Source organism: Aeromonas sp. FL131, assembly GCF_049860615.1.
In the GTDB taxonomy this organism is placed as follows: Bacteria; Pseudomonadota; Gammaproteobacteria; order Enterobacterales; family Aeromonadaceae; genus Aeromonas; species Aeromonas hydrophila.
Genome location: NZ_CP187595.1, coordinates 3439520 through 3487500, shown reverse-complemented (window position 1 = coordinate 3487500; position 47981 = coordinate 3439520). Strand labels below are relative to the sequence as shown.

At 61.5% G+C, this 47981-nt stretch carries 39 protein-coding genes, 2 rRNA genes and 1 riboswitch (1 of these 42 cut by a window edge); of the genes, 26 read left to right on the top strand and 15 right to left on the bottom strand.

All coding sequences use genetic code 11. The features are described 5' to 3' along the window. The 6 genes from ACPW75_RS16115 to ACPW75_RS16090 all read left to right on the top strand — a co-directional run. Window positions 1–2036 (top strand): 23S ribosomal RNA (locus ACPW75_RS16115) (it extends 853 nt beyond the left edge of the window). Between the two features lie 81 nt (window positions 2037–2117). Then, window positions 2118–2232, top strand: a 5S ribosomal RNA gene (gene rrf, locus ACPW75_RS16110). A 287-nt stretch (window positions 2233–2519) separates the two neighbouring features. Further along, on the top strand, window positions 2520–2972 hold the full coding sequence (locus ACPW75_RS16105; RefSeq protein WP_011704809.1) for a pullulanase: 453 nt from the start codon (window positions 2520–2522) through the stop codon (window positions 2970–2972). A gap of 208 nt (window positions 2973–3180) precedes the next feature. Then, on the top strand, window positions 3181–5328 hold the full coding sequence (locus tag ACPW75_RS16100) for an adenosylcobalamin-dependent ribonucleoside-diphosphate reductase (RefSeq protein ID WP_077097673.1): 2148 nt from the start codon (window positions 3181–3183) through the stop codon (window positions 5326–5328). 10 nt (window positions 5329–5338) lie between these two features. Next, complete coding sequence (locus tag ACPW75_RS16095) at window positions 5339–6019, top strand: NrdJb (protein WP_017410266.1); 681 nt, start codon at window positions 5339–5341, stop codon at window positions 6017–6019. Between the two features lie 208 nt (window positions 6020–6227). Further along, window positions 6228–7598 carry a PhoH family protein gene (locus ACPW75_RS16090; RefSeq protein WP_011704812.1) on the top strand — a complete coding sequence of 457 codons (1371 nt, stop codon included), beginning with the start codon at window positions 6228–6230 and terminating at the stop codon, window positions 7596–7598. 82 nt (window positions 7599–7680) lie between these two features. On the opposite strand, the gene thiQ is transcribed toward ACPW75_RS16090, so the two are convergent. From thiQ to thiB, 3 genes are all read right to left on the bottom strand, one after another. Beyond that, complete coding sequence (thiQ, locus tag ACPW75_RS16085; RefSeq protein WP_077097657.1) at window positions 7681–8376, bottom strand: thiamine ABC transporter ATP-binding protein; 696 nt, start codon at window positions 8374–8376, stop codon at window positions 7681–7683. Window positions 8377–8441: 65 nt separating this feature from the next. Next, complete coding sequence (gene thiP / locus ACPW75_RS16080; RefSeq protein WP_077097659.1) at window positions 8442–10064, bottom strand: thiamine/thiamine pyrophosphate ABC transporter permease; 1623 nt, start codon at window positions 10062–10064, stop codon at window positions 8442–8444. Beyond that, window positions 10061–11041: a thiamine ABC transporter substrate binding subunit gene (gene thiB, locus ACPW75_RS16075; protein WP_029301744.1), complete on the bottom strand. Its 981-nt coding sequence runs from the start codon at window positions 11039–11041 to the stop codon at window positions 10061–10063. The genes thiP and thiB overlap by 4 nt, the downstream gene beginning before the upstream one ends. Before the next feature lie 51 nt (window positions 11042–11092). After that, window positions 11093–11183, bottom strand: a riboswitch (TPP riboswitch). A gap of 91 nt (window positions 11184–11274) precedes the next feature. On the opposite strand from thiB, the gene ACPW75_RS16070 reads away from it, so the two are divergent. Next, the gene (locus ACPW75_RS16070) at window positions 11275–11565 is read left to right on the top strand and encodes a PilZ domain-containing protein (protein WP_017410271.1); all 291 of its coding nucleotides are present in this window, start codon (window positions 11275–11277) and stop codon (window positions 11563–11565) included. Window positions 11566–11664: 99 nt separating this feature from the next. On the opposite strand, the gene ACPW75_RS16065 is transcribed toward ACPW75_RS16070, so the two are convergent. The 5 genes from ACPW75_RS16065 to leuA all read right to left on the bottom strand — a co-directional run bounded on the left by ACPW75_RS16065 (window position 11665) and on the right by leuA (window position 17419). Next, window positions 11665–12594 (bottom strand): transglutaminase-like domain-containing protein, encoded by a 930-nt coding sequence (locus tag ACPW75_RS16065; RefSeq protein WP_077097661.1) that lies wholly within the window; start codon window positions 12592–12594, stop codon window positions 11665–11667. A 116-nt stretch (window positions 12595–12710) separates the two neighbouring features. After that, on the bottom strand, window positions 12711–13310 hold the full coding sequence (gene leuD / locus ACPW75_RS16060; RefSeq protein ID WP_077097663.1) for a 3-isopropylmalate dehydratase small subunit: 600 nt from the start codon (window positions 13308–13310) through the stop codon (window positions 12711–12713). Between the two features lie 16 nt (window positions 13311–13326). Next, complete coding sequence (leuC, locus tag ACPW75_RS16055; protein ID WP_077097665.1) at window positions 13327–14724, bottom strand: 3-isopropylmalate dehydratase large subunit; 1398 nt, start codon at window positions 14722–14724, stop codon at window positions 13327–13329. 32 nt (window positions 14725–14756) lie between these two features. Continuing rightward, on the bottom strand, window positions 14757–15842 hold the full coding sequence (gene leuB / locus ACPW75_RS16050; RefSeq protein ID WP_077097667.1) for a 3-isopropylmalate dehydrogenase: 1086 nt from the start codon (window positions 15840–15842) through the stop codon (window positions 14757–14759). Between the two features lie 2 nt (window positions 15843–15844). Beyond that, complete coding sequence (gene leuA, locus ACPW75_RS16045; RefSeq protein ID WP_077097669.1) at window positions 15845–17419, bottom strand: 2-isopropylmalate synthase; 1575 nt, start codon at window positions 17417–17419, stop codon at window positions 15845–15847. Window positions 17420–17826: 407 nt separating this feature from the next. Between leuA and ACPW75_RS16040 the strand changes: the two genes are divergently transcribed. The 6 genes from ACPW75_RS16040 (at window position 17827) to ilvN (ending at window position 23068) form a co-directional block, all read left to right on the top strand. Then, window positions 17827–18450 carry a TetR/AcrR family transcriptional regulator gene (locus ACPW75_RS16040; RefSeq protein WP_011704823.1) on the top strand — a complete coding sequence of 208 codons (624 nt, stop codon included), beginning with the start codon at window positions 17827–17829 and terminating at the stop codon, window positions 18448–18450. 125 nt (window positions 18451–18575) lie between these two features. Next, the gene (locus ACPW75_RS16035) at window positions 18576–19076 is read left to right on the top strand and encodes a phosphatase PAP2 family protein (RefSeq protein WP_043162413.1); all 501 of its coding nucleotides are present in this window, start codon (window positions 18576–18578) and stop codon (window positions 19074–19076) included. Next, window positions 19076–20185, top strand: a complete 1110-nt coding sequence (locus ACPW75_RS16030; protein ID WP_041217554.1) for an MJ1255/VC2487 family glycosyltransferase — start codon at window positions 19076–19078, stop codon at window positions 20183–20185. Before ACPW75_RS16035 ends, ACPW75_RS16030 begins: the two co-directional genes overlap by 1 nt. 36 nt (window positions 20186–20221) lie before the next feature. Then, a complete protein-coding gene (locus ACPW75_RS16025) occupies window positions 20222–20374 on the top strand; it encodes a hypothetical protein (RefSeq protein ID WP_011704826.1) in 153 nt (50 codons plus the stop codon). Between the two features lie 389 nt (window positions 20375–20763). Continuing rightward, the gene (locus ACPW75_RS16020) at window positions 20764–22482 is read left to right on the top strand and encodes an acetolactate synthase 3 large subunit (RefSeq protein ID WP_029301736.1); all 1719 of its coding nucleotides are present in this window, start codon (window positions 20764–20766) and stop codon (window positions 22480–22482) included. 91 nt (window positions 22483–22573) lie between these two features. After that, a complete protein-coding gene (ilvN, locus tag ACPW75_RS16015) occupies window positions 22574–23068 on the top strand; it encodes an acetolactate synthase small subunit (RefSeq protein WP_011704829.1) in 495 nt (164 codons plus the stop codon). Between the two features lie 404 nt (window positions 23069–23472). On the opposite strand, the gene pta is transcribed toward ilvN, so the two are convergent. Next, the gene (pta, locus tag ACPW75_RS16010; RefSeq protein WP_017410280.1) at window positions 23473–25644 is read right to left on the bottom strand and encodes a phosphate acetyltransferase; all 2172 of its coding nucleotides are present in this window, start codon (window positions 25642–25644) and stop codon (window positions 23473–23475) included. 51 nt (window positions 25645–25695) lie between these two features. Then, window positions 25696–26898, bottom strand: a complete 1203-nt coding sequence (locus ACPW75_RS16005; RefSeq protein WP_011704831.1) for an acetate kinase — start codon at window positions 26896–26898, stop codon at window positions 25696–25698. A 302-nt stretch (window positions 26899–27200) separates the two neighbouring features. On the opposite strand from ACPW75_RS16005, the gene yfbV reads away from it, so the two are divergent. Next, entirely contained in the window at window positions 27201–27641 is a 441-nt protein-coding gene (gene yfbV / locus ACPW75_RS16000; protein WP_011704832.1) for a terminus macrodomain insulation protein YfbV, read from the top strand. A 55-nt stretch (window positions 27642–27696) separates the two neighbouring features. Here the strand turns inward: yfbV and ACPW75_RS15995 are convergent, their stop codons facing one another. From ACPW75_RS15995 to ACPW75_RS15985, 3 genes are all read right to left on the bottom strand, one after another. Next, complete coding sequence (locus tag ACPW75_RS15995) at window positions 27697–28197, bottom strand: YfbU family protein (protein WP_077097323.1); 501 nt, start codon at window positions 28195–28197, stop codon at window positions 27697–27699. A gap of 409 nt (window positions 28198–28606) precedes the next feature. Then, on the bottom strand, window positions 28607–29071 hold the full coding sequence (gene bcp / locus ACPW75_RS15990; protein WP_024944312.1) for a thioredoxin-dependent thiol peroxidase: 465 nt from the start codon (window positions 29069–29071) through the stop codon (window positions 28607–28609). Window positions 29072–29092: 21 nt separating this feature from the next. Continuing rightward, window positions 29093–29626, bottom strand: coding sequence for a glycine cleavage system protein R (locus ACPW75_RS15985; protein WP_016349586.1), 534 nt, complete (start codon window positions 29624–29626; stop codon window positions 29093–29095). A 283-nt stretch (window positions 29627–29909) separates the two neighbouring features. Here ACPW75_RS15985 and dapA point away from each other — a divergent pair, with 283 nt between their 5' ends. From dapA to ACPW75_RS15970, 3 genes are all read left to right on the top strand, one after another. Then, window positions 29910–30797 (top strand): 4-hydroxy-tetrahydrodipicolinate synthase, encoded by an 888-nt coding sequence (dapA, locus tag ACPW75_RS15980; protein WP_077097327.1) that lies wholly within the window; start codon window positions 29910–29912, stop codon window positions 30795–30797. Continuing rightward, on the top strand, window positions 30790–31914 hold the full coding sequence (bamC, locus tag ACPW75_RS15975; RefSeq protein WP_011704837.1) for an outer membrane protein assembly factor BamC: 1125 nt from the start codon (window positions 30790–30792) through the stop codon (window positions 31912–31914). The genes dapA and bamC overlap by 8 nt, the downstream gene beginning before the upstream one ends. A gap of 65 nt (window positions 31915–31979) precedes the next feature. Further along, window positions 31980–33083, top strand: a complete 1104-nt coding sequence (locus ACPW75_RS15970; protein ID WP_179101484.1) for a phosphoribosylaminoimidazolesuccinocarboxamide synthase — start codon at window positions 31980–31982, stop codon at window positions 33081–33083. 141 nt (window positions 33084–33224) lie between these two features. Here ACPW75_RS15970 and ACPW75_RS15965 read toward each other — a convergent pair whose 3' ends face one another. After that, a complete protein-coding gene (locus tag ACPW75_RS15965) occupies window positions 33225–33827 on the bottom strand; it encodes a short chain dehydrogenase (RefSeq protein WP_077097330.1) in 603 nt (200 codons plus the stop codon). Between the two features lie 98 nt (window positions 33828–33925). Between ACPW75_RS15965 and ACPW75_RS15960 the strand changes: the two genes are divergently transcribed. The 4 genes from ACPW75_RS15960 (at window position 33926) to ACPW75_RS15945 (ending at window position 36846) form a co-directional block, all read left to right on the top strand. Further along, window positions 33926–34825 carry a LysR family transcriptional regulator gene (locus ACPW75_RS15960; RefSeq protein WP_077097332.1) on the top strand — a complete coding sequence of 300 codons (900 nt, stop codon included), beginning with the start codon at window positions 33926–33928 and terminating at the stop codon, window positions 34823–34825. Window positions 34826–34897: 72 nt separating this feature from the next. Further along, complete coding sequence (locus ACPW75_RS15955; RefSeq protein WP_179101485.1) at window positions 34898–35539, top strand: DUF2057 domain-containing protein; 642 nt, start codon at window positions 34898–34900, stop codon at window positions 35537–35539. A 72-nt stretch (window positions 35540–35611) separates the two neighbouring features. Then, the gene (locus tag ACPW75_RS15950) at window positions 35612–36049 is read left to right on the top strand and encodes an HIT domain-containing protein (protein WP_077097334.1); all 438 of its coding nucleotides are present in this window, start codon (window positions 35612–35614) and stop codon (window positions 36047–36049) included. 98 nt (window positions 36050–36147) lie between these two features. After that, a complete protein-coding gene (locus ACPW75_RS15945) occupies window positions 36148–36846 on the top strand; it encodes a DUF3334 family protein (RefSeq protein ID WP_016349593.1) in 699 nt (232 codons plus the stop codon). Window positions 36847–36916: 70 nt separating this feature from the next. Here the strand turns inward: ACPW75_RS15945 and ACPW75_RS15940 are convergent, their stop codons facing one another. Continuing rightward, complete coding sequence (locus ACPW75_RS15940; protein WP_024944318.1) at window positions 36917–37915, bottom strand: DUF2860 family protein; 999 nt, start codon at window positions 37913–37915, stop codon at window positions 36917–36919. Window positions 37916–38122: 207 nt separating this feature from the next. Here ACPW75_RS15940 and arcB point away from each other — a divergent pair, with 207 nt between their 5' ends. The 5 genes from arcB to ACPW75_RS15915 all read left to right on the top strand — a co-directional run bounded on the left by arcB (window position 38123) and on the right by ACPW75_RS15915 (window position 47970). After that, window positions 38123–40435: an aerobic respiration two-component sensor histidine kinase ArcB gene (gene arcB / locus ACPW75_RS15935; RefSeq protein ID WP_016349595.1), complete on the top strand. Its 2313-nt coding sequence runs from the start codon at window positions 38123–38125 to the stop codon at window positions 40433–40435. Window positions 40436–40463: 28 nt separating this feature from the next. Beyond that, entirely contained in the window at window positions 40464–41819 is a 1356-nt protein-coding gene (dgt, locus tag ACPW75_RS15930) for a dGTPase (RefSeq protein WP_077097336.1), read from the top strand. Window positions 41820–42147: 328 nt separating this feature from the next. Further along, window positions 42148–42351, top strand: coding sequence for a hypothetical protein (locus ACPW75_RS15925; protein ID WP_011704847.1), 204 nt, complete (start codon window positions 42148–42150; stop codon window positions 42349–42351). Window positions 42352–42500: 149 nt separating this feature from the next. Beyond that, window positions 42501–46778: an ATP-binding protein gene (locus ACPW75_RS15920; protein WP_077097338.1), complete on the top strand. Its 4278-nt coding sequence runs from the start codon at window positions 42501–42503 to the stop codon at window positions 46776–46778. Beyond that, a complete protein-coding gene (locus tag ACPW75_RS15915; RefSeq protein ID WP_024944322.1) occupies window positions 46759–47970 on the top strand; it encodes an EAL domain-containing response regulator in 1212 nt (403 codons plus the stop codon). The genes ACPW75_RS15920 and ACPW75_RS15915 overlap by 20 nt, the downstream gene beginning before the upstream one ends. Window positions 47971–47981: the final 11 nt, after the last annotated feature.

The window sequence follows — 47981 nt, the reverse complement described above, 5'->3', positions numbered from 1 at the left end:
CACTGTTTGGGCTAGGGGGTCATCCCGACTTACCAACCCCATGCAAACTCCGAATACCAGTAAGTAATATCCGGGAGACACACGGCGGGTGCTAACGTCCGTCGTGAAGAGGGAAACAACCCAGACCGCCGGCTAAGGTCCCAAAGTTCTGGTTAAGTGGGAAACGATGTGGGAAGGCTCAGACAGCTAGGATGTTGGCTTAGAAGCAGCCATCATTTAAAGAAAGCGTAATAGCTCACTAGTCGAGTCGGCCTGCGCGGAAGATGTAACGGGGCTCAAACCAGGCACCGAAGCCGCGGATTCACGCTAAGCGTGAGTGGTAGGGGAGCGTTCTGTAAGTCTGCGAAGGTGTGTCGAGAGGCATGCTGGAGATATCAGAAGTGCGAATGCTGACGTAAGTAACGATAAAGGGGGTGAAAAGCCTCCTCGCCGGAAGACCAAGGGTTCCTGTCCAACGTTAATCGGGGCAGGGTGAGTCGACCCCTAAGGCGAGGCCGAAAGGCGTAGTCGATGGGAAGCAGGTTAATATTCCTGCACGACTTGTAATTGCGATGGGGGGACGGAGAAGGCTAGGTGGGCCAGGCGACGGTTGTCCTGGTGAAAGTGCGTAGGTGGTGTTTCTAGGCAAATCCGGAGACACAACACTGAGACACGAGACGAACGCACTACGGTGCGGAAGCCATTGATGCCCTGCTTCCAGGAAAAGCCTCTAAGCTTCAGATTACAAGTCATCGTACCCCAAACCGACACAGGTGGTCGGGTAGAGAATACCAAGGCGCTTGAGAGAACTCGGGTGAAGGAACTAGGCAAAATAGAACCGTAACTTCGGGAGAAGGTTCGCTCTTGACAGTGAAGTCCCTTGCGGATGGAGCAGTTGGGAGTCGCAGTGACCAGATGGCTGGGACTGTTTATCAAAAACACAGCACTCTGCAAACACGAAAGTGGACGTATAGGGTGTGACACCTGCCCGGTGCCGGAAGGTTAATTGATGGGGTTAGCGCAAGCGAAGCTCTTGATCGAAGCCCCGGTAAACGGCGGCCGTAACTATAACGGTCCTAAGGTAGCGAAATTCCTTGTCGGGTAAGTTCCGACCTGCACGAATGGTGTAACCATGGCCATGCTGTCTCCACCCGAGACTCAGTGAAATCGAATTCGCCGTGAAGATGCGGTGTACCCGCGGCTAGACGGAAAGACCCCGTGAACCTTTACTACAGCTTGGCACTGAACATTGAACCTACATGTGTAGGATAGGTGGGAGGCTTTGAAGGCGTGACGCCAGTTGCGCTGGAGCCGTCCTTGAAATACCACCCTTGTATGTTTGATGTTCTAACGCAGGCCCATGAATCTGGGTCGCGGACAGTGCCTGGTGGGTAGTTTGACTGGGGCGGTCTCCTCCCAAAGAGTAACGGAGGAGCACGAAGGTTGGCTAATCCTGGTCGGACATCAGGAGGTTAGTGCAATGGCATAAGCCAGCTTAACTGCGAGACGGACAGGTCGAGCAGGTACGAAAGTAGGTCATAGTGATCCGGTGGTTCTGAATGGAAGGGCCATCGCTCAACGGATAAAAGGTACTCCGGGGATAACAGGCTGATACCGCCCAAGAGTTCATATCGACGGCGGTGTTTGGCACCTCGATGTCGGCTCATCACATCCTGGGGCTGAAGTCGGTCCCAAGGGTATGGCTGTTCGCCATTTAAAGTGGTACGCGAGCTGGGTTCAGAACGTCGTGAGACAGTTCGGTCCCTATCTGCCGTGGGCGTTGGATGATTGAAGGGAGTTGCTCCTAGTACGAGAGGACCGGAGTGAACGAACCTCTGGTGTTCGGGTTGTCACGCCAGTGGCACTGCCCGGTAGCTAAGTTCGGAATCGATAACCGCTGAAAGCATCTAAGCGGGAAGCGAGCCCTGAGATGAGTCATCCCTGACCCCTTGAGGGTCCTAAAGGGCCGTTGGAGACCACAACGTTGATAGGTGGGGTGTGTAAGCGCGGCGACGTGTTGAGCTAACCCATACTAATTACCCGTGAGGCTTAACCATACAACACCCAAGAAGTGTTCTAAGGCTTGTAGCAAATACGAACGAATTACTTACATCAGCTTTCTCAGATTGAAGAATTTGCCTGGCGGCCATAGCGCCGTGGAACCACCTGAACCCATGCCGAACTCAGAAGTGAAACGCGGTAGCGCCGATGGTAGTGTGGCATTCGCCATGCGAGAGTAGGACACTGCCAGGCACCCAACACGAGAAACCCCGCTCATCTGAGCGGGGTTTTTTATTGCCTGCAATTCAGTGTGTTGACTGATAATGTACCTCGAATGCCTTTTCGCTTTGACGACCTTCTCTTTCCGACTCAACAGAACGACCCATTTTCTGTTCGATATTTATCCATTGGCTCCTGGCGCTGGATATAAAAAGCACAGAATGTGATGCCTCTACCTTTCTTGTGATGCCTGCTCTGCTTTAATTCGTCTGCCCACGTTCGATGGGCCAAGGAATCACAATAATCTGAGGAATGGACACATGTTCAAAAGAACAGTAACGATGATGCTGGCGGCGGGAACCCTGGTATTAGGCGGTTGCGCATCTCACGGTGGCGCTGAGCAAGCGGCTGCGGACAACAGCGATTTCGGTGGCAAGTCCATCTACCTGCGTGGGGAGATGAACGACTGGATGGCAACCGACGCGAGCAAGGTGGTCAAGGTCGCCGACAAGCTCTACATGGCCAAGGGAACGCTCAAGAAAGAGTGGGCTCCCTACAAGTTCAAGTTCGCCGACTCCGGCTGGAGCTGTGGCACCAACTTCGGCTACAAGAGCCCGAGTGATGGTGTTGCCGTGCTGGGTGGTGAAGCCGTGCCGGTCAACCCCTGCTCCAAGTATGAAGACATGAAGTTCTCGCCGGATGCGGATGGCGTCTATGAGTTCTATCTGAACATGGCGGGCGATACCCCGACCGTGTACGTCAAGAAACCCTGATCTGGACCGGGAAGCACGTTTCCCGGGCGATGAATCGGTTCAATGCCCCGGCCCAGCCCACTGCTGGCCGGGGCGTTTTTTTAGGATGATACAGGCTCTCTCGTTATTGAAAATACTACATATAGTGTTTTTATTTTGTTTGTTCGCTATTGGTTGTGTTTGTTGCTACTGTCGTGACGTTGTTCCATTCACATGAGGTTGATTGAACATGGCTAAATCCAACCCGGTGCAGGAGAGTGAGATCGCCTCTCGCCTGATCCCCCTACAGGACACTTCCTTCGAGATCTGGGATAGCAAGTATCGTCTCAAGAGCAAGGATGGCGTCCCCATTGATGGCACGATCGATGAAACCTACCAGCGGGTCGCCCTTGCCCTGGCTGGCCAGGAGTCGCAGCCGGACGTCTGGTATGAGCCTTTCCTGTGGGCACTGCGCAACGGTGCCATTCCGGCGGGCCGCATCACTTCCAATGCGGGAGCCTTCGAGCACAAGCCGGCGACCTCGACCATCAACTGCACCGTCTCCGGCACCATCGAAGATTCGATGGACGATATCCTCGGCAAGGTGCACGAAGCGGGACTGACCCTGAAAGCCGGTTGTGGCATCGGCTATGATTTTTCAACCCTGCGTCCGCGCGGTGCCTTTGTCTCCGGTGCCGGGGCCTATACCTCGGGCCCGCTCTCCTTCATGGATATCTACGACAAGATGTGTTTTACCGTCTCGTCAGCCGGTGGTCGTCGCGGCGCCCAGATGGGCACCATGGATATCCGTCACCCCGATGTGGTCGAGTTTATCCAGGCCAAGCGGGAGGATGGCCGTCTGCGTCAGTTCAACCTCTCTCTGCTCATCACCGAAGAGTTCGTCAAGGCGGTGAAAGAGGATGTCCCCTGGCAGCTTATCTTCCCCTACACCGCCAGGGAGGTGGAGCAGGACGGCATAGCACTGGACGATCCCGCTCAGGTGTTCTGGGCCGACTGGCCGAACAGGGAAGGGGTGGTGTTCAACGAGCTGGGGCAGGTCGCCTGCAAGGTCTACAAGACCCTGCCGGCACGCAAGCTGTGGAACGTCATCATGACATCCACCTATGACTATGCGGAGCCCGGTTTCATCCTGATCGACAAGGTCAACCAGATGAACAACAACTGGTTCTGCGAGGAGATCCGCGCCACCAACCCTTGTGGTGAGCAGCCTCTGCCCCCCTATGGCGCCTGCCTGCTGGGCTCGGTCAACCTGACCCGGTTCGTGCGCGACCCCTTCACCGAACAGGCCGCCTTCGACTGGTCTGCGTTTCGCAAGGTGGTGGCTATCTTTACCCGCATGCTGGACAACGTGGTGGAGATCAACCAGTTACCGCTTGCCAGGCAGCGTGAGGAGATCATCAGCAAACGCCGTCATGGCATGGGCTTCCTCGGCCTCGGCTCGGCCCTCACCATGCTGCGGATAAGATACGGCTCTGCCGCCGCCGTCGCCTTTACCGAGCAGGTATCTCAGGAACTGGCCCTGACCGGCTGGCGCGAGTCCCTGGCATTGGCGAAGGAGAAAGGCCCGGCCCCCATCATGGAGCAGGAGTTCGAGGTGACTGGCAAGCTGCTGCGGCTGCGCCCCGAGATGGCGGCAGACGGTATCAAGCTCGGTGACAAGGTGAAGGGCAAGCTGCTGCACGCCCGTTACAGCCGCTACATGCAACAGGTGGCCGAGGTGGATCCCGCCCTGGTTGCCGAGCTGGCCGAGGTGGGGGGGCGTTTCACCCACCACAGCAGCATTGCACCGACCGGCACCATTTCGCTATCGCTGGCCAACAACGCCAGCAACGGCATCGAGCCGAGCTTTGCCCATCACTACAGTCGCAACGTCATCAAGCCGGGCAAGAAGAGCAAGGAGAGCGTGGATGTCTACTCCTATGAGCTGCTGGCCTACCGCGGGCTGGTCAATCCGGCTGCCATGCCCTATGCCGAGGATGAGGCGACCCGGTTGCCGGATTACTTCATCACCGCCGACGACATCAGCCCGGCCCAGCACGTAGACATTCAAGCGGCGGCCCAGCGCTGGATCGACTCCTCCATCTCCAAGACGGCCAATGTGCCGACCGACTTTCCGTTCGAGCAGTTCAAGGACATCTACCTCTATGCGTCGGATTCGGGGCTCAAGGGCTGCACCACTTTCCGGTTCAACCCGGCAGCTTTCCAGGGGGTGCTGGTGAAGGAGCAGGATCTGGAGAACACCCTGTACGAGTTCACCCTGGAGGATGGCTCGGTCGTCACGGCGAAAGGGAACGAGGAGATCGAATACGATGGCGAGCTGCACACCGCTGCCAACCTCTACGATGCCTTGAAAGAAGGCTATTACGGTAAATTCTGAGGACGAGCGCATGGTCAAGAAAATCGACAGGAAAATCGTCGCCTACCAGGTGAAAACCCGGGATGAACCGCAGCAACCCCCTGTGCAGGATGACGTGGTTCACATGCACGAGACGGTGTTGCGGCCGGAGCGGTTGATGGGCACCACCTACAAGCTGAAGACGCCGGAACATGTCTCCGAGCACTCGCTGTTCATCACCATCAACGACATCATTCTCAACGAGGGGACGGTACACGAGACTCGGCGTCCGTTCGAGATCTTCATCAATTCCAAGAGCCTGGAACATTACCAGTGGATAGTGGCGCTGACCCGCATCATCTCGGCGGTGTTTCGCAAGGGGGGGGACGTCACCTTCCTGGTGGAGGAGCTGCGCTCGGTGTTCGATCCCAAGGGCGGCTACTGGAACAAGGGCAAGTACGTACCCTCGCTTATCGCCGAAATTGGCAACGTGATCGAAACCCATCTCACCGAGATAGGCATGCTCAAGGTGGCCGGGCTGGATGAACACCAGCAGGCGTTCCTGGCCGACAAGCAGGCCGAGTTGCAAGCCCGGCAACAAGCTGACGAGCAGCAGGCCGGCAGCGGCTTCCCACCCGGTGCGGCGCTTTGCTACAAGTGCCACAGCAAGGCGCTGGTGCAGAAGGATGGCTGCATGACCTGTCTCAATTGCGGCGATTCCAAGTGCGGTTGAGTGATTGAGCGCAGACAACAGGCCGGCCTTGGTGCCGGCCTTTTTCATTGCTGCTTTTCTGTTCGAACGCACCGGCGGTACACGCGATTTGTTGCGCGATAGTAAAATCGGGCGTAGCGTTGGGGGTAATAAAACTGTCACGGCCGTGTGGTTTCAATGACATCTGAGATTCACACACGTGGCACCTTCAGTGCCAAGGAGGATGCTTATGGACAACACGGACCGAAAGCTGTTTATCCTGGATACCAACGTTCTGCTTCACGAACCCCTCGCCATCTACTCCTTCAAAGAGCACGACGTGCTCATCCCCATGACGGTGCTGGAAGAGCTCGACAACATCAAGGATCGCCACAAGGACGTCAGCCGCGATGCGCGGGTGGCCATCCGGGCGCTGGAGGATGTATTCCGCGATGCAACGCCGGAACAGATTGCACAGGGGGTCGCGCTGGCGGGCGAGGCGAGCGGTCACATCTCCATCTTCAGTGACCACCATCTGCCGCAGGATGCCGAGGTGTTCACCGACAAGGAGGCCGACAACCGCATCATCAACGCGGCCCTCTACCTGCAAAAGCACGAGTTGAAACGTCAGGTGGTGCTGGTCACCAAAGACATCAACATGCGGCTCAAGGCGAAGGGTGCCGGGCTTGCCCACGTCGAGGATTACCGCAGCGACCAGCTGATCGACGACATCCGCCTGCTGGCCAAGGGCTTTCAGGTGGTGCCAGGCAGCTTCTGGGAGCGGGTCGGCGAGTGCGACAGCGAGACCCATGGCCGCGATACCGTTCACGTCATCGATGCCAACCTGCTGGAGGGCATTCACGTCAACCAGTACCTGATCGATGAAGAGAACTTCTTCGCCGCCCGGGTGCTCAGCCACGACAGCCAGAAGATCCGCATCAAGGATCTGGGGCGCGAACGGCTGATGTCCCGCAAGGCGTGGGGGGTTCATCCCAAGAACGTCTATCAGGGGATGGCGCTTGATGCGCTGCTCGATCCGCACATCGACCTGGTGATCCTGACCGGCCCGGCGGGCTGCGGCAAGACCCTGCTGGCCATGGCCGCCGCGCTGGAGCTGGTGATCGAGAAGGGGATCTACGAGAAGGTGATCGTCACCCGAAATACCCCGGAAATCGCCGAGAGCATCGGCTTCCTGCCTGGCACCGAAGAGGAGAAGATGATGCCCTGGCTGGCGGCGGTGACCGACACCCTGGAGGTGCTGCACAAGCAGGACGAAAACATGAGCGGGTCCCTCAGCTACATCATGGAGAAGGCCAACATCCAGTTCAAATCGGTCAACTTCATGCGCGGGCGCAGCATCCAGAACACCTTCGTGCTGCTGGACGAGTGCCAGAACCTGACCGCGTCCCAGATCAAGACCATCATCACCCGCTGCGGCGAAGGCACCAAGATCGTCTGCTCCGGCAACCTGGCCCAGATCGACTCCAACTACCTGAGCCCGGTGACCTCGGGTCTGACCTACATCGTCGAGCGTTTCAAAGACTTCGACGGCAGTGCCAACATCTTCCTGAACGGGGTGGTGCGCAGCAAGCTCGCCTCCTTCGCCGAGGAAAACCTCTGATTTGACTGACTATCTTCGTATGAAAAAGGGAAGCCACTTGGCTTCCCTTTTTTGATCCCGCCACCAGTTCAGTGTCCTTGGGTCATTGTCCAAGATAGCGCAGCAGCCCGGGGTGGTCGCTGTTGTGCAGGATATCCGGCGTACCCTGCAGGGCGATGCGCCCCTCGTCCACGAACAACACTTGATCGGCAATGAGCTGGGCATCCTCCGGGTTGTGAGACACCATCAGCACGGTAATACCCTGCTCGCAGGCAAGCCTGGCCACTTCCGCCAGCATCTCCCGGCGCAGGGCCGGATCGAGCGCCGAGAAGGGTTCATCCAGCAGCAGCAGCGGCTTGCCCCGCACCAGGGCGCGGGCCAGCCCGACCCGCTGTTGCTGGCCGCCGGAGAGCTGTTCCGGCAGCCGAGTGAGCATTTCGCCGAGGCCGACCCGGCTCGCGGCATCCTTCACCTGGGCCCGTTGGGCTGCATTCAGGCGCAGACCGGGGTGCAGGCCGATGGCGATGTTGTCGAACACCGACAGGTGCAGGAACAGGTTGTGATCCTGAAACAGGGTGGTGACCGGTCGCGCGGCCGGGCCCAGCGGCAACATATCCTCGCCATCGAAGTCGAGGGTGCCGGACTCTACCGGCACGAAACCGGCGATCATGCCGAGCAGGGTCGACTTGCCAGCACCGCTCGGGCCGATAAGCGCGGTGATCTCCCCCTTGGGCAGGGTGGCGCTGAAGCTGACGCGCCAGTCCGGGTAGCTGGTGACCAGTTGATCAATATTCAGCATGTTCTCTTCTCCAAGGGGCTGCTCGGCCGGCCGGAGCGGCCGAATAAACGGTTGGGGCGTGCGCTTCAATGTTCGGCATGCTTGCCTCCCAGGCCACGTTCAATCAGCCAGAACAGGGAGAAACAGAGGATCAGCAGCAGCAGGGCGGTGGCGGCCGCCTCGGTCAACCGGTAGCTGCCGAGCTGCTGATAGAGCAGCCAGGGCAGGGTGGTGAGCTCCTGGCTGCCGAACATGGCGATGGCGCCGAGGTCCCCCAGTGACAGGATCATCGAGAGCGCGGCCGCCTGGGCCAGCGGGCGGCGCAGCAGAGGCCACTCCACCAGCCGCAGGCGATGCAGACCGCGTACCCCCAGGCTGTCGGCCAGCCGGTCGTACTGGCGCACCACCAGCTGCATGGGGGCGGAGAGGGTACGCAGCACATAGGGCAGCGCCATCAGGGCATTGACCAGCACCACCAGCCAGGGGCCGAGGGCGAACACGTCAGCGAACGGCATGAACAGGATGAACAGGCCGGTGGAGAGCACCACCGCCGGGATCATCAGGATCACCGAGCCGCTGGCCTCCCACAGGGCGGCGGCTCGCCGCTTGCGATTCCGCACACGCAGGTGACGGCTGGTGAGCAGCAGCGCACTGCCGAGCAGGGTGGCCAGGCTGCCTGCCGCCAGCGCGATCAGCAGCGACTGGCCGCTGGCCAGCCACAACTTGCTTGAGGTCAGCGCACCCGGCAGGCCGGGGTTGAGACCGGCTACCACGATGGCCAGCAAGGGGGGCAGGAACACGGCCAGCCCGATCCCGAGGGCGAGGGCGTCCACTAGACCGGTTCCCGGCTGATGGCGATCCGGGCGCAGGCAGGGACGGCGGGCGCTGATCCGGCTGGCCGGGCTGCTCTGCAACTTGTGTTGCAGCATCAGCAGACCCGCGGTGAGGAGCAGCTGCACCAGCGCCAGCCCGCCGGCGGTGGCGAGATCGAAGTCAAAGCGCAGTGCCTGATAGACGGCCACCTCCAGAGTAGTGGATTTGGGGCCGCCCCCGAGCGCCAGCACTGTGGTGAAGCTGGTGAAGCAGAGCATGAAGATGAGGCTGGCCAAGCCTGGCAGCTGGGCCCGGATCAACGGCCACTCCAGCAGCCGGAAAATATGGGAGGAGCGCATGCCGAGCTGGCTGGCGAGGCGCCAGGAGGACTCGGGAATGCTCTCTATGCTCTGCAGCAACAGGCGCGCCGCCAGCGGCATGTTGAAGAAGACGTGGGCCAGCAGGATGCCGAGCAGGCCATAAAGGTAATTGCCGGGGGCGAGCCCCAGTCCGTGCAGCAGCTGTGGCAACCAGCCCTGCTTGCCATGTACCGCGACGATGCCGAAGATGGCAATGATGACCGGCAATACCAGCGAGAGGCCAAACAGTTTGAGCAGCAGGCGGCGACCGATGAAACGGCGCCGCGCCAGCGCGCGGGCCACCGGAATGGCCAGCCCTAGGCTCAGCAGGGTGGAGAGCAGTGCCTGCCAGAGGCTGAAGCCCAGCACGTGGCGCAGGTAGGGGTCGGCCAGCAGGGTACGGGGCGCCAGCGCCCCGGCCTGCCACAACAGGGCCGCCAGCGGCCCCAGGGAGAGCAGCAGGATGATCAGGGTGGCGGCACTGCCTGGCAGCCACCAGAGGGGGCGAGCCTGCGCTCTGGCGAAGATACGGCTCACTGGGTGACGGCTTGCAGCCACTCGCGGATCCAGTTCTTGCGGTTGGCGGCCACCTCATCGCTGCTGAAGGCGAGCGGCTTGGCTACGGTGATCATCTGCTCGAAGCCCTTGGGCAGCGGTGTGTCGATCACCGGATACATCCAGTTGCCGGTGGCCATCTCGTTCTGGAACGCGGGGCTTGTCATGAACTGCAGGAACTTATCCGCCAGCTTGCCCTGGGTGGCGCTGCTGAGCTTGGCGGCCACTTCCACCTGGCGGTAATGACCCTCCTCAAACGCCGCGGCCTGATACTGAGGTTTGTTTTCGGCAATCAGGTGATAGGCCGGGGAGCTGGTGTAGGAGAGCACCATGTCCGCCTCGCCATCGAGGAACATGCCGTAGGCCTCGGACCAGCCCTTGGTGACGGTGACCGTCTTCTTGGCCAGTTGCGCCCAGGCGGCAGGTGCCTCATCCCCGTAGACCGACTTCATCCACAGCATTAACCCCTGACCCGGGGTGGAGGTGCGCGGATCCTGATAGATCACCTTGAGGTCCGGGCGCTCTACCAGCTCTTTCAGGCTCTTGGGCGGGTTCTTGAGCTTGCTCTGGTCGTAGACGAAGGCGAAGTAGCCGTAGTCGTAGGGGACGAAAGTATCGTCCTGCCAGCCGCCCGGCACCTTGACCCCGTCCAGCTTGCTGCCATGGGGGGCAAACAGGCCGCTCTGTTTGGCTTCGCTGACGAGCGCATCGTCCAGCCCCAGCACCAGATCGGCCTTGCTGTGTTTGCCTTCCAGCCGCAGCCGGTTGAGGATGGCCACGCCATCTTCCAGCGGCACCAGTTTGAGGGTGCAGCCGCACTCTTTCTCAAAGGCCTGTTTGATCTTGGGACCGGGTCCCCACTCGGCGGTGAAGGAGTTGTAGGTGTAGACGGTGAGGGTGTCGGCCGCGAAGGCCTGGGCACTGAGCAGGCTGGTGGCGACCAGCAGCAGGGTTTTCATGAGCGGCACTCCCTTAGCAATGAGGTGCCAGCGGATGAGGGCGCAAAAAATGAGCGCCATGCCTCAAATTCCTCCGCCAGCATTATCTGGATCAGGTTCACGGGTATAATCTCAGCGGTAAACCGCACCCCGTTTGAGAAACGAACCGCATTGTATTAACGTTCTTGGGGGGAGGCCAGCACAATTGTTCCTGCGGGCCAGCGAGACGGCGTCAGACAACAGAGGATGTTCGCGTGATCACCAGCACCAAGGAAAGACGCGCCTTCCAGCGCATGATAATCAATGCCCCCGTCACCATCTTTCAGCAACAGCAGGTACTGGAAGGGGTCTGCCGGGATCTCAGCGCCAACGGCATGGGGATCGCCGTCGCCGAGCATCAGCTCGATGTGAGCCAACCCATCCGGGTGAGCCTGGCCACCAACAACAACCTGCTGCCCCCCTTCGAGGCGCAGGCCCGCATCATCCGGGTGCTGGAAGAAGAGGATGGACTGCTGCTGGCCATCGAGTTCCAGGCCCTTGCCTGACGGCCGTCACACCCTTCGTCATGCATCGACCAGCCCCGCGCTGGTCGATTTCATTCTGGCGTATTTCCCTTGGTTTTCACGACGGCCCGACGGGCGGCATTATTTATCCGCGCGAACCGGCTGCACGCTCAGCTGCTTGCTGTCGATGAGGGTCTTGCTGGTTGGTGCCAGCTGACCCATTGCCAGTTGAGCCGGGCCGGTGGGCTCCATCAGCAGATAGGTTTCCCCTTCCCGGTTCAGGGTGGCCTCACCCGGCTTGGCTGGCAGCGCCACTCCCAGCAGGGCATGACCCGGCACGAACACCATGGCCTGTTTCAATTCGGGAAAAAGCTGGGCCAGCATGGCGGCCATCAGGGTCACCTTGCTGTCGCAGTCACCCTGATTCTGCTCCAGCACCTGGCGCGGGCTTAAAAAGCCCTTCCCCTGGCGTCCCGACTGGCTGTCGAGCAGCTGATAGGGGATGGACTGCACGAAGTCGAGCATATGGGCCACCGTCTTCTGGCGAGCTTCGGTCTCGGTGCTGCCCTGCTGCTTGAGCTGCTCGGCCAGCGGTGCCAGCTCGCTGCGACTCTCCAGCGCGATGCGCACATGGTCCTGCTTGATGGCGGCGGCGCCGTCGGGGGCGGTGAAGGGCTGGAAATAGTGCTGCTTGAGCCACTCGGCTTCCAGCTTGTCCCGTTGCTGGCTGAGCCAGCCCATGGCCTTGTTGACCTGCTCGGGCTGGCGCCCCTTGATTTTGAGCTCCATCTGGGGGCGAGAGAGGGAGAACTGTACGGTGGGAAACTCGGCCATCCCCTGTTTCAGCAGGCTCTGCAGCACGTCCTCCTGCATGCGGACCGGCCGATAGGCAATGAGTGGCGGCAGCTTACCCGCTTCCAGCCGATAGGTGAGCTGCTGTGCCTTGCCATCCTTGTCCTGCCAGCCGACGTTGAGCTGCCCGCCGCTGCTGTTGAAATAGGTCTGCCCGGCGCAGACCGGCAGCGCCAGCCAGAGGCCGCAGAGCAGGGGGAGGGCGATCGTCATCTTCATTCGAGTGTCCCATCGGGCATGCAGAAGTGGCCGGCCATGCGTGTAGCCTGGCCTGACAATAAAACAGGGAGCCTCGGCTCCCTGTTGATTCTACTCGTTTTATGGCACCTGATGGGTCAAATCCAGCTCGGCTGCTTCGCCTCGAAGGCGCTGATGGCGGCTTCGTGTTGCAGGGTCAGGCCGATGGCATCCAGCCCGTTGAGCAGGCAGTAGCGGCGGAATTCATCGATCTCGAAATCGAAGCACAGGCTACCTGCGCGCACCTGATTGGCCTCCAGATCCACTTCGATCTCGATGCCCGGCTGGGCGGCAACCTGCTGGAACAGGGCCTCGACCTCCTTCTCCTGCAGGCGCACCGGCACCATGCCGTTGTTGATGGCGTTGCCGTAGAAGATATCGGCAAAGCTCGGGGCAATGATGGTCTTGAAGCCGTAGTCCGCCAGCGCCCAGGGGGCGTGCTCACGGCTCGAGCCGCAGCCGAAGTTCTCGCGGGCCAGCAGGATGCTGGCGCCGGCAAACTGCGGCTGGTTGAGCACGAACTCGGGGTTGGGCTGCTCCCCTGCATCGTCGAGGAAGCGCCAGTCGTGGAACAGGTGCTTGCCAAAACCGATGCGGTTTACCTTCTGCAAAAACTGCTTGGGAATGATGGCGTCGGTGTCGACGTTGGCGCTGTCGAGGGGGACGACGATCCCTTTATGCTGTTTGAAGCCTGTCATCTTGTTCTCCTCGTAATTACAACGCGCGAATATCGGCGAAGTGGCCGGTGACGGCTGCTGCAGCAGCCATGGCCGGGCTCACCAGATGGGTGCGGCCGGCACGGCCCTGACGCCCTTCAAAGTTGCGGTTGCTGGTGGAGGCGCAGCGCTCCCCCGGTTGCAGCCGGTCGTTGTTCATGGCCAGACACATGGAGCAGCCGGGCAGGCGCCACTCAAAGCCTGCCTCGATGAAAATCTTGTCCAGACCCTCGGCTTCGGCCTGGGCCTTCACCTGTTCGGAGCCCGGCACCACCAGCGCCTGCACGCCAGCGGCGACCTTGCGACCGCGGGCGATGGCGGCGGCGGCGCGCAGATCCTCGATGCGGCTGTTGGTGCACGACCCGATGAACACCTTGTCGATGGCGACATCGGAGAGCTTCTGGCCCGGCTGCAGGTCCATGTAGGCCAGCGCCTTGCGGGCGGACTGCTGCTCCATCAGATCGCTGAAGGATTCCGGCGCCGGAATGGGTTCATTGACGGCGATCACCTGCCCCGGGTTGGTGCCCCAGGTGACCTGCGGGGCGATGTCGGCGGCGTCGAGCACTACCTCGGCATCGAAGTGGGCACCTTCGTCGCTCTTGAGGCTCTGCCAGTAGGCGATGGCCTGTTCCAGCGCCTCGCCCTTGGGAGCGAACTCCTTGCCGCGGATGTAGTCGATGGTGGTCTGGTCGGGGGCGATCATCCCCGCCTTGGCGCCCAGTTCGATGGCCATGTTGCACACCGTCATGCGCCCTTCCATGGTGAGCCCTTCGATGGCCTCGCCAGCGAACTCCACCACATAGCCGGTACCGCCGGCGTGGCCGACCCGGCCGATGATGGCCAGCACCACGTCTTTGGCGCTGATGCCCTCGGCCAGTTTGCCATTGACCGAAATGCGCATGGTCTTGGCGCGGCCCTGTTTCAGGGTCTGGGTGGCCATCACATGCTCCACTTCGGAGGTGCCGATGCCGAACGCCAGCGAGCCGAAGGCGCCGTGGGTGGCGGTGTGGGAGTCGCCGCAGACGATGGTGGTACCGGGCAGGGTGATGCCGAGCTCGGGGCCCATCACGTGGACTATGCCCTGGTATTGGTGGTTCAGGTCATACAGACGGACCCCGAACTCCTTGCAGTTGGCGGCCAGCGTCTCCATCTGGATGCGGGCCATCTCGCCGGAGGCGGCGATGTCCTTGGTGGTGGTGGAGACGTTGTGATCCATGGTGGCCCAGGTCAGATCCGGGCGGCGCAGCTGGCGGTTCATGGCGCGCAGGCCGTCGAATGCCTGCGGGCTGGTCACTTCATGCACCAGGTGGCGGTCGATGTAGATGAGGGGTGTTTCCCCTTCCACTTCCCGGACCACGTGGGCGTCGAATACTTTCTGATAGAGGGTCTTGGCCATTGCTCGGTTTCCTTGTTATCGATGCCGTGGGGTCAGATGCGCGCGGCGATCTGGCTGCCCATCTCGGCCGTGCTCTGCACCGGGTGACGGGCGCTGGCCTGATGCAGGTCGGCGGTGAAGTAACCCTCGGCCAGGGTCTGGGCCACGGCCTGCTCGATGGCCTGGGCGGCGGCTTCCATCCCTAAGCTGTAGCGCAGCATCAGGGCGGCGGAGAGGATCTGGGCTATGGGGTTCGCAATACCCTTGCCGGCGATATCCGGCGCCGAGCCACCGGCCGGCTCGAACAGACCGAAGCCCGACTCGTTGAGGCTGGCGGATGGGAGCAGCCCCATGGAGCCGGTGATCATGGCGCATTCGTCGGAGAGGATGTCACCGAACAGGTTGGAGCAGAGCAGCACGTCGAACTGGGACGGATCCTTGATGAGCTGCATGGTGGCGTTGTCGATGTACATGTGATTGAGTGCCACGTCCGGATAGGACTTGGCGACTTGCGTCACCACCTCGCGCCACAGAATGGAGGAGGCGAGCACGTTGGCCTTGTCGATGGAGGTGACCTTGGCCTTGCGCACGCGGGCGGATTCGAAGGCTATCTTGGCGATGCGCTCGATCTCGAAGCGATGGTACACCTCGGTGTCGAATGCCTTCTCGGTGGGGCCTTCCCCTTCACGTCCCTTGGGCTGACCGAAGTAGATGCCGCCAGTCAGCTCGCGCACGCAGGCGATGTCAAAACCGCGATCCGAGATGTCGGCCCGCAGCGGCGAGAACTGCTCGAGGCCGGTGTAGATGCGGGCCGGACGCAGGTTGCAGAACAGCTTGAAGTGGGCGCGCAGGGGCAGCAGGGCGCCGCGTTCCGGCTGATCGTTGGGGGGCAGGTGCTCCCACTTGGGGCCGCCTACCGAGCCGAACAGCACCGCATCGGCCGCTTCACAGCCTGCAATGGTGCTCTGCGGCAGCGGGGTGCCGTGGTTGTCGATGGCGATGCCACCCACGTCATGGCGCTCGTAGTCGAGGGCGAAGCCGAATCTGGCCTGCACCTTTTCCAGCACCTTGACGGCCTCGGCCATCACTTCCGGGCCAATGCCGTCACCCGGCAATACTGCGATCCGATAACTGCTCATACTCACACGCTCTCCGTATTGATCTTGTCTGTTTTTGCGACGTTGCGTTCCATCTGTTCGGCCACCTGATCGGCGCGCCAGATGCTGTTGATCACGTGGATCAACGCCTGGGCGGAAGACTCTATGATGTCGGTGGCCAGGCCCATGCCATGGAATTTGCGGCCCTTGTACTGTGCGACTATGTCGACCTGGCCGAGGGCGTTCTTGCCTTCCCCCTTGCCCTTGAGTTCGTACTTGTCGATGCTGATCTCGTAGCCGGTGATGCGGTTGATGCACTGGTAGACCGCGTCCACCGGGCCGTTGCCGGTGGCGGCTTCGCTGACGATCTCCTGGCCCACCTTCAATTTCACCGAGGCGGTGGCCATCACCGAGCTGCCGCTCTGCACGCCGAGGTACTCCAGCTTGAAGTGCTCCGGCTCTTCGTGGATCTGGCTGAAGAAGGCGAGCGCCTCCAGATCGTAATCGAACACCTGCCCCTTCTTGTCGGCCAGGGTGAGGAACTTGCCGTAGAGATCGTCGAGGTCGTAGCTGCTCTCGGCGTAGCCCATGGACTCCATCCGGTGCTTGATGACGTGGCGGCCGGAGCGGGAAGTCATGTTGAGGTTGTTCTGGGTGAGGCCGATGCTCTCCGGGGTGATGATTTCGTAAGTGTTTTTCGCCTTGAGCACACCGTCCTGATGGATGCCGGAGCTGTGGGAGAAGGCGTTGGCCCCGACGATGGCCTTGTTGGGCTGCACCGGCATGTTGCAGAGCTGGCTGACCAGGGCGCTGGTGCGATGAATTTCGCTGTGGCGGATGTTGGTGTGCACCCCGAGCAGGTCGGCGCGGGTCTTCAGGATCATCGCCACCTCTTCCAGCGAGCAGTTGCCGGCCCGCTCGCCGATGCCGTTGATGGTGCACTCGATCTGGCGGGCCCCCATCTGCACGGCGCCGATGGAGTTGGCCACCGAGAGGCCCAGATCGTCGTGGCAGTGCACCGAGATGATGGCCTGATCGATGTTGGGTACCCGGTTGAACAGGGTCTGGATGATGCCGGAGAACTCGGTCGGTACTGTGTAGCCCACGGTGTCGGGGATATTGATGGTGCGAGCACCGGCCTTGATGGCGGCCTCCACCATGCGGCACAGGTTGTCTATCGGGGTGCGGCCCGCATCCTCGCAGGAGAACTCCACGTCGTCGGTGTAGCGGCGGGCATGCTTGATGGCGTTGACCCCCATCTCCAGCACGTCTTCGAAGCTCTTCTTCAGCTTGCTCTCGACGTGGATGGAGGAGGTGGAGATGAAGGTGTGGATGCGAAAGGCTTCGGCGACCCGCAGGGCTTCGCCGGCGGCGTCGATGTCCTTGGGCAGGGCGCGGGCGAGAGCACAGACCCGGCTCTGCTTGATGTGGCGGGCGATGGTCTGCACCGATTGAAAGTCGCCGGGGGAGGAGACCGGGAACCCCACCTCCATGACGTCGACACCGAGCCGTTCCAGCGCCTGGGCGATCTGCAGCTTCTCCTTGACCGTCAAGCTGGCCGCCAGAGCCTGCTCACCATCGCGCAGGGTGGTGTCGAATATGATGACCCGATCTGACATGTGACTTCCCTCTTCCTAAGTTCGGTGACGTGCATCCTGCGTTGGCATAAAAAAACCCGTGCAGGGTGCACGGGTTTTTGTAAATTCCGGCTATGCCTGAGCCCGGCTACAAGGATCCCGCGCGACTGGTCGCGATTAGGGAGATTAGTAGTAGCGGAGCGGCAATACGCATGATGAATCAATCCTTCCAGTCGATAACGCTTTTACCAATATCGAGATTTTTATGCTGTGTCAACCGCGCAGACCCGGTTCATTTCGCTGGTTTATTTAATCGGATTGTAAAGGAGTGCAAATTTACTTGTCCCATATTCGGCCCTTGCACGATTATCTGGTCATTCCTGCTGTACTCGATCATCTGTGCAATCAGATCGACTTGTCAGTTTTTGCTGAATTATCCGAGGTATTAAATGGAAAAACGTAGACCTGGTCGTCCGGTCGGACGTTCTGACATTCGTGACAAGTTGCTCTCTGCCGCCCGTGAGCGTTTTCTCAACACCCCCTACAGCAAGGTGACGACCCGTGAGATCGCCGAGCTGGCTGGCTCCAATCTGGCGATGATCCACTACTACTTCGGCAGCAAAGAGGGTCTCTACAAGGCGGTGCTGGGCGATGTGGCCGAGCCGCTGGACCAAGCCTGGCACGATGAGGCCGGCAACCGCAGCCTCAACGACCTGCTCAACACCTACTATCAGGTGATGGCGCCCAACAGCGAGCTGACCTCCGCCATCTCCAGCGCATTATCGACCGAGAAAAGCCCTGGTCGGGATTTTGTGCTGAACCGTCTGCTGGAACGCCAACTGCCCCAGTTCGATGCCTTGCTGGAGTCCATGAAGAACAACGGCGAACTGGGTGACAATCTGGATCCCGAGATGCTGAAGATCTCCTTCCTCAGCATGATGTGGCAGCCGTTCGTGATGAAGGATCTCTACGAGCAGGTGTTCGGCCTGACTGTGGATGAACACTTCATGGCCCGCCTGGCGGATCACAACTGCCGTCTGATGGAAAACGGTCTGCGCGGCACCCTGAACTGATCATTTGCCACCTAGACAGCAAAAAGGGCCATTCGGCCCTTTTTTCATAAATCTGTTATCCCACGTTCAACCAAGTGTCACCCCGTCGCCCTAGTCTGCTCTAAGACTTCAGGGAAGGAGGGGTTATGAACAAGATCCAGCAATGGGACCTGCAGGTGTGCCGTATCTGCCTGCTGCACGCCTACAACCGGCCACAGGCCAGGATCAGCCGGCTCATCTCCCGGACCGGTGATGGCCCGCTCTACGCCGTGCTGGCGGCCCTGCTCTGGTGGCAGGGGGAGGCCGAGCGCGAGCTGGTGAAGCTGGCGCTGCTCGCCTTCGCCTTCGAGCTGCCGCTCTACCTGCTGCTGAAAAACCTGCTCAAGCGCCAGCGCCCGGTGGGGCTGCCGGTCTTCATCACCCCTTCCGATCGCTACAGCCTGCCCTCCGGCCACACCGCCGCCGCCTTCCTGATGGCAACCGTGCTGGCCGCCAGCTTCCCGCTCTGGGCCCCCTTGCTGTTTGTCTGGGCCGCGTTGGTGGGGGCGTCCCGTCTGCTGCTCGGGGTGCACTATCTGAGCGATCTGGTGGCCGGCGCCCTGCTCGGCGGTGGCTGCGCCCTGCTGGCGCTCGGCTGGGGCCAATGATGAGGATCCTGTTCGGGGTACAGGGCACTGGCAACGGTCACATCAGCCGCAGTCGTACCCTGGCGCGGGCGCTGCGAGCCCGTGGTCTGGAGGTGGACTATCTGTTCAGCGGCCGTCCCGCAGACGGCTATTTCGAGATGGCCGAGTTCGGCGATTATCGTGCCTTTCCCGGCATCACCTTCGTCAGCCACGAGGGGGCCATCTCGGGCTGGCGAACCCTCAAGGGGCTCTCGCCGCTGCGCTTCTGGCGCGACATGCGGGCACTCGACTGCCGCGACTACGATCTCGTCATCAGCGATTTCGAGCCGATCAGTGCCCACGCCGCCCGCCGCTGGGGCAAGCCGAGTCTCACCATCAGCCACCAGGCGAGCTTCGACTGGCCCATTCCGCGCTGGGGGGAGAGCGGCTTCAACCGTCAGCTGATGCGCCGTTTCGCACCGGTGCGTCAGGCACTTGGGTTGCACTGGTTTCACTTCGGCCAGCCCTTGCTGCCGCCCATCATAGACGCCATCCCGCCTGCACCCGACAATCAGCAGATCCTGGTTTATCTGCCGTTTGAGCAGACCGAGGCGATCGCAGCGCTGCTGTCACGCTTCAACCAGCAACGCTTCGTCTGCTTTCATCCGGCCATTCGCAGCGCGAGTCAGTGGCGCAACATAGCGTTCGAGCCGCAGGCCAGGGAGGGGTTCAAGCAGATGCTGGCCGGCTGTCGCGGGGTCATCACCAACGGTGGCTTCGAGCTCGCCTCGGAGGCGCTCTCCCTTGGCAAGAAGCTGCTGGTCAAGCCGCTGGGGGGCCAGTTCGAGCAGTTGACCAACAGCAAGACCCTGGAGCTGATGGGGCTGGCCCGTCTGATGGATGCGCTCGATGCCAACGCGGTGCGGGCCTGGCTGGATGCCGCCGCCCCTGGCCAGATTATCTACCCCGATGTGGCCAGCGAGCTGGCGGGCTGGCTGGCGGACGGAGCGCAGGAGAGCGTGCCGGCGCTCTCTCGCCGGCTGTGGGCTCGCACCTTGTTCCCGGAAGAGGTGTGCGATCGGCTGAGCGAACTGGAGGGGGGCAGCCCGCTAAACAGCAGTTGGTTATCGCAAGTGAGCGCCTTTGACTAGACTGAGAGGGATCCCACCAAGGAGAGGACGGACACCATGCGCTTTACCAATGAAAACGGCGATACCATGAATCTGGCGGACAATCTCACCCTGCACGAGCTGCTGGACATGGGGGTCAGTATCTCGGTCTGCGAGGAGACGGATCCGGATCAGCAGATCTGGCTGGCGGAGCCGGAAGAGGATCACTGATCCCCTGCCAGGCTTGCGGGCCCACCCTGGCGGTGGGCTTATTTTTTTCCATTCAGGGCGGCCGTGACAGCATGATCCGCTGGTCATTCCCCCAACTTCCTCGCATTGTACCCACCCTTTTTCTCAAGTCACTGAATGTTAATAGCTGTTTGAAATTTATGACTGTTCTGGTCAGACAAAGCCGTGGACAAGCGTTCACAAGCGGGTTAAGTTGGTTTTTCACCCGCTTTTCGGGTGAATGATGGAAAAAACCTATTTTTCTACTATCGACAGCGCCGAACTCGCCGGGTCCGTATTCAGACAACAACAATGCACGGACCGGCGGTGCCGGGAAGCAGCGGACTGCCGATAGCTTTCGCTTAACGGAGCAAAGCCTGGAGGGCTTTATCATGGAGATGTTATCAGGCGCCCAGATGGTGGTTAGAGCGCTGGAAGATCAGGGAGTTGAGCACGTTTTCGGCTACCCTGGTGGCTCAGTGCTCGACATCTATGACGCTCTCTTTGAAAACGGCAAGATGGAGCATGTCCTGGTGCGGCACGAACAGGCCGCAGTGCACATGGCGGACGGTTACGCCCGCTCCACCGGCAAGGTGGGCACAGTGCTGGTGACCTCGGGTCCCGGCGCCACCAACTGCATTACGGGGATCGCGACCGCCTATATGGACTCCATCCCCCTGGTGATCCTGTCCGGCCAGGTGCCGACCAGCATGATCGGGGAGGATGCATTCCAGGAGACCGACATGATCGGCATCTCCCGCCCGGTGGTGAAGCACAGTTTCCTGTGCAAGAAGGCCAGCGACATTCCCGACGCCATCAAGAAGGCCTACTACATTGCTGCCAGCGGCCGCCCGGGGCCGGTGGTGGTGGATCTGCCCAAAGACGTGCAGAACCCGAAAGAGAAGTTTCCCTATCAGTATCCCGAGACGGTGTCCCTGCGCTCCTACAATCCGACCAAGTCGGGCCACAAGGGGCAGATCAAGCGGGCCGCCAAGCTGCTGGTGGAGGCCGAGCGTCCGGTGATGTACGTCGGCGGCGGCGCCATCAATGCCAATGCGGATCACCTGGTGACCAAGCTGGCGGAGCTGTTGAACCTGCCGGTGACCACGACCCTGATGGGGTTGGGGGCCTTCTCCGGCACCCATCCGCAATTCATCGGCATGCTGGGCATGCACGGTACCTTCGAAGCGAACAAGACCATGCACAACGCGGATCTGATCTTCGCCGTGGGTGCCCGCTTCGATGATCGTGTCACCAACAACGTGGCCAAGTTCTGCCCCAACGCCACCATAGTCCACATCGACATCGATCCCACCTCCATCTCCAAGACGGTGCAGGCTCATGTGCCCATCGTGGGCTCGGTGGAAACCGTGCTGGAGCAGATGTTGGAAGTGATCCGCGAGTGTGGCTTCGACAACGACAAGCAGGTACTGGCGGATTGGTGGAGCCAGATCGGCCAGTGGCGCTCGCGCAACTGCCTGGCCTACGAGACCCACCCCACCCTGATCAAGCCGCAGCAGGTGATCGAGACCCTCTACAAGGTGACCAAGGGGGAGGCGTTCGTGGCCTCCGACGTGGGCCAGCACCAGATGTTTGCCGCCCTCTACTACCCGTTTGCCAAACCGCGCCAATGGATCAACTCCGGCGGTCTCGGCACCATGGGCTTTGGCATTCCCGCCGCCATGGGGGCCCAGTTTGCCAACCCGGAAGCCGTGGTCTGCTGCGTCACCGGCGACGGCTCGGTGCAGATGAACATCCAGGAGCTCTCCACCTGCATGCAGTACGGGGTGCCCATCAAGATCATCTCCATCAACAACCGGGCGCTGGGCATGGTCAAGCAGTGGCAGAAGATGTTCTACGGTGGCCGCCACAGCCACTCCTACATGGAGTCGCTGCCTGACTTCGTCAAGCTGGCGGAAGCCTATGGCCACGTCGGCATCGCGGTGAGCGATCCGGCCGAGCTGGAGAGCGCCATGGAGAAGGCCTTCGCCATGAAGGATCGGCTGGTGTTCATGGACATCTCGGTCGACCCGGATGAGCACGTCTATCCGATGCAGATAAAGTTCGGTGCCATGGACGAGATGTGGCTGAGCAAGACGGAGAGAACCTGACGATGGAACATATTATTTCGGTCGTGCTCAAGGAACTCAAGTTTGGTTCCATCAAGGACGAGATGTGGCTGAGCAAGGCGGGGGAAACATCATGAGACATATAATTTCCGTTCTGCTGGAGAACGAATCCGGCGCCCTGAGCCGGGTGGTGGGCCTCTTCTCCCAGCGCGGCTACAACATCGAGACCCTGACGGTGGCCCCCACCGAGGATCCCACCCTGTCGCGCATGACCATCGTCACCATGGGTGACGAGCGGGTGCTGGAGCAGATCCAGAAGCAGTTGCACAAGCTGGTGGACGTGCTCAAGGTATGCGACTTGAGCGAGGGTGAGCACATCGAGCGGGAGATCGCGCTGGTCAAGGCGCGCGCCGCCGGTGGTGGTCGTGACGAGCTGAAACGGCTGGCAGATATCTTCCGCGGCCAGATCGTCGACGTCACCCCCGAGCTCTACACGGTGCAGCTGGTGGGTACCAGCGACAAGCTGGACGCCTTCATCAAGACGGCCGCCCAGACCAACGAGATTATCGAAGTGGTGCGCTCCGGTGTCTGCGGTATCTCCCGTGCCGACAAGGCGCTGCGCCCCTGAGTAGATGGCTGGCGGGTTTGTTGTCCAAAGGGGCTCTTCGGAGCCCCTTTTTCATGGGCGCAAGGCGGTGCAGGGGAGTGGGCCGGGTCTGTCATTTTCTTTCAAATGATCGGTAAACTATCCACAAAAGCTGTGGAAAAGTCTGTAGATTAGCGGTGTGTCTGACGTTAGTGTGCTGATCTTAAAGAAGTATTTGGATCTGATCTCCGCTGGGGCGCAATTGTGCAATCGCCTCTGGCGGGTGTGAGCGTTTGCTTATCCCGCCGCCCTTGCCGGGCTGGCCTCTGAACGAGAAGGCGGGATCCGAACTGGATCCTGATTTGATCTCGCGGATCAACATCTGCCCGTCAGCCATAAAAAACCCGCCTTGCGGCGGGTTTTTCAACAGGGATAAGCTCGGTCGATTACTCGGCCTGGGCTGCCTGGATACCGGTCAGGGCGATGGTGTAGACGATGTCGTCCACCAGGGCGCCACGGGACAGGTCGTTGACCGGCTTGCGCATGCCTTGCAGCATCGGGCCGATGGAGACCAGATCCGCGGAGCGCTGTACCGCCTTGTAGGTGGTGTTGCCGGTGTTCAGGTCCGGGAACACGAACACGGTGGCTTTACCGGCAACCGGTGAGTTCGGTGCCTTGGACTTGGCCACGTTCTCCATGATGGCCGCATCGTACTGCAGCGGGCCATCGATGATGAGGTCAGGGCGCTTGGCCTTGGCCAGCTCGGTGGCTTCACGCACTTTCTCTACATCGGCGCCGGCGCCGGAGGTGCCGGTGGAGTAGGAGATCATGGCGACGCGCGGCTCAATGCCGAAGGCGGCAGCGGAGTCGGCGGACTGGATGGCGATCTCGGCCAGCTGCTCGGCAGTGGGATCCGGGTTGATCGCGCAGTCACCGTAGACCAGTACCTGGTCCGGCAGCAGCATGAAGAAGATGGAGGAGATCAGGGAAGAACCCGGAGCGGTCTTGATGATCTGCATCGGCGGGCGGATGGTGTTGGCAGTGGTGTGCACCGCGCCGGATACCAGGCCGTCAACTTCATTGCGCTCCAGCATCATGGTACCCAGTACCACGTTGTCTTCCAGCTGTTCGCGGGCAACCACTTCGGTCATGCCCTTGTTCTTGCGCAGCTCGACCAGACGGGCCACATAGCGCTCGCGCACGGCAACCGGGTCGATGATCTCGACGCGGTCGGTCAGTACCACGCCCTGCTGTTCGGCAACGCGACGGATCTCTTCCGGGTTGCCCAGCAGGACCGGACGGGCGATGCCACGCTCGGCACAGATGGCGGCAGCCTTGATGGTCCGCGGCTCTTCCCCTTCCGGCAGCACGACGCGCTTGTTGGCCTGACGGGCCAGTTCGGTCAGCTGGTAGCGGAAAGCCGGCGGGCTCAGGCGACGGGAGCGGGTGGACTTGGCGGAGAGAGACTCGATCCAGTGCTTGTCGATGTGGCCGGCCACATAGTCCTGCACCAGCTCGATCCGCTCGCGGTCATCTTCCGGAATGTCGACGTTGAAGTTCTGCAGGCTGACCGCAGTCTGCCAGGTGTTGGTGCCGGTGATCATGATCGGCAGGCCGGTGGCCATGGCCTGTTGGCACAGCGCCATCACCTGCGGTTCCGGGTGGTAGTTGCCGGTCAGCAGCAGGGCGCCCAGCTTGACGCCGTTCATGGCAGACAGGCAGGCGGAGACGATGACGTCGGAGCGGTCGCCGGAAGTGACCAGCAGGCTGCCCGGACGGAAGTGCTCGATCATGTTGTGGATGGAGCGGGCACAGAAGGTCACGGTCTGCAGGCGACGGCTGTCCAGCTCACCCTTGTGCAGGATCTTGGCGGCCAGGTGCTTGGCGAGATCCTTGGCGCGCGGGGCGATCAGCTGGGTATTCCAGGGGATGCAGCCGAGGATGCGCAGCGGGCTCTTGCCGAATACCTGCAGCACTTCCAGGTTATGGGCGGCGTCGGAGGTGTGGTGGTGGGCCTCGAACATCTCGGTCAGGTCGGGGCGGGTCACGCCATGCTCGTCAACCGGTGCACCCACCTTGTTGATGACGCAGCCAACGATGCGGGGGTTGTTGACGCCACCGAAGTTGGAGCAGGCGAGCTCGATGCGCTCTTTCAGCTTCTGGCTGGAGTCGTTGCCCGGATGGGTCACGAACACCATGTCGGCGTCCAGCGCCTTGGCGACGTCGTAGTTCAGCTTGTTGGCAAACGGCTGCTTGTCGGTCGGCACCATGCCTTCGATGACCAGCACTTCGGCACCGCTGGCTTTCACGTGCTCTTCGAAGCGGGCCACGATCTCTTCCAGCAGGATATCGGTGTTGCTGGAGGTGATCATGTTCTCGGCGTAGGAGAGGGCGAACGGCTCGGGCGGGTTGATGTTGGCAGCGGCGCGGATCACGGCGGTGGAGCGCTCGGTACCGGTTTCACCCGGACGCGGCTGAGCGACCGGTTTGAAGAAGCTGACATTGACACCGTGACGTTCCATGGCGCGAACAACGCCAAGGCTCACGGAAGTTACGCCGACACCAGTGCCGACCGGGATAAGCATAATAGTGCGTGCCACTTTATACCCCTTGTTCATTTTTGGGATCAGGAAAAGGCCGCCCTTGGGCGGCCTTGCTCTACAGCGAAATTATGCGCCAACCAGTTCCAGCGCGTCGTGGGCGATGACCCACTCTTCATTGGTCGGGATAACCAGGGCTTTGGTGGAACCAGCCTTGGTGATCTCGCCACCCTTGCCGAAACGAGCCTTCAGGTTGGCGTCGTGATCGACGTCGAAGCCCAGCAGACCCAGTTTGTTCAGGGTGATTTCACGGATCGGGGCGGAGTTTTCACCGATACCACCGGTGAAGACCACGGCGTCCAGACGACCGTCCATGGCGGCGGCGTAGGCGCCGATGTACTTGGCCAGGCGATAGCAGTAAACGTCCATGGCACGCTTGGCTTCTTCTTTGCTGTCGTAGTTGTCTTCAACGAAACGGCAGTCGGAAGTCACTTCGGTCAGACCCTGCAGGCCGGACTCTTTGGTCAGCATGGTGTTGATGTCGGCCACGCTCATGCCCAGTTTGTCGTGCAGGAAGAAGATGATGGCCGGATCGATATCACCGGAACGGGTACCCATCACCAGGCCTTCCAGCGGGGTCAGGCCCATGGAGGTGTCGACGGATTTGCCGTTCTTGATGGCGCAGACGGAACCGCCGTTGCCCAGGTGGCAGTTGATGATGTTCAGCTCTTCCACCGGCTTGTTCAGCTGCTTGGCGGCTTCCAGGCTGATGTAGTAGTGGCTGGTGCCGTGGGCGCCGTAGCGACGGATGCCGTTCTCTTTGTAGAGCTTGTACGGCAGGGCGTACAGGAAGGCTTCTTCCGGCATGCTCTGGTGGAACGCGGTGTCGAACACGGCAACGTTCTTCTCGGCCAGTGCCGGGAACACGCGACGGGCTTCACGGATACCGATCAGGTGAGCCGGGTTGTGCAGCGGCGCGTACGGTACGGCGGCTTCGATGCCGGCGATGACGTCGTCGCAGATGCGCACGGAAGAGGTGAAGCGCTCACCGCCGTGTACCACACGGTGGCCGATGGCGATCAGGTTCTTGGACAGCTCCGGGTTGAGCGGCAGGATCTTGTTGACGATGTAGTCCAGCGCTTCCTGGTGAGCGGCACCGGCGCCCAGATCGGCACTGCCTTTCTCACCGTTCAGTTTCCACTTGATGCGGGCGTCGTCGAGGTTGAAGCACTCGGCCAGGCCGGACAGCAGGTCATCACCGGTGGTTGCGTCAATGACAGCAAACTTCAGGGACGAGCTGCCACAGTTAAGAACAAGAACCAGCTTACTCATGAATAAATCCTATCGCAGATTGGGTTGTGTAGGAGGATGCGTTGGACGAGCCGTGTCCAAAAACTTTCAACTTATCCTTATGAGGGTTGGCAATCTGTTGCTTGCCCCTTGTATAGTGATACAAGACCCGAAATCCAGACGTCCCTGACAGCGCAACGGCAGGCCGTTGGCGCAAAAATTGGGCGTACAAAGGATAACCCGATTGTTGAAAAATAACAAAGTCATCCTCAACCTTTGTTATTGCGCATCAAATATTGTCGTGGTTTTGCCGTTAATACGTTCAAAAAGAGCTCGGAGGTAGCATGAGCATGAACATTTTTGGAACTAAGTTACAGCAAGGCCGTCATTATATGACCCTTTGGCCCCGCCGTCCCGAGCTTAATTCCATGTTCCCGGAGAATCGGGTGATCAAGGCCACCGAGTTCGCCCTCAAGGTCATTCCGGCGCTGGCGGTGCTCAGCGTCATGCTGCAGTTCCAGTTCGGCGAGCTGCACTACTGGCCTTCGGTCATGACCTCGGTGCTGTTTCTGCTGAGCCTGCCGCTGCAGGGCTACTACTGGCTCGGTCAGCGCGCCGATACCCGGCTGCCGCCCTCCCTTGCCAGCTGGTATCGCGAGATCAACGGCAAGATGAACGAGCAGGGCGGTCGTCGCCAACTGGTGGCTCAGCCCAGATACGAAGAGCTGGCCGATACCCTCAACGCCGCCTTCAAGCAGCTGGACAAATCCTTCCTCTACGAGTGAGGCCTGTGGCCCATGACTCGGACCAAGGCGCCTCGCGGCGCCTTTTTTATATCTGTCAGGCTGCCAGAACCTTGCGGATCTCCTGGACGGAGAGCTTGTACTGACGCGGGCACTGGCGCCAGACCGTCAGCATGCGCTGGTACTTGTCGCGCATGGCGATGTCGCTGGAGAGCTCGTCGCACGGGCACTTGAGCTCGGGGAAGCGCTTGTCCACTTCCAGCAGGAAGCAGACGTAGTCGGCCAGCTCCCGCTCCTGGCTGCGGCTGTAGCCGTTGAACTCCAGCCGGCTGGCATTGATTTCGTTCTGATCGGCCGCTTCCAGGTTGCCCCAGGAGATGGCCAGCGCGTGGTGCAGTTCCAGGGTGTCGATCACTTCCTGGCAGGTGGCCAGATCAAGATGGCCGAAACTCTTCTCCAGTTCGAGGATCTGCAGGCAGTAGCCGCGCTCGATGATGGTGCTGGCCCGTTGGTAAAACGCCGCCTTCTCCGGATTGAGTTTGGCCAGGATCTCGTACTGGTTGCTCAGGATCAGACGTTCGGTGTGGCTCATGTTCATGGGCTTTTCTCACTGGAAAATGAAACTGGGGCCACGTTAACCCATATATAAGATGAATTTTTTGATCTGGCAGGGGAGGTTGGCGAGATAGCGGGGCGGGAAATCAACGTCGGCCCTGGCTGGTTAATTAAATGTAACGGCTAGCGGCTTGCTTTCTGGCTCGCTGGCGCAACAATAAGGGCGTCATTTGGCCTGTGCCGAAAGACCCGTCACCAAGGCATCCCATCGTGGATGCAAGCCGGCGCCTTCATGACAAATGAGAACGTCGCCGCCAGTCACTTGCCTGGCAGGCGAGCCGAAGGACCGGGCATCGTGCCACCCGCAACGCGAGGCAGGCAACGACATGCGAATAAAAAAAGGGCCTGCACTTGCAGGCCCTTTCCATATCGGCGGTATCGGTATCTGGGGTTCAGCCCTTGAGCAGGTCGAGCACCACCTGATGATGATCGCTGGTCTTGAACTTGTCGAAGCGATGGCTAATCTTGCCCTCTTCGTCAATGAGGAAGCTCAGCCGGTGGATACCGTCATACTCCTTGCCCATGAACTTCTTCGGGCCCCAGACGCCAAACGCATCGGCCACCGCATGATCTTCATCGGCCAGCAGGCGGAAGTTCAGGTTGTCGCGCTCCTCGAATTTTTTCAGCCGCTTGGCCGGATCCGGGCTGATGCCGAGCACCACCACATTGAGGGCGGCCAGCTCGGCGTTGACGTCGCGCAGGCCGCAGGCCTGGGTGGTGCAGCCCGGGGTCATCGCCTTGGGATAGAAGTAGACGAGCACTTTCTTGCCGCGCAGGTCGGCAAGGCGTACCTGGTTACCGTCTTGATCGGACAGGGAAAAATCGGGGGCCAGGCTGCCAGCGGATAAAGGTTGCATGGGATCTCCTTGGATGAGCCGTCAGGCGTGTTTGTGATTGACGATGAATTCGAACGATTCTGCGCCCAGTTCACGACAGAATCCGGCGAAGGCCGTCTGCGAGCCGGCCGCCTCTCCCTGCTTGGCCAGATTGAGCTGAAAGCTGGCCTTGAGCAGGTTGAACGGCTGCTGTTCCAGGGTGATAGTCTGCATGGCCTGGATGTCCCAGCCGTGATCGCTGAAGAACTGGGTGCACTGGCTTACGATGCCCGGCTGGTCCCGGATCAGGATCTCGGCGTTGGCGCTGATGTCGTATTGCAGCGACTGGTGGCGCTCGGTGCGCTTCATCATGGTGATGAGGTCCCACTCCTGGCTGCGCAGGGGCAGGCTTATCTCGAGTTGCATCAGGCTGTTCCAGTCACCGGACAGCAGCATGATGAAGGTGAATTCATTGCCGAAGATGCCAAGACGGCTGTCGACAATGTTGCAGCCACAACCACTGACGTGGCGGGTGACCTCATTGACGATGCCAGGCCTGTCCGTGCCGATGGCCGTTACGACCAAGTAATGAGTCATAAATCTTCTCTCGTCCATTAGCGGGTTGCGAATGTGGATGCAGTGGCATAGCCCGAAGGGGCTGGCCATGGGCCACTGCCAGCGATCCTGCATGGCAACCTTGTTGAGAATCTCGTTGCAACGAGCACGGTATCGGGGTGTCACGACCAGCGTCTGGCGTGTTCCACCGCGGCTCGCGCAGTGCGGTTTTTGCCGGATGGTAACACGGCTTGCCCCTGGCCTCCCTTGTTTTTCCAAGGGGGCAGCTTTACCATAACGCCCCTGAAAATCGGGAGAAATATCCATGTTGCGCGGTAGTATTGTTGCCCTCGTTACCCCCATGCTGGCTTCAGGCGAAGTCGATTGGGCCAGTCTGGCCACTCTGGTCGACTATCATGTCAGCGCCGGGACCAGCGCCATCGTGGCGGTCGGGACCACGGGGGAGTCGGTGACCCTGAGCGAACAGGAGCACATCGCCGTCGTGGAGAAAACCGTGGCGCTGGCCGCCGGACGCATTCCGGTCATTGCCGGCTGCGGCTCCAACAATACCGCCCATGCCATCGCCCTGGCCAAGCGTTTCGCCGAAACCGGCGTGGTGGCGGGTCTCTCGGTCACCCCCTATTACAACAAACCCACCCAGGAAGGCCTCTATCGTCACTATTGTGCGATCGTCGAGGCTAGTGGTCTGCCCCAAATTCTTTATAATGTGCCCGGTCGTACCGGTTGCGATCTCAAACCGGAGACGGTAGCCAGACTGGCCAAGGTGCCCGGCATCATAGGCCTGAAAGAGGCGACCGGGGATCTGAGCCGTACGCCGCTGCTGCGCGAGCTGTGCGGCGCACAATTCGCGCTTTATAGTGGCGATGATGCCAGTGGATGTGATTTCATGCTGCAAGGCGGGGACGGAGTCATTTCGGTCACCACCAATATTGCAGCGGCCCAGATGGCCGACATGTGTCGTGCTGCGCTGGCCGGTGATGCCGGACGAGCGCACGACATCAACAATCGATTGATGCCGTTGCATCAGACTCTGTTCTGCGAACCGAGTCCTATCCCTGTGAAGTGGGCCTGTGCCCAGCTGGGATTGATTGCGACGGCCACCTTGCGTCTGCCGCTCACCGACCTCACCCCCGAGGGCGAACAGGCGATGGCGCGAGCACTGACGACTGCGGAGTTGATGGCGAGTGTTTAAAGCAAATGGAAAGGGAAATGCAGTGCGCCTGGTGCTGAGTGTGGCGACCGTTGCCGTGCTGGCAGCCTGTAGCTCACCCCAGGAACGCAAGATGGCCAACCGTGGCTTCGAGTACGAGGATGCCCGCCTTGAAGGCCGCGCGTTTCTGGTGCCGGCCGGGTTGAATACCCCCGCCTTTAACAGCAGTTTCGACATTCCGGCCCTGCCCGAGAGCAGCCGTGACGGCGCGCTGGGTGCCAAGGTTGACGTGCGTCCACCCGCCCAGCTGCTGACCGTGGTACCGGGCAGCCAGGTGGTGGCCAATGCTGGCGAACCCACCATGGCCTTCTACGCCCTCAGCACCTCCCAGAGCGTGGAGCGCGATACCTGGGCCTTCCTGATGAACTTCCTCGCCCAGTACAAGGTGACCACCGAGAAGCTGGACCAGCAGGCCGGCGTGCTGCAGACCGGCTGGTTTGACAACACCAAGGCGCTCGACGGCTGGAGTGAAGAGGACGATGACTTCGTCATTCGCCAGCGCTACCAGTTTACCCTGCGCAACGATCCCCAGCGCCACGCCGTCAACATGTCGGTACGGGTACTGGATCATGAAGAGACCGTCGATGGCGAGACCAGCAAGGAGCTGACCCCGGCGGATGCCCAGCGCTACGCGACCCGGGCCCTCAACCAGTTCTCGCTCTACTACGACAAGCAGCTCAAGTCCCGCGAACAGCACAAGGCCAACGACGGCATGGGGCTGGAACTGGGTCTGGACAACAACGAGCTGAGCGCCTGGATCGTCGATGGTTCGTTCGATCAGGTGTGGCGTCGTCTCAATCAGGTGCTGCCGGCCTACGGTTTCACCATCAAGGATACCCAGCAGTCGCTGGGCTGGATCGACGTGGAGTACGACGAGCCGGGCAGCGAATTCTGGAAGGCCAAGGGCAGCGAGCCGTTCAAGCTGGACGAAGACAAGTATCGCTTCCAGCTTGGCGAGATGGCGGGGGGCAAGACCTCCATCACCCTGTTCGACAAGGACAAGAAGCCCGTGTCGTCCGGTGTCATCTCCCAGATGTACATCAGTCTGTCCGAGGCATTCGCCAAGGGTCTGGCTGACCAAGCTGCAAAAACAGAATAGAAACAGGGGCCTTGTGCCCCTGTTTTGTTATGTAAACCCCCCACAAACAGGAAGTGTTACTTACCATGAGTCTTGCAGATCAAGTATTGGCGGTGAACGACGATTTGCCGATCCGTACCGATAAACCCGTCCATTCCGGCAAGGTGCGCAGCGTCTACTGGCTGACCGCCGCAGACAGTGCCCGCCTCATCCGCGAGAAGGGTTACGACGTGCCGGCAGATGCGCCGCTCGCCATCATGGTGATCAGTGACCGGATCTCGGCCTTCGACTGCATCTGGCAGGGCGTGGACGGGCTCAACGGCGTGCCGGGCAAAGGGGCTGCGCTCAACGCCATCTCCAGCCACTGGTTCAAGCTGTTCAAGGAGAAGGGGCTGGCCGACAGCCACATCCTGGACATCCCCCATCCCTTCGTCTGGATCGTGCAAAAAGCCCGCCCCGTGATGATCGAGGCGATTGCCCGCCAGTACATCACCGGCTCCATGTGGCGTGCCTACAAGGATGGCGAGCGCGAGTTCTGCGGCATCACCCTGCCGGAAGGACTGAAGAAGGATCAGAAGCTGCCCGAGATCCTCATCACCCCCTCCACCAAGGGCGTGCTGACCGGGCTGGACGGCGTGCCGGAAGCCGACGACGTCAACGTCTCCCGTGCCGACATCGAACGCCACTACCGGGGCTTCAACTTCAGCAAGCCGGCCGACATCGACCGCTACGAAGTGCTGCTCAAGGAAGGTTTCAGCGTCATCAGTGACGCGCTGGCCGAGCTGGATCAGATCTTCGTCGACACCAAGTTCGAGTTTGGCTACGTCAATGATGCCGCCGGCAACGAGAAGCTGATCTACATGGATGAAGTGGGTACCCCCGACAGCTCCCGCATCTGGGATGGCGCCGCCCTGCGCGACGGCCAGATCGTCGAGAAGTCGAAAGAGGGTTTCCGTCAGTGGCTGCTCAACCACTTCCCGGATCCGGACATCCTGCTCAACAAGCACCGCATGCCCGAGCGCTTCGCCCTGGCCCGCGACAACAAGTTGCCGACCGAGGTGATGATGGACATCTCCAACACCTATGTGGGGATTGCCGAGAAGATCATCGGTCAGCCGCTGGTACGCAGCGCCAATCCGAAGCAGGAGATCATCGAGGTGCTGCGCGCTCAGTACGGGCTGATCGACTGAGGCACACCGCCTTTTTTGTTGCCGTAAAAACAAACGTTTGCCACCAGCCAACTGCAAGTCGGCATGCTGGCTGCAATGGAACGGGCCCATCACGGGGCCCGTTTTTGTTGCCGTGCCGACTGGGCGGCAGCAGGGCGGCGATCAGCCGTTGACCCTGAACACCTGGCCGGTCTGCACCCCCAGTACCGACTTCTGGTAGGCCTGCGCCACCCTGGCGGCGGGCACGGAGACGAAGCCCGGGAAGAAGCTGGCGTATTTATCCATCGACTCCGTCAGCACGGTCGGGCTCACCACGTTGATGCGCAGACCCCGCGGCAGCTCGCAGGCCGCCGCCTTGACGAAGTGATCGATGGCGCCGTTGATGGTGGTCGCGCTCGCCCCCCAGTTGATGGGCTCCTCGCTCAGGATGCCGCTGATCAGGGTGATGGAGCCTTTGTCGTTCAGGTGGGGGATGGCGGCCCGGGTCAGGTTGATCTGGCCCATCAGCTTGCTCTGAAGCCCCACCTGCCACTGCTCGTCGGTCATCTCGGTGAGGGCGTTGAAGGCCACGCTGCCGCTGGCCACCACCAGCGCATCGAACTGGCCCAGCTTGGCGAACAGCGCCTTGATGGAGGCGGGATCGCGCATGTCGACCGTGGCGTCCCCCTGGCGGTGACCGACCCGGATCACCTGGTGGTCTTTAGCAAGCAACTCACTGACGGCGGAGCCGACGGTGCCGGAGGCACCCACAATCACAATCTTCATCTGTTTCACTCCTGGTTGGGATGTGTTGATTCTAGCGCGATGAAAAGAGAGAAAAAGCGCGTAAAATAAACGCATTGTTTCCATATTGGAGCTAATGAATGGACATCTCCCACCTGGCCAGTTTTTATGAGGTGGTGCAAAAGGGCAGTTTCTCGGCCGCAGCCGACAGCCTGGGGGTGAGCAAGGGGATGCTGAGCCGTCACGTCAGCGCACTGGAACCGACCCTCAATGCCCAGCTGTTGCAGCGTACCACTCGCCGACTCAGCCTCACCGAAGCGGGCCGGACCCTCTATCAGCAGGCCGGCGAGATCTTCGCGCTGGCGCGCCAGGCGGAGCAGGATATCCAGGCGCTGACCGAGGAGGATGGCGGCCGGCTGCGCTTCACCTGCCCGGTCAGTACCGGCGATCGCATGGTGAACGATCTGCTGGCCCGCTTTGCCGAGCTCTGTCCCGGCGTCCAGGTCGAATTGAACTTCACCAACGCCATGATCGACATGAGCCAGGGGGAGCACGACATCGCCCTGCGCGCCATGAGCAGCATTCCCGACAACCTGGTGGCGCTGCCGCTCGGCAGACTCAAGGACGTGGTGGTGGCAAGCCCCGCCCTGCTGGCGCGGGAGGGGATCCCCGCTACCCCTTATGAGCTGGGCGGGCGGCCCTGTCTGCTGCAGGGTCACAACCCGGCCTGGGAGCAGTGGCACTTTCGCAAGGGAGAGGAGGAGGCGCACATCCTGGTGCAGGGCAAGGTGCGGGCCAACCACTACAGTACCGTGCTGCAGCTGGCTCGGGCCGGCATGGGTTACGCCAAGTGTCCGCTGATGCTGGTGGAGCCCTGGCTGGCGCAGGGAGATCTGGTCACCGTGCTGGCGGAGTGGCAGACCGGGTTGCACCCGCTGCACGTGCTGCACGCCCAGCAGCGGCGGGTGCCGCGCAAGATCCGGCTGTTCAAGCAGGTGTTGGCCCAGTGGTTTGCCGAGCGACCTCACTATCTGCTCTGAGCCCTCGTTATTTTTCTGTCATCTTCGGCTGCTAGCCTGCGCCCATCAACGCGAACAGGAAGATGAGCAAATATGAAGGGTTATCGGTACGGGCGTGGGGTATCGCTGCTGTGGGCAGCGCTGGGCATGAAGATGGTGCTGGGCAGTGCGGCTTGGGCGGCCGTCGAGGTGAGGGTACCGGCGGATTTCCAGATCCTGGCGGTGAGTGCGGGCACGTTGCACGACGAGCAGCATGCCACTCTGCCGGATGGGGAGCAGCAGTTGCTGGTGCGTTATGAAGGGGTGATCCCGAGCCGCAGCAGCAGCGAGAATGACCGCCAGTTGCGCTCCGCGCCGCAGGTGTTGCGTTATCAAGCCAGTCAGCAGCAGGTACGACTGGTCGCCAACTTGCTGAGCGATGAACGGGGCATGGCGCAGTATGCCGAGTCTCCCGTCATGGGGCTGCAGGCCGGTGGCCAGAGCATTGCCAGCCAGCAGGATGCGCTGATCACCAGCGGCATGCTGATAGGGATGGACTGGCGGGCCAAGCTGGTCGAATACAACCAGAGCGGCGGCAAGGTGGCATTGAGCACGGTCGTGCCTGTCACCGCAACCACCGCTGCGGTTGAACCGGTGGCGGCCAGCGCGCTGGAGGGCCAGTTGCAACAACTCTTCCTCAAGGCCGACCCCGCGCTTCGCAAGCGCTTTGTCAGCTGGGCCGTGCCGCGACTTTAAGTTTGCGGCCCGTTGCAGTAACGTGGGGGCTCTCATCGTGCATCGCGCCCACCTTACGTCAACGAGGTCTTCATGTTTGAACTGCACAGCCGCCTGCAGGCAGATACCCGCCTGCTCGGCGATCTGCCCCTTTGCCGCGTCCTGCTGGCCAAGGACAGCCAGTATCCCTGGCTGATCCTGGTGCCGAGAGTGGCCAATCTGCGGGAAATTCACCACCTGGCACCGGCGCAGCAACAGCAGCTGATGGAGGAGTCCTGCGCGGTCGCCACCCTGATGGAGCAGGCGCTGCGGCCGGACAAGATCAACGTGGCGGCGCTCGGCAATCTGGTACCCCAGCTGCATCTGCATCATGTCGCCCGTTTCAGTACCGACAAGGCCTGGCCCGGTCCCATCTGGGGGGCTCACCCCTCCGTGCCCTATGAGGAAGCCGCATTGCTGGCAGAGGTGGCCAGCTGGCGTCTCAAGCTGGCCAATCTGGCCGGATTCAGTCCGCTTGGCACTGACAATTGAATCAACTGAGAGGCGGCTCGCTATTTCGAAGCCCAAGCCGCGCTATCTGTTAGAGTTATGGTATAGATAAGCCCATTTTCGATGTTCAGGAAGGTCCCATGATAGTGACAAGAGCCGACAACGATACCGTATTGACCACAGAGGACGTGCTGCTGAGCCTGTGCCATTCGGTCACGGATGTATTGAGTGCGGCAACCCAGAGTCAGGTGCGTTTCTCCGGCATGGTGCAGCGGATCAGCAAGACCTGCCTCAAGCCGGATATCGGCTGCTTCGTGCTGTTTGACGGCGGCTTCTCCGGCCTGGTGGTGATCAACTTCTCCGCCTCCGCCGCCATGGAGCTGTACGAGAGCTACATGCTCAGCATGGGGCTCTCCAAGGAAGATCTCGCCATCTCCCATACCTCGGACGAGGTGAGCAACGTCATGGGCGAGCTGATGAACCAGATCGTCGGCAGCTTCACCGTCAAGGTCGGCCGGGATCTGCAGACCCACATCACCCAGAACCAGCCGAAGATGCTGGCCCTCAACAAGCAGGTGATGCTGAGCGTCGATACCAACCTCGACAGCCCGGAGTCGCGCCGGGTCACCTTCTTCACCGCCCGCAACAACATCTTCTATCTGGAGCTGGCGATGGACAAGACCGAGTTCATCCGCATCCACAACGACGGCATGGATCAGGAGGAGCTGGATCCGGATGCCCTGATCGCCCAGACCAAGCGCGAGGCTGCCCAGCCGGCTCCGGCCGCCGCTCCGGTGGCCAACGATCACGACGATCTGCTCGATTCGCTCGGGATCTGATGACCGCATAGGCCGTTGCAAATGACGAGGCCACCCATGGGGTGGCCTCGTTTGTTGGTGAGGGTCGGGTTTAGAAGTTGTAGAGCAGACCCGTGCTGAAACGGGTGGACTGGCTGTCGTAGAAGTTGATGTCCGAGTCGGCGCTGGCATAGGCGGCGGTGAAGGTCGCGGCGAGGGCGTTGACACCAAACAGGTTGTGCCAGAAGAAGGTGCCGTTGATGGCGAATTCGTCGGCATCGGCGCGCTGGCCGAAGATGGGGTTCGCCTCGTCATACTTGCGCTTGCCGGTATAGAGGTTGCTGACGAAGGACCACTGGGGGCCGCGCTTGGCATAGGTCAGCTTCAGGCCGGTGTTCTTGAAACTCTCGGCGCTGCCGTCAAGGCGGGCCTGCTTGTAGACGATGGCTGGCTCCAGCAGCTGATTGCCGCCAAAGTGCCACTGGTAGGAGAGCTCCATGTCGTGCATCTTGCCGTTGCGATCCAGCATGTCGGCGTAGTGGGTGCCGTGGCTCTGGTCATACTGCTGGCCGCTGCGCTCCTCATCCATGTCCACTTCTCGGGTGGTCAGGTTGCCGTAGAAGTTGCTGCCCCAGATCTTGTCCCAGGCAAAACGCGCCCCTTTTGATTTCACATCGGTGGAGCTGCGATCCACCCCGGTGGCGAAGGGATCGCTCCACAGCTCGACCGGCATGACGTTGAACACCAGCGAGGTGGCGACAATACCCTTGTCACCCATCTCCTGGCGCAGGCCGAGCTGCTGGGTGAAGTCGAAGCGCACCGCGTCCTGGATCAGGTTGCCGAGGAAGATCTGGGTACGGGTATCGGCAAAGGTGTAGCGGATATCGGCGTTGAGCAGCGGCGTCAGGCCGCTCTCGCTGTCAGGCGAGCCGAGGTCATTGATGCGACTGTGGTTGTCATCGCCGGCATAGAAGTTGGACTTGTAGCTGACGGCGTTGACCCCGCCCAGCAGGAAACCGGACCAGCCGGACTGCTTGGGGATCTCGCCCAGATCGGCGTGGGCGGCATTGGCTGCCAGCAGGCCAAGACTCAGCAGGGTGAGATTACGCATCGATGAGACTCCTGAAATATCAGTTGGTTGAATTGAACGGCCGAACATTATAGCCAGCCAGGCTTAACCCGGGCTGACCGAATTGACTCCGGCATGCTACCCCAGCGGGCGGAGGAGGTTAACCGATAATTTATCGTGCGACGGCACAAGAGTTCGGCGCGCCGTGCTGGTATTCTGTTCGGCGAATATCGGGGAGAAAACAATAAGATGAAACAAATCAAATCCTGGGCGCAATATTACGTCGACCTGATGACCAAGCTGGGACTGGTGCGCTTCAGCATGTTCCTGGCCACCGGCATCATAGTGCTGGCCGTTTCGATCCAGATGGGGGTCACCCTGTTCCTGCGCGGCACCGTGGACATCGTCGACCTGGTGCGCTCGGTCTTCTTCGGCCTGCTGGTCACTCCCTGGGCCGTCTATTTTCTCTCCATCGTGGTGGATCAGCTGGAGGATTCCCGCCAGCGGCTGACCCGCATGGTGCGCAAGCTGCAGGACATGCGCGAGCGGGATCTCGAGCTCAACAGCCAGCTGCAGGAGAACATCAGCCGCCTCAACGCCCAGATCGCCGAGACCAACCGGGCCGAGACCCTGCGCCAGCAGGCCATCGAGGATCTGGAGAACGAGGTGTTCCAGCGCGAGAAGGCCCAGCTGCATCTGGGGGAGCGCACCGCCCTCTTGCGCTCCTTCATCGACTGCTCCCCCGATCTGGTCTACTACCGCAACGAAGACGAGCAGTTCTCCGGCTGCAATCGCGCCATGGAGGAACTCACCGGCAAGGTGGAGGCGGAGCTCATCGGCTTGACCCCGTTCGATGTCTACAAGCACGACATCGCCAGCAAGGTGGTGGAGACTGACAAACAGGTTTTCGCCCAGAACGAGCCGCTCACCTATGAACAGTGGCTGGAGTACCCAGACGGTCGCAAGGCCTACTTCGAGCTGCGCAAGGTGCCCTTCTTCGATCGCTTCGGCAAGCGGCTCGGCCTGCTCGGTTTTGGTCGCGACATCACCGAGCGCAAGCAGTATCAGGACAAGCTGGAGAAGGCGAGCCGCGACAAGACCACCTTTATCTCCACCATCAGTCACGAGCTGCGCACCCCGCTCAACGGTATCGTCGGCTTGAGCCGGATGCTGATGGATACGCCGCTCGATCCCAAGCAGCACCAGCAGCTCAAGACCATTCACCTGAGCGCGGTGACGCTCGGCAACATCTTCAATGACATCATCGATCTCGACAAGCTGGACCGGCGCCGGCTGGAAATCGCCCCGACCCCCATCGATCTGCCTGCCTTCCTCGACGAGCTGGAAACGCTGTCGCGCATCCAGGCGGAGCAGAAGGGGCTCTATCTGCATTTCGACCGGGATGGCGACGTGCCGCAGTTCGTGATGGCGGACGGGACCCGGTTGCGCCAGGTGTTGTGGAATCTGGTGGGCAATGCGGTCAAGTTCACCGACGAGGGGGGGGTGACGGTGCGCTGCCTCACCCACCCGGCCGACACGCCGGGCAAGCTGGCGCTGCACTTCGAGGTGGAAGACACCGGGGTAGGCATTCCCCGCGCCCAGCAGGAGAAGATCTTCGCCATGTACTATCAGGTGCAGGGCAAGAAGCACGCCACCGGCACCGGCATCGGGTTGGCGGTCTCCCGCCAGCTGGTGCAGGCGATGGGCGGCCAGCTCTACGTGGACAGCGATCCGGGCGAGGGCGCCTGCTTCACCGCCGAGCTGGAGGTGGACTGCGTCGCCGCCCAGACGCCCGCAGCTGAGCCCGAGATGCCCTGCCTCGATATCCTGCTGGTGGAGGACGTCGAGCTCAACGTAACCGTGGCCTGCGCCCTGCTCAACAAGCTGGGCCATGAGGTCAAGGTGGCGCGGGACGGCGCCCAGGCGCTGGCCATGGCCAATCCCGACGATTTTGATCTGATCCTGCTGGATATCCAGCTGCCGGACATGACCGGCTTCGATGTGGCGGAACAACTGCTCGCCCGTTACGGCGACAGCCTGCCGCCCATGGTGGCACTCACCGCCAACGCCACCGGCGATCGCCAGTACTACCGGGATCACGGCATGCAAGATGTGATCAACAAGCCGCTCGGCTCGAAAGCGGTGCGGGAGGTGATTGGCCACCTGTTTGCCGATCTGGCCGAGGATGAAGCGGACGAACAGGCGGATGCGGACAGTCAGGATGCGCTGCTGGACTTGCCCTTCCTCACCGATTATGCCGATACCGTGGGCAAGCAGGTGCTGATCTCCAGCGTCGAGCTGTTCGAGAAGATGATGCCCGACTACATGGCGGTGCTCGACTCCAACATGATTGCCCGGGATCAGGCCGGCGTGGTGGAGGAGGCGCACAAGATAAAAGGGGCCGCAGGTTCCATCGGTCTGCGCCGGCTGCAGCAGCTGGCTCAGCTGATCCAGAGCCCGGATCATCCCGCCTGGTGGGAGAACGTGGAAGACTGGATCGAGTCGCTGCGCCGCGAATGTCCGGGTGACATCGCCCGCTTGAAGCGCTGGCTGCTCTCGTAGATGCGAGCCGCAGGCAAGGAGCCGCAACATGTATAGCCGTTTGATTACCCCCGAGCGTATCCATCGCTGGGGTGACGAAGATCTGCTGGAGGCGACTGAGCAGGATCGCGCCCGCATCGTGCAGGCGGCGCCGGTGCGTCGGCTGCAGCAGAAGACCCAGGTCTTTCCGCTCGACGTGAAGGCCTCGGTACGCAGCCGTCTCACCCATTCGCTGGAGGTACAGGAGACCGGCCGCCAGATCAGCCGCCGCGTTCTGGCGGCCCTGCCGGCGGGGTCGGTGTGTGAGGGGGCCTTCATCAATCTGGTAGAGATGTCCTGCCTGTTGCACGACGTCGGCAACCCACCGTTCGGTCACTTTGGCGAGCAGGTGATGAGCCAGTGGCTGGCGCAGGCGCTGGATGGGTTGTTTGCCGAGGCCCTTGGCAGCGCACCCAGCCCGCAGTGGGCAACGCTGCGCCAGGATCTGCTGGTGTTTGACGGCAATGCCCAGAGTCTGCGGCTGGTGCACAGCCTGCACGAGCTGAATCTGACCCTGGGGCAGCTGGCGGCACTGTGCAAGTACCCGCAGCAACCCCTGCACGGCGGTCAACATCACGGCTGGGCCAGCAAGCGCGGCATCTTCTTCAGTGAACAACCCCTCTACCGTGCCCTCGGTCAGAGCCTGGGGTTGGCACCCGGCTGCCGTCATCCGCTGGTCTACATCATGGAGGCGGCCGATGACATCTCCTACTGCATCGCCGATCTCGAAGATGCGGTGGACCGGCGCATCCTCAGCCTGAGCGAGCTGCAACAGGCGCTGCGACTGGCCGATGACGGCGCCTACATGGCCGGTTTGCTGGCGGAGGCGACCGCCTCGGGCAGGGGCTTTTTCCCTCACTTTCGCCAGCAGCTGACCCGGGATCTGGTGGAGCTGGCCGCTCACACCTATGTGAGCGAGCACCCGCAGATCCTGAGCGGTGCCTATCCCCAGGCCCTGCTGCACGGTCAGGCACCGGCGGCGCGGGTGCTCGATACCCTCAAACAAGTGGCTCGCGAGCTGGTGTTCATGCGGCCCGAGGTAGAGGCGCTGGAGCTGGAGGGTTATGCCGCCCTGCGCGGTGTTCTATCCACCTATGCCTGCCTGCTGGCGTTGCCGGCCGCGCAGTTCGAGCGGCTGCTGGCCGGACAGGGGGGCAGCGAGCTGTTCTTCGCCCGCCGGCTGTTCCATCGACTGTCGGCCCGTCATCTCAAGGCATACCGGCTGGCGGTGGCCAGCCGGGATCCGCGCTTCAGCGACGGGGCGGAGCAGGAGTGGTATTTCCGGGTGCGGCTGCTGCTCGACTACGTGAGCGGCATGACGGATACCTATGCGCTGGAGGAGTTCCGGCTGTTGTCCGGGATCTGAGCCAGAGCGGCATGGGTTTGCCTGTGCCTGTGCCGGATGAGTATTGATAGATGACTCACCTCCCCATATGGGGGGTGAGGTTCTTGTATAAAATTCGGTCTTTTTTTAGACTGTGGCAACTTGTTCAACTTTCACTCGGTAAGGAGACGGATATGCAACATTCAATGCTAAACGTTGCGTTCGACCGCTGCATCAGCAGCGCGAAGACTCGTGCTCTTTTTCTGCCGCGTGGAGGAAACAGGTAACACCTGCTTTTTCATCACCCGCGGTTGTCCCGCAGGGTGATCTCTTCTCTCCGGGGGAACCGCACGTTCAACTGGAGAATATTATGTCTATCGAACTGACCCTGCTGCGCACCGTCGAAACCCTGGTCCAGAAACGGATTACCCGGCTGGAGCGTCGTGTCAGCTACCTGCATCTGTCGCCTGCTCTGCTCAAGGACATCGGTCTGGAAGGGCAAAATGTGCAGATCGCCCACATCCGTGAGCGGGAATATCAAACCGGCTTCCGACTCGGGAACCGAATAACCTGACAAGAGGGGGTCTTGGCCCCCTTCTTGCTAGAAAACGGCAGGCGTGAGCCTGCCGTTTTTCGTATCCGGACGAGTTCTGTTACGAATTTCTATTCGCACATTTTGCCAAAATCCCTATGATCGCTCTCCAAGCCGTTCAGGAGTTACCCATGCTGCGCCTCTGCTATCGCGCCATTTTGTTGTGCTGGTTTACCTGCTGGAGCCTGGTGGCTGCGGCAGCAACCTCCCTGGACAAGGATCAGCTGGGGCTGGCGGAGCGGCTCTGGCTCGCCTCGCGCAGTGACCTGGTGGTCGGCATGCCGTCGGTGGCCTGGCCGCCCTACATCTATGCCAATAGCCGGGGTGGCTTCAGCGGCCCGCTCGACGATTTTGCCACCCTGATTGCCGGCCGGTTGGGGCTGACCGTGCGCTACAAGACTTACCCCTACTATGCCGGCGCCCAGCAGGCTTTGCTCGATGGTGAGGTGGACATGCTGATCGGGGTGACACCGAGCCAGTCACGTCAGCAGAAGATGCGCTTTACCTCGGATCTGATGACCCTGCCGCGCGCCGTGTTGCTGGCGCGAGAGGAAGGGGAGCCGACTCTGGCGACGGCGCGCCAGCTGCGCTGGGTGTGCGAGCATGGTTTCAGTTCCTGTGAGGAGCTGGCGGAGCTTGGCATGACCCAGCTCACCGAGGCGGACAGCAGTGACGAAGCGGTCTTCATGGTGAAGAAGGGGCTGGCGGATGCCTATCTCTCCGATCTGCCCTCTCTGGTTCGTCTGCAGCGCCTGCAGCAGCAGGCCGGGCTCAAGGTGATGACCCCGGAGTGGGTGACGGACACCTCGCTGGCCATGGCGGTGGGGCCCGACAACCAGGGGCTGCTCGGTCTGCTGGAGCTGGCCCTCAACGACATTCCGCTGGATGAGCGGCGCCGTATTCTGGAGACCGGCGGAATAGTTGACTACGAGCTGGCCAACGGTCCCCGCCAGATCGTGTTCAACCAGAGCGAGCTCGACTGGCTGGCCCGCCATCCGACCCTGCGTTTCGGGGTGGCGCCGGACTGGCCGGCGGTGAGCGAGATCGACGGCAATGGCCAGCTCAAGGGGTTCATCGCCGACATGCTCAAGCTGGTGAGCCTGCGCTCCGGCCTGCAATTCACCCTGGTGCCCACCAGCAGCTGGGCCGAGACCCAGGTGCTGTTTCAGGCGCGCAAGCTGGACTTTCTGCCAGCCATCACGCCGACCGCGGAGCGGCGTCAATACTCCCTGTTTACTCCCGACTACGCCTTCATCCACCGGGTGATCGCCGCCAGACAGGGGAGCGAGGAGCTGGACAACCTCAACGAGCTCAAGGGGCGACGGGTGGGGATCGTCGGCGGCTCGGTGGAGGAGCTGGTGCTCAACGAGGTGGGGGCCCATCCGCTGACGGTGAGCAGCGATACCAAGCTGTTGCCACTGCTGGACGGGCATCAGGTCGACTACGTGCTGATGAGCATGACCACCCTTGAACAGGCGCTGCAAAAGGGGTTCAACAACCGCTATCAGGTGGTGTTCTCCGGCAACGAGCTGCGGGTGCCGGTCGCCATGGCGGTGCACCAGCAGGACCCCATGCTGCAGCAGATCCTCACCAAGGTGCTGCTCTCCATCCGCCCGGAAGAGATGACCAAGCTGGAGCACAAGTGGCTGGCTCTGACCATCCAGACCGGCATCAACCCTGCCACTGTGGCGCTCTGGTCCGCGGTCGGCGTGGGCGCTTTCCTGCTCTGCGTGCTGCTGTTCATGGGCTGGAACCGGACCCTGCGCCGCCAGATAGTGCAGCGCAAGCTGGCCGAGCACAAGTTAAGCGAGCAGCTGACCTTCGTGCAGACCCTGCTCAACTCGCTGCCCAACATGGTGGTGCTGCGGGATCGCGAGCAGCGCATCACCCTCTGCAACCAGGCCTATCGGGATGCCTTTATCGGTGAGCTGACCCGGGATGATGGCGACGATCTGGACCGCATGCCGGCCAGAGAGCGGGAACGGGTGCTGCGCGAAGAGTTGGGGGTATGGCAAAGCGGCGAACAGCTGGAAGGGGCGGGCAACAGCCGCCGTCAGGATGGCGCCATGTTCCACGTCATCTACACCAAGCGCCCCTATCGCTCGCCAAAGGGCGACATGCTGGGGGTACTGACGGTGCTGACCGATGTGACCCGCATCAAGGAGGCCGAGGCGCGGGCCCGCAAGGCGGAGACCCGGCTCACCCAGATCACCGACAGCATGCCGGGCATCGTCTATCAGTACCTCTGGCTCGGTCCCGGCAAGGGGCGTTTTCTCTATGCCTCGCAGGGGGCGAGCGAGATCCTGGGGGCCAGCCGGCAGGAGATATTGTCGGCCGAGTCGGGCGGCGAGGTATTCGGCTTTACCGAGGAGGCTCTGCAGGATTTCGTCAGCAAGGTGGCCAATCATGCCGAAACCCTGGCCCCGCTCGATCTGGAAGTGCGGGTGGAGCGGCCTGAGGGTGCCCGCTATCTGCAGGTGCGCGGCAGTTTCGTGCCGCAGGAGGAGGGGCACCTGATCCTTAACGGGGTGATCCAGGACATCACGGCCCTCAAGCATCAGGAGCACGACCTGAGGGAGGCGCGCGCCTATGCCGAGCAGGCGATGCAGGTGCGCAGCCGTTTCCTGGCCACCATGAGCCACGAGCTGAGGACCCCCATCTCCGGCATGCACGGCATGCTAGAGCTGCTGCAGATGAGCGAGCTGAACGACGACCAGCGCTATCTGCTGCGCAACGTGGTGACCTCCACCAACAACCTGCTCTATCTGGTCAACGACGTGCTCGATTTCTCCAAGATAGAGGCGGGCCAGCTGCAGTTGCACTATCAGGATTGCCGCCTTGCCTCCGTCATCTGCGACGTGATCCGCGGTCACGCCACCCTGGCCCATGGCAAGGGGCTCAAGGTGACGCTGGAGTGGGCGCCGGAGGTGCCGGATCAGGCCCGCATCGATGCGGTGCGGGTGGGGCAGGTGCTCTCCAACCTGCTCAACAATGCGGTCAAGTTTACCGAGCGGGGCGAGATCCGCATTCAGGTCAGCTTTGAGAAGGAGCGGCTCGCCATCGCGGTCAGCGACACCGGCATCGGCATTGCCGAGGACAAGCAGGATCGCCTGTTTACCCCGTTCGAGCAGGTGGAGTCCGACATAACCCGACGCTTCGGTGGTACCGGGCTCGGCCTTGCCATCTGCCACCAGCTGGCCCAGAAAATGGGGGGCACGCTGGTGCTCGAGAGCAAGCCGGGGCACGGTACCCGACTCACCTTCGACTTCCCGCTGGCGGCGTGTCAGTGGGATGCCCCGCCGCTGGCAGGCCACGATTGGTGGCTGTTTGGCGAGGATGCGGCCCTGCAGAGCGCGATGCAGCGGCTGGGGGCCAGGCTGCATCGTCTGGATCCACAGCAGTGGCAGCAGCCGGTGAGTGGTTTGTTATTAGCAGAGGAGAGCTGGCTCGAGCAGGCCCTGGGCAGCGAGTGGCTGGCACATTTGCAGCGCTCGGCCCTCAAGGGCATAGTGCTCTCCCCGCAGGAGGCCCTGCGCGGCCGCATGGGGTCGGGTGCCTGGTGGCGGCTGGGGCAGTCTCCGCTCTATCCCGATCTGCTGCTGGAGACCTGTCACCAGCTGCTGGGAGAGGCGGCGATCAGCCCGGTCGAAGCCAATGCCCCCAAATTGCAGGGACGGGTGCTGGTGGCCGACGATCACCCCATCAACCGTGCGCTGCTGGCTCGCCAGCTGGCGATCCTCGGGGTGGATGCCGAGGTGGTGGATGACGGTGACAAGGCCCTGCGCACCTGGCAGGGGCAGGCATTCGCCTTGCTGTTGACCGACTGCCACATGCCGGTGATGGATGGCTACAGTCTGACCCGGGCCCTGCGGGCACAGGGGGAGTCGGCTCCCGTCATCGGGGTGACGGCCGATACATCCGAAGAGGCCAGCCTGCAGATGCAGGAAGCCGGCATGAACGACATGCTGTTCAAACCCTATACCCTGGAGACGCTGCATCAGATGCTGATGCGCTGGTTGCCGGTGAGCCCTCAGACCCAGGAGCCGGACCAGCCCGCTCCGTCGGCCAGCGAGCAGGGAGAGTGCTGGATCTCGCTGTTTGGCGATGAGGCGGTGGCGCGCAGCATGGCGCGGGAGTATCTCGATTCCAATCGCCAGGACGGCGATGACATGATGCAGGCACTGGCCAGGCAGGACACCTATGCCCTGGTGGAGACGGCACACCGCATCAAGGGGGCTGCCCGCATGGTGGGGCAGCAGGCTCTGGCGGAGGAGGCGGCCCGGCTCGAAGCGGCGGCCCGCCTCAAGCAGCTGGACGAACTTACCGAGTTGAGTCAGACGGTACTGGCGCTGATGAACTCTATTACATGCGAAATTGGATTATGGCTCGATGAACAAGACACAGCATGAGTTGGTGATCATGGTGGTGGAAGACCACGCGTTCCAGCGCAAGGCGTTGATGCACCAGATCCGCGGGCTCGGTTACGGCTCCCTGCTGGAGGCGCAGGACGGGGTGGAGGCGCTGGCCATGTGTCAGCGTCATCAGGTCGACATCCTGTTTTGCGATCTGCGCATGCCGGGCATGGACGGCATGGCGCTGCTGCGTCGCCTCTCGCTGGGCGGTTTTCGCGGCGGCATCATCCTCTCGAGCGCGCTGGAGGATGACGTGGTCGAGGCCGTGCTGCGGATGAGTGCCGCCTATGGCTTGCAGGTGCTGGGGCGCATCGAGAAGCCCTCCAGCCAGCAGCAGATCAGCCAGCTCATCGGCGCCTGGCGCCCGCAGCAGGAGCGAGCCCAGGAGGAGGACGGCCACCGCCTGACCCTGGATGAGCTGAGCCTGGCGCTGGAGCAGGATCAGCTGCTGCCCTGGTATCAGCCCAAGGTGAGCTTCGGCTCCGGCCAGTGGGTCGGCATGGAGGCGCTGGCGCGCTGGCAGCACCCGGAGTACGGCCTCATCTCGCCGGCCCGCTTCATTCCGCTGGCGGAACACAACGGCCTCATCGATCAGCTGACCGAGGTGATCATCAGCAAGTCGCTGCGCGATGGCCATCTGTGGGAGCAGACCGGGCTCTCCCTCAACCTGTCGATGAACCTCTCCACCACCTCCCTCATCGAGGGGGATCTGTGCAATACCCTGATCAACCAGTGCCAGCGCTGGAGCATCAACCCGGAGCTCATCACCCTGGAGGTGACCGAGAGCTCGTTCGTGAAGGATCTGGGCAAGTCGCTGGAGGTGCTGACCCGCCTGCGCATGCACGGCTTCGGCCTCTCCATCGACGACTTCGGTACCGGCTACTCCTCCATGCAGCAGCTGGCCCTGCTGCCCTTCACCGAGCTCAAGCTGGATCGCTCTTTCGTCGATCGCTGCTTTGAGGACCCCTCCCGCTTGGCCATAATAGAGTCAAGCATCGAGCTGGCCCGCAAACTGGGGCTCAAGTCCGTCGCCGAAGGGGTGGAGGATGAACTCACCTGGCGGCTGCTGGCGCGGCTGGGGTGCGACGTGTGCCAGGGCTTCTTCTCGGCCCGGCCCATGCCGCGCGAGGAGTTGCTGGGATGGCATGACTCCTGGCGTGAACGGCTACCGGCGCTGCTCGGGGAGTGAATGTCGGGCAG

Bases quoted from the DNA above. Each gene is read 5' to 3' on its own strand.
- ACPW75_RS16105 (WP_011704809.1), top strand. From the start codon at position 2,520: ATGTTCAAAAGAACAGTAACGATGATGCTGGCGGCGGGAACCCTGGTA.
- ACPW75_RS16100 (WP_077097673.1), top strand. From the start codon at position 3,181: ATGGCTAAATCCAACCCGGTGCAGGAGAGTGAGATCGCCTCTCGCCTG.
- ACPW75_RS16095 (WP_017410266.1), top strand. From the start codon at position 5,339: ATGGTCAAGAAAATCGACAGGAAAATCGTCGCCTACCAGGTGAAAACC.
- ACPW75_RS16090 (WP_011704812.1), top strand. From the start codon at position 6,228: ATGGACAACACGGACCGAAAGCTGTTTATCCTGGATACCAACGTTCTG.
- thiQ (WP_077097657.1), bottom strand. From the start codon at position 8,376: ATGCTGAATATTGATCAACTGGTCACCAGCTACCCGGACTGGCGCGTC.
- thiB (WP_029301744.1), bottom strand. From the start codon at position 11,041: ATGAAAACCCTGCTGCTGGTCGCCACCAGCCTGCTCAGTGCCCAGGCC.
- ACPW75_RS16065 (WP_077097661.1), bottom strand. From the start codon at position 12,594: ATGAAGATGACGATCGCCCTCCCCCTGCTCTGCGGCCTCTGGCTGGCG.
- leuD (WP_077097663.1), bottom strand. From the start codon at position 13,310: ATGACAGGCTTCAAACAGCATAAAGGGATCGTCGTCCCCCTCGACAGC.
- leuC (WP_077097665.1), bottom strand. From the start codon at position 14,724: ATGGCCAAGACCCTCTATCAGAAAGTATTCGACGCCCACGTGGTCCGG.
- leuB (WP_077097667.1), bottom strand. From the start codon at position 15,842: ATGAGCAGTTATCGGATCGCAGTATTGCCGGGTGACGGCATTGGCCCG.
- leuA (WP_077097669.1), bottom strand. From the start codon at position 17,419: ATGTCAGATCGGGTCATCATATTCGACACCACCCTGCGCGATGGTGAG.
- ACPW75_RS16040 (WP_011704823.1), top strand. From the start codon at position 17,827: ATGGAAAAACGTAGACCTGGTCGTCCGGTCGGACGTTCTGACATTCGT.
- ACPW75_RS16035 (WP_043162413.1), top strand. From the start codon at position 18,576: ATGAACAAGATCCAGCAATGGGACCTGCAGGTGTGCCGTATCTGCCTG.
- ACPW75_RS16030 (WP_041217554.1), top strand. From the start codon at position 19,076: ATGAGGATCCTGTTCGGGGTACAGGGCACTGGCAACGGTCACATCAGC.
- ACPW75_RS16025 (WP_011704826.1), top strand. From the start codon at position 20,222: ATGCGCTTTACCAATGAAAACGGCGATACCATGAATCTGGCGGACAAT.
- ACPW75_RS16020 (WP_029301736.1), top strand. From the start codon at position 20,764: ATGGAGATGTTATCAGGCGCCCAGATGGTGGTTAGAGCGCTGGAAGAT.
- ilvN (WP_011704829.1), top strand. From the start codon at position 22,574: ATGAGACATATAATTTCCGTTCTGCTGGAGAACGAATCCGGCGCCCTG.
- pta (WP_017410280.1), bottom strand. From the start codon at position 25,644: ATGAACAAGGGGTATAAAGTGGCACGCACTATTATGCTTATCCCGGTC.
- ACPW75_RS16005 (WP_011704831.1), bottom strand. From the start codon at position 26,898: ATGAGTAAGCTGGTTCTTGTTCTTAACTGTGGCAGCTCGTCCCTGAAG.
- yfbV (WP_011704832.1), top strand. From the start codon at position 27,201: ATGAGCATGAACATTTTTGGAACTAAGTTACAGCAAGGCCGTCATTAT.
- ACPW75_RS15995 (WP_077097323.1), bottom strand. From the start codon at position 28,197: ATGAACATGAGCCACACCGAACGTCTGATCCTGAGCAACCAGTACGAG.
- bcp (WP_024944312.1), bottom strand. From the start codon at position 29,071: ATGCAACCTTTATCCGCTGGCAGCCTGGCCCCCGATTTTTCCCTGTCC.
- ACPW75_RS15985 (WP_016349586.1), bottom strand. From the start codon at position 29,626: ATGACTCATTACTTGGTCGTAACGGCCATCGGCACGGACAGGCCTGGC.
- dapA (WP_077097327.1), top strand. From the start codon at position 29,910: ATGTTGCGCGGTAGTATTGTTGCCCTCGTTACCCCCATGCTGGCTTCA.
- ACPW75_RS15970 (WP_179101484.1), top strand. From the start codon at position 31,980: ATGAGTCTTGCAGATCAAGTATTGGCGGTGAACGACGATTTGCCGATC.
- ACPW75_RS15965 (WP_077097330.1), bottom strand. From the start codon at position 33,827: ATGAAGATTGTGATTGTGGGTGCCTCCGGCACCGTCGGCTCCGCCGTC.
- ACPW75_RS15960 (WP_077097332.1), top strand. From the start codon at position 33,926: ATGGACATCTCCCACCTGGCCAGTTTTTATGAGGTGGTGCAAAAGGGC.
- ACPW75_RS15955 (WP_179101485.1), top strand. From the start codon at position 34,898: ATGAAGGGTTATCGGTACGGGCGTGGGGTATCGCTGCTGTGGGCAGCG.
- ACPW75_RS15950 (WP_077097334.1), top strand. From the start codon at position 35,612: ATGTTTGAACTGCACAGCCGCCTGCAGGCAGATACCCGCCTGCTCGGC.
- ACPW75_RS15945 (WP_016349593.1), top strand. From the start codon at position 36,148: ATGATAGTGACAAGAGCCGACAACGATACCGTATTGACCACAGAGGAC.
- ACPW75_RS15940 (WP_024944318.1), bottom strand. From the start codon at position 37,915: ATGCGTAATCTCACCCTGCTGAGTCTTGGCCTGCTGGCAGCCAATGCC.
- arcB (WP_016349595.1), top strand. From the start codon at position 38,123: ATGAAACAAATCAAATCCTGGGCGCAATATTACGTCGACCTGATGACC.
- dgt (WP_077097336.1), top strand. From the start codon at position 40,464: ATGTATAGCCGTTTGATTACCCCCGAGCGTATCCATCGCTGGGGTGAC.
- ACPW75_RS15925 (WP_011704847.1), top strand. From the start codon at position 42,148: ATGTCTATCGAACTGACCCTGCTGCGCACCGTCGAAACCCTGGTCCAG.
- ACPW75_RS15920 (WP_077097338.1), top strand. From the start codon at position 42,501: ATGCTGCGCCTCTGCTATCGCGCCATTTTGTTGTGCTGGTTTACCTGC.
- ACPW75_RS15915 (WP_024944322.1), top strand. From the start codon at position 46,759: ATGAACAAGACACAGCATGAGTTGGTGATCATGGTGGTGGAAGACCAC.